This is a genomic window from Pseudomonas sp. SF2 (assembly GCF_036858055.1).
In the GTDB taxonomy this organism is placed as follows: domain Bacteria; phylum Pseudomonadota; class Gammaproteobacteria; order Pseudomonadales; family Pseudomonadaceae; genus Aquipseudomonas.
Genome location: NZ_JAMBDI010000018.1, coordinates 1 through 55,682, shown reverse-complemented (window position 1 = coordinate 55,682; position 55,682 = coordinate 1). Strand labels below are relative to the sequence as shown.

Below are 55,682 nucleotides of genomic sequence, written 5' to 3'. Positions count from 1 at the left end.
TTCCAGCCAGGCGTGCAGTTGCGCCTGCAGCACGGCATCGCGAGGCGCATCCTGCACGCGGGCAAACCATGCGGCCGCCTGCTCGCGGACGGTACCGGTACCGTGCTGTTTCATCGAAAAGGTCTCCTGACTCATCATGCCGACACATCCAGGTGCTCACGCAGATGCCGGAGCGTGCGGATCATATACTTTTCGACCATGTTCTTGCTCAACCCCATGCGCTCGGCGATCTCGGCCTGGGTCAGGCCTTCGAGCTTCTGCCAGATGAACACCTGCCGGCAATTGAGCGGCAGTTCGGCCAGCGCCCGCTCGACCCTGTCGGCCAGCTCCAGCGCATGCACGTAGGCCTCGGGGTCGCCATTACCGGCCACGCCTTCATCGAAGGCTTCCAGCTCCAGGGCCTGGCGGCGGTCCTCGCGACGGAAACCGTCCACGGCAATGTTGCGCGCGGTCTGGTGCAGGTAGGCGCGAGGCTGCTCAACCTGCTCGCGCGGGTTTTCCAGTACCCGGACAAAGGCATCGTGGGTGAGGTCCTCGGCCTGCGGTCGACTGCGCAACTTGCGCGTCCAGGTGCCGATCAGCTCGTGGTAGTGGTCGAGGAAGCCTTTGGGTCCGGACACGGTCGGGGTCATCAGGGAGGCGGACAAGGGTGCGAATAGTAATGTTTCTCATCAAAACCGGCAATTCCGCCAGTCGGTAACAAAAAATTTATTGTCTTTTTCATGGACGGCAGTGCGAAGCATTGTGGCCATAAATATGAACACCACAGGACTCTTCGCGGGTAAACCCGCTCCCACAGGAAGCGTGAAAACCCTGTGGGAACGGGTTTACCCGCGAAGGGGCCAATTTGGTCCATTCCACAATTTTTTACGCTTGAAACACTGCGGGGAACATCAGCTGGTCACACGAGTCGGTTATTCAAATGGCTGGTCGTCGATCCACGTCGATCACGCCCGGATTGCCTGTTGATTCTGCATTCTTCACGCCCTAAAGTGCGCGCCGAACGTCCATGCTGGAAACGATCCATCCGGCTCAAGTACTGAGTAGGCGAACCAAAGTGGGGATACGGAGGACGTTCAGTTTGCAGCCACTTAATCTTTCAGTTTGCCCATGGAGTCCCTGAGCATGTCGATCCAGGTCGAAGACTATTTCGCGCGTGACACCTTCCAGAAAATGAAGGCGTTCGCCGACAAGCAGGAAACCCCGTTCGTACTCATCGATACCCAGATGATCAGCCAGGCCTATGACGACCTGCGTGCTGGTTTCGAATTCGCCAAGGTGTACTACGCGGTCAAGGCCAACCCGGCCGTCGAGATCATCGACCTGCTCAAGGAAAAAGGTTCGAGCTTCGACATCGCCTCGATCTACGAGCTGGACAAGGTGCTGGGCCGCGGGGTAACCGCCGACCGCATCAGCTACGGCAACACCATCAAGAAGTCCAAGGACATCCGCTACTTCTACGAGAAGGGCGTGCGCCTGTATGCCACCGACTCGGAAGCCGACCTGCGCAACATCGCCAAGGCCGCGCCGGGCTCGAAAGTGTACGTGCGTATCCTCACCGAAGGCTCGACCACTGCCGACTGGCCGCTGTCGCGCAAATTCGGCTGCCAGACCGACATGGCCATGGACCTGCTGATCCTCGCCCGCGACCTGGGCCTGGTGCCTTACGGCATTTCCTTCCATGTTGGCTCGCAGCAGCGCGACATCAGCGTATGGGACGCCGCCATCGCCAAGGTCAAGGTGATCTTCGAGCGCCTGAAGGAAGAAGACGGCATCGAGCTGAAGCTGATCAACATGGGTGGCGGCTTCCCGGCCAACTACATCACCCGGACCAACAGCCTGGAAACCTACGCCGAAGAGATCATCCGCTTCCTGAAGGAAGACTTCGGTGACGACCTGCCGGAAATCATCCTCGAGCCGGGCCGTTCGCTGATTGCCAACGCCGGTATCCTGGTCAGCGAAGTGGTACTGGTTGCACGCAAGTCGCGCACCGCTGTCGAGCGCTGGATCTACACCGACGTGGGCAAGTTCTCCGGCCTGATCGAAACCATGGACGAAGCCATCAAGTTCCCGATCTGGACCGAGAAGAAAGGCGAGGCCGAAGAAGTGGTCATCGCCGGCCCGACCTGCGACAGCGCCGACATCATGTACGAAAACTACAAGTACGGCCTGCCGCTGAACCTGGCCATCGGCGACCGCCTGTACTGGCTGTCGACCGGTGCCTACACCACCAGCTACAGCGCAGTGGAATTCAACGGCTTCCCGCCGCTGAAGGCTTACTACCTGTAATGCACAACGGGGCCGCAAGGCCCCGTTTTCATTTGTGCTTTGCTGTACCGGCCTCTTCGCGGGCACGCCCGCTCCCACAGGTACAGCGCAGCCTCAAGCCTTGTCCAGACCCTGTGGGAGCTGGCCTGCCGGCGATAGGGCCAGCACAGGCGACATCAGGCTTCGCGCCGCTCGATCTCCTCGGCATACCGCGCCGCAAAGGCCATCAATACCGGCCCCGCCCCCTGCAAGCTCACCAGCGCACTGCGCAGGAAATTCATGTTCCCCTCGACCCGCGCCCGCTCCAGCCAAGGCCCGGCTTCCGCCACCTGCCCACGCTCGACCAGCACCAGCCCCAGGCTGAACATGCCGCGAAAGTCCCCCGCCTCGGCCGAACGCCGATACCAGCGCACCGCCCGTGTCGGGTTGGGCGCCGTGGCGATGCCTTGCTCCAGGTAACGCCCGTACAGGTTCATCGACTTGGCATGCCCCATGTGCGCCGCTTTCTCGTAGCACATCAGCGCCTGCGCCTGGTTGGCCGGTACGCCGCGCCCGGTGGCCAGCAGGTTGCCCAGGTTGTACAGCCCCCAGTCCAGCCCTGCATCGGCCGCACGCGCATAGTGAACGGCCGCCTGCGCCGGGCTTGGCTCACCGCCCCAGCCATGCTCCAGGCAACGCCCCAGCATGTTGTGCGCCATGGCACTGCCGCCCTGTGCGGCAATGCCGAACCAGCGCCTGGCCACGGCGGCATCCGCCTGAATGCCGCGCCCGTCGAGCAGGATCTGCCCCAGCAGCAACTGTGCCTCGACCGCACCCTGCCCGGCCGCCGCCAGAATCGCCTGGGCAGCCTTGCCGGGGCTTTCTTCCAGCATGGCCTGCAAACGGGCCACATCCATCACTTCCTCACGCCGCAACTGATAGGACACGGTTCAGACCTCGGCCCAGCGGCGCAGCAGGTTGTGGTAGGTGCCGGTCAGCTGTAGCAGTGATGGATGGTCCGGCACATCGGCAGTCAGTTGCTGGATGGCATTGTCCATCTCGAACAGCAACGCCCGCTGGCTGTCCTCGCGCACCAGGCTCTGGGTCCAGAAGAACGCGGCGTAACGCTGGCCACGGGTCACCGGGTTGACCTTGTGCAGGCTGGTGCCGGGGTACAGCACCAGGTCACCGGCGGCCAGTTTGACCTGCTGCACGCCATAGGTGTCCTGGATCACCAGCTCGCCGCCGTCGTAGCTGTCCGGATCGCTGAGGAACAGCGTGGAGGACAGGTCGGTACGCACCCGCTCCGGGCTGCCCTTGGGCTGGCGCAGGGCGTTGTCGATGTGGAAGCCGAAATTGCCACCTTCGCGGTAGCAGTTGATCAACGGCGGGAACACCTTGTGCGGCAAGGCTGCGGACATGAAGCGCGGGTTCTGCCACAAGCGGTCGATCAGCGCACTGCCGATCTCCTTGGCCAGCGGGTGTCCTTCCGGCAGCTGCAGGTTGTGCTTGGCCTTGGCCGACTGGTAGCCGGCCGTGATCTTGCCGTCGGCCCAGTCGGCCTGCTCCAGCGCCTCGCGGATACGGGCCAGCTCATCGGTATCGAACAGGCCGGGGATGTGAAGCAGCATGGCGGCAGCACCGTTGGAAAATGTAAAGGCGCCAATGATATTGATTCCCTTTTGCGCTTCACAACCCCCATTCGCCGCTTAAGACGTTTCAGCTTGATGAAACCGTAAAGGGAAACTGTAAAGATTGTAAATTCTTCACGAATGGTAACTACTCTCAATTGTGAGTCACAATCGCTTACATTAAGATCCGCGGCCTTAACACCTTGGGGAAGGTCCTAAGCAATGCGCCAGTACGTACCATCTGCAGTGAGTTCACCACGCCTGATCGTGTCTGCCATCGGCGTCGCCCTCAGCGCCTCGTCGGCCTACGCCGCCGACCCGGCCGCCAGCAGCGCGATCACCCTCGACGCCACCAGCGTCAACGGCAAGGCTGAACAAGCCAGCACCGATTACAAGGTCGACAAGGCCTCCTCGCAGAAGTACACCGCGCCGCTGGTAGACACCCCACGCTCGATCACCGTGATCCCGCAGCAAGTGATCAAGGACACCAGCGCCCTGACCCTGCAGGACGCCCTGCGCACCGTGCCAGGGATCACCTTTGGTGCCGGCGAAGGCGGCAACCCGCAAGGCGACCGCCCGTTCATCCGCGGCTTCGACGCCCAGGGCGACACCTACCTGGACGGCGTGCGCGACACTGGTGCACAAACCCGCGAAATCTTCGCCATCGAATCGGTAGAAGTAGCCAAGGGCCCGAACTCGGCCATCGGAGGCCGTGGTGCCGCCGGCGGCACCATCAACCTGGTGAGCAAACGTGCACACCTGGGCAACTCGCTCGATGGCGCCTGGACTTGGGGCAGCGACCAGACCCAGCGCTACACCTTCGATGGTAACTACCAGTTCAGCGATACCGTTGCCGGCCGCCTGAACCTGATGACCCACGAAAGCAACGTCGCCGGCCGCGACAAGGTCAACTACGACCGTTGGGGTATCGCCCCATCGCTGGCCTTCGGCCTGGGTACCCCGACCCGCGTGAACCTCGACTACTACCATCTGGAAAGCGACGACCTTCCGGATTCGGGCATCCCGTACACCATCCCGACCGGTGGCAACACTGCACGCACTTCGGCGCACCCGAGCAAGCCGACTGACGGCGGCGACAGCGACAACTTCTATGGCCTGACCGGTCGCGATTTCCGCAAGACCCGCGTTGACATCGCAACCATTGGCATCGAGCACGACCTGACGGACTCGCTGACCATCAAAAACACCCTGCGTCACGGCAACAGCATGCAGGACTACATCCTGACCCAGCCTGACGACAGTGTTGGCAACGTCAACAACAATGGGGTCTGGCGTCGCGCCAACACCCGTGTTGGCAACACCGCCACCACAACCAACCAGACCGACCTGTTCGGTGAGTTCTTCGTCGGCGGCTTCAAGAACAATTTCTCCACCGGTATCGAGTTCACCAAGGAAGAGTCCGACCGCCAGAGTTACACCGTCACGCCAAACAGCAAACTCAGCTGCACTGGGCCTGGCAACGGCGGTAGCTGCACCTCGCTGAGCGACCCGAACCCGGATGACGCTTGGGACGGCACGGTCTCGCGCAACTACGCCGGTACCAAAACCAGCGGCAAGACACGTGCGATCTATGCTTTCGATACACTGGAGCTCACGCCCCAGTGGCTGCTGAACATGGGCCTGCGTTACGACCATTTCGATACCAAGTTCCGTACCTACGACGCCAGCGGCGCAACCGTCGTGAACAAGAACGGCGTACCTACCAAAGGTCGCGACAAGAGTGAATTCTTCACAGGCCAGCTGGGTCTGGTCTGGAAGCCTGCCGAAAACGGCAGCATCTATGTTTCCTACGCCACGTCCGCGACCCCGCCAGGCGCCATGCTCGGTGAGGGTACCGAAACCAACACTCTGCCAGGCACCACTGACCGCAGCGGCAATATCTTGGGCAGCGACCTGGAGCCGGAAGAGACCACCAACTACGAAGTAGGTACCAAGTGGGACTTGCTGGACGAACGCCTGTCACTGGCAGCAGCGATCTTCCGCACAGAGAAGGAAAATGCCCGCGTTCAGGTGGACACCACCACCTACGAGAACGTCGGCGAAACTCGTGTACAGGGCATCGAGCTGTCGGCCAGCGGCAAGCTCACCGACAAGTGGCAGGTATTCGCCGGCTATACCTACCTTCAGGCACGTCAGATCGACGGCGGCCCGCTGAACAAGGCTAACGACGGCAATCAGCTGCCAAACACGCCGAACAACAGCGCCAGCCTGTGGACCACGTACTCCGTTACGCCGAAGCTGACCATCGGTGGCGGTGCGTTCTACGTCGATGACGTGTATGGCAACGTAGCCAATACCACAATGGTCGACAGCTACGTGCGCTATGACGCCATGGCTGCCTACAAGCTGACCAAGAACATCGACCTGCAGCTGAACGTGCAGAACCTGACCAACGAGGTGTACTACGACAAGGCCTTCTCCACCCACTTCGCCAACCAGGCAGCCGGGCGGACGGCTCTGTTGACCACCAGCGTCCACTTCTGATGCCAGGATGGGGTTGATCTGTTGAATGGGCTGCGCCTGTGCCGGCCCTTTCGCGGGTGAACCCGCTCCCACAGGTACTCCACTGGCCTCAGATCCAGTGATATCTCTGTGGGAGCGGGTTCAACCGCGAAGAGGCCGGCACAGGTAACAAGCAACCCGCTCCCCCCGCCCCGTTCATTCCCGTGAGCGGGGCTTTTGCGTATCAAGGCATAATGCACGCCGCGCAGTGTGCGGCAGAAACACAAGGTGATCATGTGGTGAAGAAGACGCTGTTCCAATTGCACTGGTTCTTTGGCATCACCGCTGGCCTGGTGCTGGCCTTGATGGGTATCACCGGGGCCTTGTACTCGTTTCAGGAAGAACTGCTGCGCGCGCTGAATGCCGATGTCCTGAAGGTCCAGGTGCGCCCGGAGGGCGTGCTGCCCCCGGCCGAACTGGTCCAGCGAGTCGAGGCCCAGCAGCACGACAAGGTGGCGATGCTGTGGGTCGATGTACGCGAAGGCAACGCCGCACGCGTCTCCTTCACCCCGCCACCAGGCGAGCGCCGTGGCCCGCTGCGCTACGCCGACCCGTACACTGGCGAACTCAAGGGAGAAGTGGCCGGGCAAGGCTTCTTCAACCTCATGCTCAACCTGCACCGCTTCCTGGCCATGGGCGACAGCGGCCGGCAGATCACCGGTGCCTGCACCTTGATGCTGGTGTTCTTCTGCCTCTCCGGCCTGTACCTGCGCTGGCCGCGCAAGGCGCTGGACTGGCGCACCTGGCTGACCTTTGACTGGGCCAGGAAAGGCCGCGCCTTCAACTGGAACCTGCACGCGGTGGCCGGCACCTGGTGCCTGCTGTTCTACCTGTTGTTCGCCCTGACCGGGCTGTTCTGGTCCTACGAGTGGTACCGCGAAGGCCTGAACAAGCTGCTGGCCGACGCACCGGCCGCCGGCCAGCAACAAAAGCGCGGCGAAGGCCGTGGCCGCCACGGGCCGCAGAAAATCGACAAGAACGCCCCGCCGCTGGTGGTCGACTACGACGCGATCTGGGCCAACCTCAAGGACGCCGCCGGCCCGGGCCTGGCCATGTACAACCTGCGCCTGCCACCGGCAGGTGGCCAACCGGCCAACCTGTTCTACCTGCTGGACGACGCCGACCACCCGCGTGCCTTCAACACCCTGGTGCTGGACCCGGCCAGCGGTCAGGTGAAAAAACATGACCGCTACACCGACAAATCCTTCAAGGCCCAGCTGCTGCAGAGCGTCTACGCCCTGCACGTGGGCGAATACTTCGGCCTGCCGGGGCGCATCATCGTCACCATCGCCAGCCTGACCATGCCGCTGTTCTTCGTCACCGGCTGGCTGCTGTACCTCGACCGCCGCCGCAAGAAGCGTCAGGTACGCGCCGCCCGTGGCAACGTCACCAGCAACACGGCCAGTGGCGACAGCTGGCTGATCGGCTTTGCCAGCCAGAGTGGCCTTGCCGAACAACTGGCCTGGCAGAGCGCCGGCCAGTTGCAGGCGGCCGGCCTGCCGGTGCAGGTGCGCGCCCTGGCCGAACTGGGTGAAGACGACCTGCGCCAGGCCCGCCGTGCGCTGTTCGTGGTCAGCACCTTCGGCGACGGCGAAGCCCCCGACAGCGCCCGCGCCTTCGAGCGCAAGGTGCTCGGCCAGCCCTGGGCGCTGAACAACCTCAACTATGCCCTGCTCGCCCTCGGTGACCGCCAGTACCCGCACTTCTGCGGCTTCGCCCGCCGCTTGCAGGCATGGCTGGGTGAGCGCGGTGCCAGCAGCGCGTTCAGCCCGGTGGAAGTGGACAACGCCGACCAGGCAGCGCTGCAGCAGTGGCAGCAGGAACTGGCGCAACTGACCGGCGCCCAGCCGGTGGCCGCCTGGCAGCCGCCGAGTTTCGGCAACTGGTCACTGGTGCGCCGTGAACTGCTCAACCCGGGCAGCCAGGGCCAGCCGGTGTACCTGCTCGGCCTGCGACCGCAAGCGCCCGCCAGCTGGGAAGCCGGTGACCTGGTGGAGATCCTGCCGCTCAACGGCCAGCCAAGGATCGAGGCCTTCCTCGATGGCATGGCGCTGGACGCCGGGGCCAAGGTGCAGGTGAATGGCCTGGGCGAAACCCTCGCCCAGGCCCTGGCTGGCCGCCAGTTGCCGACCCGTCGCGATCACCTGATCGGCTTGCAGCCGCAAGCGCTGGTCGATGCATTGGTGCCGATCGGCAGCCGCGAGTACTCGATCGCCTCGATCGCCAGCGATGGCGTACTGGAGCTGATCGTGCGCCAGGAACGCCACGCCGATGGCAACCTGGGCCTGGGTTCCGGCTGGCTGACCGAATACCTGCCGTTGAACGGTACGCTGAACCTGCGCTTGCGGCGCAACAGCAGCTTCCACCTGCCGGAAACGGCTGCACCACTGGTGTTGATCGGCAACGGCACCGGCCTGGCCGGCCTGCGCAGCCTGCTCCGTGCGCGGGTGAATGCGGGCGAGCAGCGCAACTGGCTGCTGTTCGGCGAGCGTAACCGCGCCCATGACCTGCTGTGTGGCAGCGAGCTGCAAGGCTGGCTGGACAGCGGCGACCTGGCACGTCTGGACCTGGCATTTTCGCGGGACCAGGCGGAGAAGGTGTATGTGCAGGATGTGTTGCTGCAGCAGGCTGAAGAGTTCAAGCGCTGGGTCGCGGATGGCGCCTGTGTGTATGTCTGTGGCAGCCTGCAAGGGATGGCGGCGGGAGTGGATGCGGCGCTCAACGGTATCCTCGGGGAGGCCACTGTGCAGCAGCTTATCGAGGATGGGCGGTATCGGCGGGATGTGTACTGATCTTGCATTGATGTAGCCAGTGCTGGCCTCTTCGCGGGCCTGCCCGCTCCCACAGGGTCCTCACAGATTTTGAATACTGTGCGGTACCTGTGGGAGCGGGTTTACCCGCGAAGTGGCCGGTACAGGCTGTCAGTGCAGCTCGAAGGTATCGGCATCCAGGTTGGCCGGGAACTTGGCCCGGTAGGCCGCCAGCTCCGCCGCGCTCAACACCGCGGTAAACACCCCGTCGGCCTCCCCGGCGCTGAGCAGGCTCTCGCCCTGGAAGTCCAGCACCTGGCTGTCGCCGGAATAGGCAAAGCCCTTGCCATCGGTGCCCACCCGGTTCACCGCCGCCACATAGCACAGGTTCTCGATACCCCGCGCCGGCAACAGCCGGTTCCAGTGCTGGCGGCGCGCAGCCGGCCAGTTGGCGGTGTACAGCAACAGGTCGGTGTCCTGGGCATCGCGGCTCCACACCGGGAAGCGCAGGTCGTAGCAGATCAACGGACGAATCCGCCAGCCCTTGAGCTCGAACTGCACCTGGCGCTCGCCCGGTGTGTAATGCTTGTGCTCGCCGGCCATGCGGAACAGGTGGCGCTTGTCGTAGTGCAGGACTTCGCCATCCGGCCGCGCCCACAGCAGGCGGTTGCGGTGGCTGCCATCGGCGGCCTGGATGATCACGCTGCCGGTAATTACCGTGTCGTACTTCTTCGCCTGGGCCTTCAGCCATTTGTAGGTCGGGCCATTCTCCGGCTCGGCCAGGCTCTCGGACTGCATCGAGAAGCCGGTGGTGAACATTTCCGGCAAAATCACCAGGTCCACTTCGCCCACCTGCTCCAGCAGCACTTCGAAGTGCGCATGGTTGGCCTCGCGGTCGTGCCAGGCCAGGGTGGTCTGCACCAGGGCGACTTTCAGGTTCGGCAGTGTGCTCAGATCGCGCATAGTCTTTCCGCTGCCTGACGCAGCGTCTCCTCTCGTTTGGCAAAGCACAGGCGGACCAGGCGTTGCTCGGGGATGGGTTGCTGGTAGAACACCGACACCGGGATGGTCGCCACGCCGTGCTCACGGGTCAGCCACAGCGACATGTCGACATCGTTCAGGTCCGGGCGGATCTGCGAATAGTCCACCAGCTGGAAATAGGTACCCGCCGTGCGGGTGAAACGGAACCGCGAGCCCTCCAGCAAGCCGCAGAACAGGTCACGCTTGGCCTGGTAGAAGGCCGGCAGTTCATCGATATGCTCGGGGTGCTCGGCCATGAAATCGGCCAAGGCGCACTGCAGCGGGGTCACGCCGCAGAAGTTCACGTACTGGTGCACCTTGCGCAGCTCGGCGCTCAGCGCCGGCGGGGCAATCACGTAGCCGGTCTTCCAGCCGGTAACGTGGTAAGTCTTGCCGAACGAGCTGACCACGAAGGCACGCGGGTACAGCTGCTCGTGGGCCAGCACGCTGGCATGGCGCACACCGTCATACACCAGGTGCTCGTAGACCTCGTCGCTGACCAGGTAGATATCGCGATCAGCGATAAGCCGGGCCAACTGGTCGAGGTCTTCTCGGGTAATCAGCGCGCCGCTGGGGTTGTGTGGCGAATTGAGGATGACCATGCGCGTACGCGGGCTGAGGGCATCGCTGAACTTCTGCCAGTCGATGCGGAAATCGCCGTCGCTCAGCTGTACATGCACGCAGCGGCCACCGGCCAGTTCCACGGACGGCTCGTAGCTGTCGTAGCAAGGGTCGAAGACAATCACTTCATCGCCAGCCTGTACCACTGCCTGAATGGCACAGAAGATCGCCTCGGTGGCGCCTGGTGTAATGGTCACTTCCTGATCGGCATCCACCTGTGCGCCATACAGCCGCGCGACCTTGGCCGCCACCTGCTGGCGCAGGGCCGGCAGGCCGGTCATCGGCGAATACTGGTTATGCCCGGCGGCTACATGCCGGCCGACTGCATCGAGCAGCGCCTGCGGGCCGTTGAAGTCGGGGAAACCTTGCGACAGGTTGAGCGCGCCCGTCTGCACGGCGAGCTGGGACATGGTGGTAAAGATGGTCGTGCCGACATTCGGCAGTTTGCTGCGAATCATGGAGCCCTCTTTCCTGGGGTGTATCCGGCACGGGGTGGAGTCCGAGCATAGCGGATCGAGCGGTCAGGAAAAAGGTTGAAACAATAGGGGGATTTGCGCTGGATCAAAGGGCCTGTTCGCGGGTAAACCCGCTCCCACAGGTACTGCACAGCATTCGAAAACTGTGTGGGACCTGTGGGAGCGGGTTTACCCGCGAAGAAGCTGACGCGGAATCAGCGCTTGTCGCGGCGCTTCTTCTCGGCCTTCTTGTGGTGCGACATCAGGCGGCGCTTCTTGTTGACCTGGCGGTCGGTGAGGGTGTTCTTCTTGCCCTCGTACGGGTTCTCACCGCCCTTGTACTCGATGCGGATCGGCGTACCGACCAGCTTGAGGACGCGGCGGTAGGTGTTCTCCAGGTAACGCGAGTACGACTTCGGAATCTTGTCGGTCTGGTTGCCGTGGATCACGATCAGCGGCGGGTTGGCACCGCCGAGGTGGGCATAGCGCAGCTTGATGCGGCGGCCGTTGACCAGCGGTGGCTGGTGCTCGCTCACGGCATCTTCGAGGATCTGCGTCAGGCGGCTGGTCGGCCAGCGGGTGACCGCCGACTTGAACGCGGCCTGTACCGACTTGTACAGGTGGCCCACGCCGGTGCCGTGCAGGGCGGAGATGAAGTGGATGTCGGCAAAATCGACGAAGAACAACCGGCGCTCCAGCTCGGTCTTCACGTAATCGCGCTCGCCCGGCTCCATGCCGTCCCACTTGTTCAGGGCGATGACGATGGCGCGGCCGGCTTCCAGGGCGAAGCCCAGCAGGTTCAGGTCGTGGTCCACCACACCTTCGCGGGCGTCCATGACGAAGATCACCACGTTGGCGTCCTTGATCGCCTGCAGCGTCTTCACCACCGAGAACTTCTCGACTTCCTCGTGGATCTTGCCGCGCTTGCGCACGCCAGCGGTGTCGATGAAGGTGTACTTCTCGTCATCGCGCTCGAACGGGATGTAGATACTGTCGCGGGTGGTGCCCGGCTGGTCGTACACCACCACACGCTCTTCGCCGAGCATGCGGTTGACCAGGGTCGACTTGCCGACGTTGGGGCGACCGATGATGGCGATCTTGATGCCATCCTTTTCGCTCGGGCCCGGGATGCGCACCGCTTCTTCGCCTTCGGCGACTTCGGCGTCCAGCGCTTCCTCGACCTGGTCGCGCGGCAGGTGGCCGAGCACGGCCTCCATCAGCGCGTTGATGCCACGGCCCTGGGAGCCGGCCACCGGGATGGCGTTGCCCATGCCCAGCGGCGAGAACTCGGCGCGGGCGACGTCGGCGTCGATGTTGTCGATCTTGTTGGCAACCAGGATCGCTTCCTTGTTCCGCTTGCGCAGGTGCTCGGCGATCATCTGGTCGGCGGCGGTCATGCCGGCGCGGGCATCGACCAGGAACAGTACATAGTCGGCTTCTTCGATGGCCATGAGCGACTGCTCGGCCATTTTCTCGTCCATGCCCACTTCGTCACCGGTGATACCGCCGGTGTCGATCAGGATGAAGGAACGACCCTGCCAGGTGGCATCACCATACTGGCGGTCACGGGTCAGGCCCGACAGGTCACCGACGATGGCATCGCGGGTCTTGGTCAGGCGGTTGAACATGGTGGATTTGCCGACGTTCGGGCGGCCCACCAGGGCGATTACGGGAACCATTCGGCTCTCCACTCTTGAATTCTTGAAAATGCAAAGGCCGCTGCAAGGCAGCGGCCGGAGTTCGGGCGGCGTGTCCTACGCCGCGGCTTGAAGCCCGCCAAGGCTTCAAGCATAGCTTCAGCGGATGGTCAGTGCCTCGAGCTTGCCGCTGTTGCCGAAGACGTAGATGGTGTCGCCGACCACAAGTGGGCGGGCACGCAGGCCATCGCTGTCGATACGTTCACGGCCAACGAAACGGCCATCGACCTGGCTCAGCAGGTGCAGGTAACCCTCGAAGTCACCCACAGCCACGTAGCTGGAGAACACCTCAGGCGCCGTCAGCTGGCGGCGAGCCATGGTGTCGTTGGTCCACAGGGCGCTGGACGAGCGCTCGTCGACGCTTTCGACAGTACCCGAAGCTTCGCTGACGTAGACGTTGCCGAAGCCCTGGGCGACACCCACATAGCTGGAGGCATCGCGCTGCCACAGCACGCGGCCGCTTTCCAGGTCCAGGCCCGCGACGCGGCCCTGGTAGGTGCTGACGTACAGGGTACCACCAGACAGCAGCAGGCCGCCGTCGATATCGACCACACGATCCAGCTCGGAACGGCCCTGCGGAATCGCCACACGGCTTTCCCACACAGGAACACCGTTGTTGATATCCACCGCCACCACCTTGCCGGTGGACAGGCCGGCGACGGCCAGGCGGTTGGTGGCGATCGGTGCGCCGGTACCACGCAGGGTCAGCACGGCCGGGGTGTTTTCATAGATCCAGCGGCGGTCGCCAGTCGTGGCATCCAGGCCGATCAGGCGGTCGTCCTGGGTCTGCACCACCACCACGTCACCGTTGTTGGCAGGCGGGGCCAGCACTTCGCTGGTCACGCGGGAGCGCCAGCGCTCCTCGCCGGTGCTGGAATCCAGGGCGATGACTTCACCCTTGAGGGTGCCGATCATGACCAGGCCGTAGCCTACGCCGACAGCGCCGGATACCGGCAGCTCGAGGTCCTTCTTCCACACCACGTCGCCGGTGATGCGGTCGAGGGCGAAGACTTCGCCGTTGACGTCGGAAGCGTAGATACGGTCGTTCTCGATGGCGGGTACCAGGGTGTTGTAGGTCTCGCCCTGGCCGTCACCGATCGAACGGCTCCACTGCTTCTTCAGCACCACTTCCTCGGTGAACTTGGTCAGCTCGGCCGGGGGCAGTTCCTTCTTGCTGTTGCTGCTGCAACCTGCGGCCAGTACGGCCAGGGTCAGCACTGCTGCATGTTTCCAACCGATCACTTACGCGTCCCCTTTGGCCAAGTCATCCAGCTTCAATTGCAGGCCACCGACCGCCGCCTCATCGGACAGCGCAGCCTTGGCTTTCTCGTAAGCGCTGTGCGCGTCGTCGGCGCGCCCCAGTTGCACCAGCAGGTCACCTTTCAACTCTTCACGGCTGGCCAGGAAGGCTTTGTCAGCGTCGCCGTCGAGCAGCTTGAGGGCTTCCTCGGCCTTGTTCTGGGCGGCCAGAACACGTGCCAGGCGCTGACGCGAAATTTCGCCCAGGGTGGCATCGGCCGGTTTGTCCAGCACGCCCTTCAGCTCGGCAGCAGCGTCGTCGAGCTTGCCGCTCTCGACCGCAACCTTGGCCACGAACAGGCTGCCGTACTGGGCGTAGGCGGTACCGCCGAACTCGCTCTTGAGCTTGCCGGCCAGTTCCGCGACCTTGGTCGCGTCAGGCTGGCCAGTCGGCGTCAGGCTGGTCTCCAGCAAGGCCTGGTACAGCTGCGAGGCACCTTGCGACTGATTGTTCTGGTACTTGTGCCAGGTATTCCAGCCCAACACCACCACGCCAGCCAGCAGGGCACCGGTCAGCAGCGGCTTGCCGTTGCGGTTCCACCAGTCCTTGACCCCTGCCAGTTCATCATCGGTACTCGACACCCCAATACTCCTTTTCGCCTATTCGCTTGTTGAACCGCGTTACGCCTGCGCGATCGCGGTTTCCAGGTGCTCAGCCAGAGCATCCCAGGCAATGTTCTGTTGTTCGCCCTGACCACGCAGGGGCTTGAAGCCGATCTCTTGCTTGGCCAGCTCGTCGTCGCCGAGGATCAGGGCGAACAGCGCGCCGCTCTTGTCGGCTTTCTTGAACTGGCTCTTGAAGCTGCCACCGCCGGCGTTGACCGCCAGGCGCAGGCCCGGCAGGCGGTCGCGCAGGCCTTCGGAAAGGCGCAGGCCGGCCAGCTCCGCCTGTTCGCCAAAGGCGCACAGGTAAACGTCGATCTGGCGGCTGATGGACTCGGGCACCTTGCCCAGGGTTTCCAGCAGCAGGATCAGGCGCTCGATGCCCATGGCGAAACCGACGCCCGGGGTCGGCTTGCCGCCCATCTGCTCGACCAGGCCGTCGTAGCGGCCACCGGCGCAGACAGTGCCCTGGGCGCCGAGCTTGTCGGTAACCCACTCGAACACGGTCTTGCTGTAGTAGTCCAGGCCACGCACCAGCTTGGTGTTGATCACGAACGGGATGCCGGCAGCGTCCAGGCGGGCCTTGAGGCCCTCGAAGTGCACGCGCGACTCTTCGTCCAGGTAGTCTTCCAGCTTCGGCGCGCCGACCAGCACCGCCTGGGTGTTCTGGTCCTTGCTGTCGAGGATGCGCAGCGGGTTGCTCTTCAGGCGGCGCTGGCTGTCTTCGTCCAGTTGCTCCAGGCGCGCCGAGAGGAACTCGACCAGCGCGTCACGGTAGCGTGCACGGGCTTCGCTGGTGCCCAGGCTGTTGAGTTCCAGCTTGACTGCGTCCCGGATGCCCAGCTGGCCCCACAGGCGCCAGGTCAGCATGATCAGCTCGGCGTCGATGTCCGGACCGTCCAGGTTGAATACTTCCACGCCAATCTGGTGGAACTGGCGGTAGCGACCCTTTTGTGGGCGCTCGTGGCGGAACATCTGGCCGATGTACCACAGTTTCTGCACCTGGCCGTTGCCGGTGATGCCATGCTCGAGCACGGCACGCACGCACGCAGCGGTGCCTTCGGGGCGCAGGGTCAGCGAATCGCCGTTGCGGTCCTCGAAGGTGTACATCTCTTTTTCGACGATGTCGGTCACTTCACCGATGGAGCGCTTGAACAGCTCGGTGAACTCGACGATCGGCGTGCGGATCTGGCTGTACCCGTAGGTGTCCAGCAGGCCGGCCACGGTGCCTTCGAAGTAGCGCCACAGCGGCGACTGTTCTGGCAGGATGTCGTTCATGCCACGGATGGCTTGCAGCGATTTGCTCACGAAAAGTCCTTACGAATTCTGTGTGTCAGCCACGGACGATCAGCGCCGCGTCGGCCTCGGCCTTTTCGGCCGCTTTCTGGCGGATGAGTTTTTCCAGCTCATCGACCAGGTTGTCGTTGGTCAGTTTCTGCGCCGGCTTGCCGTCGATGTAGATCAGGTTCGGCGTGCCGCCGGTCAGCCCCACATGGGCCTCCTTGGCTTCACCCGGGCCGTTGACCACGCAACCGATCACCGCCACGTCCAGCGGCACCAGCAGGTCTTCCAGGCGCCCTTCCAGCTCGTTCATGGTCTTGACCACATCGAAGTTCTGCCGCGAGCAGCTCGGGCAGGCGATGAAGTTGATGCCGCGCGAGCGCAGGTGCAGCGACTTGAGGATGTCGTAGCCGACTTTCACTTCTTCGACCGGGTCGGCCGCCAGCGAGATACGGATGGTATCGCCAATGCCTTCGGCCAGCAGCATACCGAGGCCGACAGCGGATTTCACCGTCCCCGAACGCAGGCCACCGGCTTCGGTGATGCCCAGGTGCAGCGGCTGTACGATCTGCTTGGCCAGCAGGCGGTAGGCTTCGACGGCCATGAACACATCGGAGGCCTTGACGCTGACCTTGAAGTCCTGGAAGTCCAGGCGGTCGAGGTGCTCGACGTGGCGCAGGGCCGACTCGACCAGCGCCGCCGGGGTCGGCTCGCCGTACTTCTTCTGCAGGTCCTTTTCCAGGGAACCGGCGTTGACGCCGATACGGATCGGGATACCCCGGTCGCGGGCGGCATCTACAACCGCGCGCACACGGTCTTCACGGCCGATGTTGCCCGGGTTGATACGCAGGCAGTCGACGCCCAGTTCGGCCACGCGCAAGGCGATCTTGTAGTCGAAGTGGATGTCGGCCACCAGCGGCACGCTGACCTGCTGCTTGATGCGGCCGAACGCCTCGGCGGCGTCCATGTCCGGCACCGAGACACGCACGATGTCCACGCCGGCATCGACCAGGCGCTGGATTTGCGCCACGGTGGCGGCCACATCGTTGGTGTCGGTGTTGGTCATGCTCTGCACCGCGATGGGGGCATCACCACCCACCGGCACATTGCCGACCCAGATTTTGCGGGATTCGCGACGTTTGATCGGAGATTCGCCGTGCATGACTTACTGTCCCAACTTCAGGCGAGCGGTCTCGCCACTGGTGAACGGGGCAACATCGACGGCCTGGCCGTTGTAGCTGACCTGGGCGCCACGGGCAAAGCCCAGGCGTACCGAGAACGGCGGCTTGCCGGTCAGCTCGAGGTTGTCCCCCTTGCGCTTGATGGCGCTGAACAGCACCTTGCCGTTGCCGTCGGTGACCTGGGTCCAGCAATCGGCGACGAACTGGATGGCGACCTTGGCGCTGCCAGCCGGCACTGCGGCTGGCACGACAGGCTCGGCGGCGGCCACTGCCGCTACAGGCGTGGCAGGTACAACGGCCGCCGGGGCCGGGGCAACCGGGGCAACCGGCGCTGGCGCGACAGCAGGGGCGCTGGCAGCGGGTGCCACAGGCGCCTGCTGGGCCGGTGCTGGCACTGCGTTAGTGGTAGCGGCAGGTGCCGGGCTTGCCGGTGCCTGTTCGGCGGCGGCAGGCTGCTCGGCAGCGCCCTGCTCCAGCGGCAGCGGCGCGCTCTCGGGCTGCTGGCCAGCGGAAACGGCCTGGTCTTCAGGCTCATCGAGCGGGTGAATCTGGGTGGTACCGTCGGCGCTTTCGACTTCGACGTGCTCCAGGGCAATCTTGGCCAGGTCCTTGCCACGCAGGCTGCCCTGGTCCTGCCACCAGACAAAGCCGCCGCCGATCACCGCCACCAGCAGCAGCAGGCTGACGCCGCGCAGGATATTGTGCGACAGGCGCACCGGCTCTTCGATACGGCCCAGCGAGTGCACGTCGCTGCCTTTGGCGTGGGTGCCGGTGTAACGGTCGAAGGCGTCCACCAGGGCAGCCTGGTCCAGGTTCATCAGCTTGGCATAGGCGCGGATATAACCACGGGCGAAGGTATGCCCCGGCAGCTTGTCGAAGGCGCCGGTTTCCACGTGGTTCAACGAACTGACAGTGAGGTTGAGCTTGCGGGCCACCTCGGCTTGTGACCAGTCCCGGTTCTCACGGGCCTGACGCAAAAGCTCACCGGGGTTCTGGCCAGGCGCTACTGCTACTTCGGGATGCGCGGCTTTCATCGTTGCTCCGACAGGTATTGCTGATATTCCGGCGTACCGGGATAAAGTCGTTGTAATTGCTGGCCCAGCTCGGCCAGGGTGCCCTGCTCGTCGAATACCCGGGCAAGGCGGCTGCCCAGCAGCAGGCTACGGGCATCATGGTCGCTCAACTGGCTGAAACGATCGTAGTAGTCCCGGGCCGGCACATAATGCCTGTTTTCGTAGGACAACTCAGCCATTTCCAGCAACGCTTTCGGTTGCCGCTGGTTGAGTTGCAAAGCTTTCAGCAGATACGCCTGCGCCTGGTCGCGGCGCTCGAGCTTCAGGGCGGTCAGGCCCAGGTTCTCGTACACGCGTGAGCGTTCAGGATACAGGGTATCGGCGCTGGCCAGGCGAAACATCTGCTCGGCCTCGGCAAATCGCCCCTGAGCATAAAGGAAACTGCCGTAATTGTTGCGAATTCGCGTGTCGCCCGGGCGTGCCTGCAGTGCCTTGCGAAAGTGCGCTTCGGCCAGCGCCGGCTCGCCTTCGGCCTGGAACACCAGCGCCAGGGCGGCGTGCGCGTCGGCATCACCGCCATTCAGGGCCAGGGCTTTGCCCAGCGGCGCCTTGGCCTGCTCGGTCAAACCCTGTTGCAAATAACCCAGCCCAAGCTGCACATAGGCCCGCCCCGCCTCTGCCCTGCCCTGGCGGCTGGCCAGGGGGTCGCCCGCGCCGCCCGACACGCAGCCGGCCAGCAGCAAAAGCGCAAGGATCGACAGCGCGGCGCGCAGGCTCATGGGCAAGGTCCCGGTCAGTGGCTGGCGGGGCTGTCTTGCAGCTCGGCGTCCGCCGACAGCTGGCGCACGGCGATGTAGCGCTCGCTGCGGCGGGTTCGGTCGTTGACCTGGCCAACCAGCTGGCCACAGGCGGCGTCGATGTCATCACCACGGGTGGTGCGGGTGGTGACGTTGAAGCCACCGTGGTGCAACAGGTCCTGGAAGCGGCGAATGGCGTTGTTGCTCGGCCGCTCGTAGCCCGAGTGCGGGAACGGGTTGAACGGGATCAGGTTGATCTTGCACGGCACGTCGCGCAGCAGCTCGATCATTTGCGCAGCATGCTCAGGCTGGTCGTTGACGTCCTTGAGCAGGGTGTACTCGATGGTCAGCACGCGCTTGCCACCCAGGGTGGACATGTAGCCCATGCACGATTCCAGCAGCATCTTCAGCGGGTACTTCTTGTTGATCGGTACAAGCTTGTTGCGCAGTTCGTCGTTCGGTGCGTGCAGCGACAGGGCCAGCGACACGTCGATGTGCTTGGCCAGCTCGTCGATCATCGGCACCACGCCCGAGGTGGACAGGGTGACGCGACGCTTGGAAATGCCATAGCCCAGATCTTCCATCATGATCTTCATGGCGGCGATGACATTGTCGAAATTCAGCAGGGGTTCGCCCATGCCCATCATGACCACGTTGGTAATGGCGCGGTCGATCTTGGCCGGAACGGTCCCGAAGGATTTGTTGGCAAGCCACACCTGGCCGATCACTTCGGCGGCGGTGAGGTTGCTGTTGAAGCCTTGCTTGCCGGTGGAGCAGAAGCTGCAGTCCAGGGCACAGCCGGCTTGCGACGACACGCACAGGGTGCCGCGATCGTCGGTGGGGATGTAGACGGTTTCGACGCAGCTGCCGGAGGCAACGCGGACCACCCACTTGCGGGTACCGTCGGCGGAAATGTCTTCACTGACCACTTCCGGGCCCCGAATCTCGGCAACGGCCTCGAGCTTTTCGCGCAAGGCCTTGCCGACATTGGTCATGGCGGCGAAATCGTCGACGCCAAAGTGGTGAATCCATTTCATGACCTGACCGGCACGAAAACGCTTCTCTCCGATCGACTCGAAGAATTTTTCCATTTCCTGCAGGGTCAGGCCCAACAGGTTGATCTTGCCAGTCATGTCACTCATGGAATCACCCAAGACCTGCTTCGCTTAGCGAATGCGGTCGCACAGCTCGGTAGCGGAGAAGAAGTAAGCGATTTCGCGGGCAGCCGAAGCTTCCGAGTCGGAACCGTGAACAGCGTTTTCGTCGATGGAAACAGCGAAGTCAGCACGGATGGTGCCGGCAGCAGCTTCTTTCGGGTTGGTGGCGCCCATCAGCTCGCGGTTGGCCAGAACGGCGTTTTCGCCTTCCAGAACCTGAACGATGACCGGACCGGAAGTCATGAAGGCAACCAGGTCAGCGAAGAAGCCGCGCTCTTTGTGCTCGGCGTAGAAGCCTTCGGCTTCGGCTTTGGACAGTTGCTTCATTTTCGAAGCGACGACGCGCAGGCCGGCTTTCTCGAAACGAGTGGTGATCTCGCCGATGACGTTCTTGGCAACGGCGTCAGGCTTGATGATGGAGAAAGTACGTTGAACAGCCATGGAAAACTCCAGAAAAATGAGTGTTGCGAAAAATTAAACCCGCGAATTATACGCGGGTTCCAGGGGATTGCCTAACCTGCAGGATGCGTTCAGTCGGCTTCTTCGATCCAGGCCGCCTGGATGGCCTCGAGCACTTTCTCACCGCCGCGTGACGGATCGTCGCTGAATTCTGGCAAGGCCAGCACCCAGCGGTGCAGATCGACGAAATTCACATAACGAGGATCGACGTCCGGCTTGCTTTCTGCAAGCTGGATGGCGATCTCAAGTACATCAATCCATTTCAGGCTCATGGGGCAAACCTCAGTGCGGCGCTTCGGCGGCGTGGTTGAGCGAATACTTGGGGATCTCGATGACCAGGTCCTGGTCAGCGACAACCACCTGGCAGCCGAGGCGCGACTGAGCCTCCAGGCCCCAGGCCTTGTCCAGCATGTCTTCTTCCAGCTCGTCGGCTTCTTCCAGCGAGTCGAAACCCTTGCGGATGATGCAGTGGCAGGTGGTGCAGGCCTTGACGCCGCCGCAGGCGCTTTCCATCTCGATGTGATGGTCGTGGGCCAGCTCCAGGATGTTGGTCCCGGGCTCGACTTCCACGGTCAGCCCTTCGGGGCAGAACTTCTCGTGCGGCAGGAATGTCACCAGCGGCATCGGTTACTCCTCGATCTCATTCAGGTTGCGCCCGGCCAGTGCGGCTTTGACCGTCGAATCAAGGCGACGGGCGGCAAATGCGTCGGTCACCTGCGACAGACGCTTGGTCTGTTGCTCGATGGCAGCGCCATCGGTGCCGGCCAGCAAATCACGTAGTTCTTGCATCTGGAATTCGATGGCGTCGCGCTCGTCACTGCTGAGCAGGCGCTCACCGTCGGCGTCCAGGGCGCCCTGTACCGCTTCCAGCAGGCGCTCGCCGTCCACCTGGTGCTCGCGCAGCTGGCGGGCCTGCTTGTCGGAACCTGCGTGTTCGAAGGAGTCCTTGAGCATGCGGGCGATTTCGCCGTCGGTCAGGCCGTAGGACGGCTTGACCTGGATGCTGGCTTCCACGCCCGAGCCCAGCTCGCGGGCGGCGACGCTGAGCAGGCCGTCGGCGTCGACCTGGAAGGTGACGCGGATTTTCGCCGCACCGGCGACCATGGCCGGGATGCCACGCAGCTCGAAGCGCGCCAGCGAGCGGCAGTCGCTGATCAGCTCGCGCTCGCCCTGCAGCACGTGGATCATCATGGCCGTCTGGCCATCTTTATATGTGGTGAACTCCTGGGCACGCGCTACCGGGATAGTGGTGTTGCGCGGGATTACCTTCTCCATCAGCCCGCCCATGGTCTCAAGACCGAGCGACAGCGGGATGACATCCAGCAGCAGCAGTTCGCCACCTTCGCGGCGGTTGCCGGCCAAGGTATCGGCCTGGATGGCAGCACCGATGGCCACCACCTGGTCGGGGTCGATCGAGGTCAGCGGGGTGCGCCCGAACAGTGCACCGACGGCTTCACGCACACGCGGGACGCGGGTCGAACCGCCGACCATGACCACGGCGCTGACTTCTTCAAGCTCGATACCGCTGTCGCGCACGGCGCGGCGGCAGGCCTTGAGGCTGCGGGCGACCATGGGCTCGATCATGGCTTCGAAGCCGGCGCGGCTCAGTTGGCCCTGCCAGGCGCCATGGCTGACGCTGACCACGTCGGTGTCGGTCAGGGCTTCCTTGGCGGCGCAGGCGGTTTGCAGCAGCGCGCGCTGGGTGGCCGGGTCCAGGTCGGACGACAGCCCGGCCTGTTCGATGATCCAGCCGGCAATGGCGTGGTCGAAGTCGTCACCGCCCAGGGCAGTATCGCCACCGGTGGCCAGCACTTCGAATACGCCGGCAGTCAGGCGCAGGATGGAAATGTCGAAGGTACCGCCGCCCAGGTCATAGATGGCCACCACGCCTTCGGCGTTCTGGTCCAGGCCGTAAGCCACGGCAGCGGCAGTCGGCTCGTTGAGCAGGCGCAGCACGTTTAGGCCGGCCAGGCGCGCAGCGTCCTTGGTGGCCTGGCGCTGGGCATCGTCGAAATAGGCCGGCACGGTGATCACCGCCCCCACCAGCTCACCGCCGAGGGTGGCTTCGGCACGCTCGCGCAATACCTTGAGGATATCGGCGGACACTTCCACCGGGCTTTTCGGCCCCTGCACGGTGTCGATGAACGGCATGTGCGACTCACCGCCAACGAAGCGGTAAGGCAGCTGCTCGCCCAGTTGCTTGACGTCGGCCAGGCCGCGCCCCATCAGGCGCTTGACCGACAGCACGGTGTTCAGCGGGTCGCTGGAAGCGGCATCGCGTGCAGCCTGCCCCACTTCGTTGCGCCCTTCGAGGTAGCGCACCGCGGACGGCAGAATGACGTTGCCCTGCGCGTCGGGCAGGGGCTCGCTACGGCCGCTGCGCAGTGCGGCGACCAGAGAGTTGGTGGTACCCAGGTCGATCCCCACCGCCAGGCGGCGCTGGTGCGGCTGAGGGCTTTGACCGGGTTCGGCAATCTGCAGTAGGGCCATGCTTATCTGAATACCTTAGGTGCCATCACGGGCAGCACCGGGTTAATCGTCGAGGCGCTCTTCCAGTTGGCGCACTTCTTGGGCGAGCTTGTCGAGGAACTGCATGCGGCGCATCAGGCGTTCGGCCTTGTCGCGCTCGCCTGGGGCGTCCCAGCAGGCGGCAAAGTCCTCGTTCAGCGTGTCCTGGGCGACCTTCAGGCGCTTCTTGAACACGGCCACGCCATCGAGGTCGGCTTCGTCCTGCAGCTCTTCGAGCTCTTCACGCCACTGCATCTGCTGCAACAGGAAGTCCGGGTCGTGGACCGTGACCTCCTGGGGCACTTCGTGGCCGCCGATGGCCAGCAGGTAGCGGGCACGACGCGGCGCACTGCGCAGGGTCTGGTAGGCGTCGTTGAGGGCCGCGGACTTTTCCAGCGCCACGCGCTGCTCGCGCTCGGAGGCGTCGGCAAAGCGGTCGGGATGGACTTCGCGGGCCAGCTCGCGATAGCGAGTGGCTAGCTTGTCGAGATCCAGGCGGAAGCTTGGCTGGAGGTCAAACAATGCGAAATGACAAGGAGTACCCACAGCCAGCCTCAAACGTTGAAGCTTTCGCCGCAGCCACACTCACCGCGCACGTTAGGGTTGTTGAACTTGAAGCCTTCGTTCAACCCTTCCTTGACGAAGTCCAGTTCGGTGCCGTCGAGGTACACCAGGCTCTTGGGATCGATGATCACCTTGACGCCATGGTTCTCGAACACCTGGTCTTCGTCCGCCAGCTCGTCGACGAACTCCAGCACGTAGGCCAGGCCCGAGCAACCGGTGGTGCGCACGCCCAGGCGAATGCCTTCGCCCTTGCCGCGCCCTTCCAGGGAACGCCGCACATGGTTGGCGGCGGCTTCTGTCATGCTGATAGCCATCTGGACTCCTTACCTCGCAACAGGCGACTTAGATCAAGCCTTTCTTCTGCTTGTAATCGCGCACAGCTGCCTTGATGGCATCTTCGGCGAGTACCGAGCAGTGGATCTTGACCGGCGGCAACGCCAGTTCTTCGGCCAGCTGGGTGTTCTTGATGGTTTCGGCTTCGTCCAGGGTCTTGCCCTTCATCCACTCGGTGGCGAGGGAGCTGGAAGCGATGGCCGAACCGCAGCCGTAGGTCTTGAACTTGGCGTCTTCGATCACGCCCTGCTCGTTGACCTTGATCTGCAGGCGCATGACGTCACCACAGGCCGGGGCGCCGACCATGCCGGTACCGACGTCCGGGTCTTCGGCATTCATCTTGCCGACGTTGCGCGGGTTTTCGTAGTGGTCGATGACCTTTTCACTGTATGCCATGGTGCAATTCCTTCCTCATCAGGGAGCCGCTCTTGCCGGCGACTGCTTAGTGGGCGGCCCACTCGATCTTGGAGATGTCAACGCCGTCTTTGTACATGTCCCACAGCGGCGACAGCTCACGCAGTTTGTTCACGGCCTCGCAGACTTTCTGCGCGGCGTAATCGACTTCTTCTTCGGTGGTGAAGCGGCCGAAGGAGAAGCGGATCGAGCTGTGCGCCAGCTCGTCGTTGCGGCCCAGGGCGCGCAGTACGTAGGACGGCTCGAGCGACGCGGAGGTGCAGGCCGAACCGGACGATACGGCGATGTCCTTCAGCGACATCAGCAGCGATTCGCCTTCGACGTAGTTGAAGCTCAGGTTCAGGTTGTGTGGTACGCGGGCAGTCTTGCTGCCGTTGACGTACAGCTCTTCGAGGTCCGAGACCTGCTTGAAGAAGCGGTCGCTCAGGGCCTTGATGCGCACGTTTTCCGCGGCCATTTCCTGCTTGGCGATGGCGAAGGCTTCGCCCATGCCGACGATCTGGTGGGTCGGCAGGGTGCCCGAACGCATGCCACGCTCATGGCCACCGCCGTGAATGATGGCTTCCAGGCGTACACGCGGCTTGCGGCTGACGTACAGCGCGCCGATGCCTTTCGGGCCGTAGACCTTGTGCGCAGAGAACGACATCAGGTCGACCTTCAGCTTCTGCAGGTCGATTTCGACCTTGCCGGCCGACTGCGCGGCGTCAACGTGGAACAGCACACCGCGCGAGCGGGTCAGTTCACCGATGGCGGCGATATCGTTGATCGAGCCGACTTCGTTGTTCACGTGCATCAGCGAAACCAGGATGGTGTCGTCGCGCAGCGCCGCCTCGACCATGGCCGGGGTGACGATGCCGTCTTCGCCTGGCTCGAGGTAGGTGACTTCGAAACCTTCACGCTCCAGCTGGCGAGCGGTATCCAGGACCGCCTTGTGCTCGATCTTGGAGGTGATGATGTGCTTGCCCTTGGTCTGATAGAAGTGCGCGACGCCCTTGAGTGCGAGGTTGTCGGACTCGGTGGCACCGCTGGTCCAGACGATTTCGCGCGGATCGGCGTTGATCAGCTCGGCAACCTGGCGACGACCGTTCTCGACCGCTTCCTCGGCTTTCCAGCCAAAGACGTGGGAGCGCGAAGCCGGGTTACCGAAGTTCCCGTCGACCAGCAGGCAATCGGCCATCTTCTGGGCCACGCGTGGGTCGACCGGGGTGGTCGCGGAGTAATCGAGGTAGATCGGCAACTTCATTTGTCTCTCCTATCAGGCGGTGGCGTCGCTCGTCGTCCCGGTGGGATCAATCGACGGCGGACGTCTCAATCTTGTCCAGCTGGGCGGTTCGGCCTGCGACACGACGCAGGTCCTGGCGCTGGGCGACTTCCTGCACTTCACGGCGCATGACGAGGTCGGCCAGGCTGATGCCGCTGAGGAATTCATGGATTTGCTGGCTGAGGTCGCACCACAGGTGGTGGGTCAGGCAGGTGTCACCGGCATGGCAATCCCCGAGGCCCTGGCAGCGGGTGGCATCGACCGATTCGTTGACCGCATCGATGACCTGGGCCACCTGGATGGTTTCCATGCCCCGCGACAGCTGGTAGCCACCGCCTGGACCACGCACGCTGGAGACCAGGCTGCTGCGGCGCAGCTTGGCGAACAGCTGTTCCAGATAAGAGAGGGAAATGCCCTGGCGCTCGGAAATGTCGGCCAAAGACACCGGCCCATGCTGCGCGTGCAACGCCAGGTCGAGCATGGCGGTCACGGCGTATCGGCCTTTGGTAGTCAGTCGCATGGCTATTGGGTACCACGGGAGTTACAGGATGTGAGCGAGTATGCGATTCCCGAGCATTTAAGTCAACTATTAGACCTAGTGCTTTAGTCGGGTTTGCATCGGGGAGGCGGGCGCGATTGTAGCAGACAGGGGGCGTGAGCACACGCCCCGTATGTCACCATGATTTCACCACGACGCAATCAATGCGACTGAGTGTCGCGCCGGGCCACCTGGGCAACTTCCTTGAAGTCATCTTCCGGCAGGGCTGGCAGCTCCTTGGCGCAGTAGTCGCTACCCATCCTGGTCAGGGCACCACACATACCCTCCAGCCGCTCGTCGACTGCCTGCAGGTGGTCGAGCATCTGGCCGATGGCACGGGCCACCGGGTCCGGCATGTCGCCACTGACACCATAGGCATCGAAGCCGATCTTCTCGGCCATGGCCTTGCGCTTGGCCTCGACCTCATCGTCTTCGTTCTTGACGATGATTCGCCCGGGGATACCGACCGCCGTGGCGCCGGCCGGCACTGCCTTGGTCACCACCGCATTGGAACCGATCTTGGCTCCGGCACCGACAGTGAACGGGCCCAGCACCTTGGCCCCGGCCCCTACCACCACGCCGTTTTCCAGGGTGGGATGGCGCTTGCCTTTGTTCCAGCTGGTGCCGCCCAGGGTCACGCCCTGGTAAAGGGTGACATCGTCGCCGATCTCGGCGGTTTCGCCGATGACGATACCCATGCCATGGTCGATGAAGAAGCGTCGGCCGATGGTGGCGCCGGGGTGGATCTCGATCCCGGTCAGCCAGCGGCCGAAGTTGGACACCAGGCGAGCCAGCCACTTGAAATCACGCTTCCACAGGGCATTGCCCAGGCGGTGCAGCCAGATGGCATGCATGCCCGGGTAGCAGGTCAGCACCTCGAAGGCGTTGCGCGCAGCCGGGTCACGATGGAATACGCTTTGAATATCTTCACGCAGGCGTTCGAACATCTGTCAGTCCTTCCGTTTATGCGGCTCGCCCCGGACCACTTTCTGGGTCTCGGTGAGGATGCCGCGCAAAATGCTCATTTCCGAACGTTCGACCGCAACCCGCCCATACAGCCGGCGCAGGCGCGGCATCAGGTGCTTGGGCTTGTCGGGGTCAAGGAAGCCGATGCCGACCAGGGTCTTCTCCAGGTGGTCGTAGAACAGCTCCATTTCGTCCATGGTCGCCAGCTCGCTGGCGTCAACCTTCTCGACCTTGCCCGGCGCTGCACCGGCAGCCAGCCAGGCCATGCGCACCTCGTACGAGAGCACCTGGACAGCGGCAGCCAGGTTCAGCGAGCTGAAGTCGGGGTTGGAGGGAATGTGCACGTGGAAGTGACATCGCTGCAGTTCTTCGTTGGTCAGGCCGGCGTGCTCACGCCCGAACACCAGGGCGATTTCCTCGCCACCCTTGGCATGCTCCACCGCCTTGGCCCCGCACTCGCGCGGGCCAATCAGCGGCCAGGGGATGCTCCGCTCGCGGGCGCTGGTGCCCATCACCAGGTTGCAGCCGACCAGCGCCTGCTCGAGGCTGTCGACCACCTGGGCATTGGCCAGCACATCGTCGGCACCCGAGGCTCGGGCACTGGCATCCTCGGCGGGGAACGCTTTCGGCTGCACCAGCACCAGACGCGACAAGCCCATGTTTTTCATGGCTCGCGCAGCGCCGCCGATGTTGCCGGGGTGGCTGGTATTGACCAGAACAACACGAATATTTTGCAGCAAGGTGTTGTGCTCACAGATGCAGGAATCAGGGCCTTCGATCTTACAGAACCGACAGACGTAACGCCACGAAAGCAAATGTGACACTTCTGCCGCCAAAGTTTTCTGCTAGAATGATCGGCTTTCTTCTTTAACATCTCCAGGTGACCCGCCCATGCAGCCTATGCTGAATATCGCCCTGCGCGCCGCTCGCAGCGCCAGTGAACTGATTTTCCGCTCCATCGAACGCCTGGATAGCATCAAGGTCGATGAGAAAGAGGCCAAGGACTACGTTTCCGAAGTCGATCGCGCCGCCGAGCAGAGCATCGTCAACGCCCTGCGCAAGGCCTACCCGAACCACTCCATCCAGGGCGAGGAAACCGGCCTGCACGCGGGTAGCGGCGAAGAAGGCAAGGATTACCTGTGGATCATCGACCCGCTGGACGGCACCACCAACTTCCTGCGTGGCATCCCGCACTTCGCGGTCAGCATCGCCTGCAAATACCGTGGCCGCCTTGAGCACGCCGTGATCGTCGACCCGGTGCGCCAGGAAGAATTCACCGCCAGCCGTGGCCGTGGCGCCCAGCTCAATGGTCGCCGCCTGCGTGTCAGCTCGCGCACCAGCCTTGAAGGCGCCCTGCTGGGCACCGGCTTCCCGTTCCGCGACAGCCAGATGGCCGACCTGGACAACTACCTGGGCATGTTCCGTGCCCTGACTGGCCAGACCGCCGGCATCCGCCGCGCCGGCTCCGCCAGCCTGGACCTGGCCTACGTGGCTGCTGGCCGTTTCGACGCCTTCTGGGAGTCGGGCCTGTCCGAATGGGACATGGCCGCCGGCGTGCTGCTGATCCAGGAAGCGGGCGGCCTGGTAAGCGACTTCAACGGTGGCCATGACTTCCTCGAGAAGGGCCATATCGTTGCGGGCAACATCAAGTGCTTCAAGGCCGTGCTGACTGCTATCCAGCCGCACCTGCCAGAGAACATGAAGCGCTAAGCGCGGATTGCCGGCACAAAAAAAGCACCCCTCGGGGTGCTTTTTGTTTGCCTGCCAGTTTTGTACTGCCTGTGCTGGCCTCTTCGCGGGTAAACCCGCTCCCACAGTGATAGCGACAACCTCAAGGACATTGCTGTAGCTGTGGGAGCGGGCTTACCCGCGAAGAGGCCGGTTCAGGCAACATCAATCACTGGCCAGCTTCGCTGAGGATCAGCTTGCCATTCTTGTCCAGTGGAATGGTCGACCCGGGCTCGTGGTCCATCTTCACCTGCCCTACCTTGTCGCCAATGGTGTACTTCACGTTGTAGCCCACCACTTTCTCACTGATGTCGTTGACCGTGTTGCAGCGGGTTTGCGTGGTGGTGTAGGTGTCACGCTCCTGCATGCCTTCCTGCACCTTGTTACCGGCATAACCACCACCGACCGCACCAGCCACCGTGGCGATCTTCTTGCCGCTACCACCACCGATCTGGTTACCCAGCAGGCCACCGGCAATGGCGCCCACCACGGTACCGGCGATCTGGTGCTGGTCCTTGACCGGTGCCTGACGCGTCACGGCGACGTCCTTGCAGACCTCACGGGGGGTTTTCACCTGTTGTTTGATCGGTTGCACGTCGGTGACCTGCGCATACTCAGGCCCCTTGTTGACCAAGCTGTAGGTCGCGACAGCACCTCCGGCAGTCACACCGACAGCACCCAGTACCGCACCCACAAGCATTGATTTGTTCACATGAACCTCCTGATCATAACCCGCGGATCCAACCCGCCTTCTCCCAGCCTTGGAGTAAAAAAAAAGGCGCGAGTTCAACACTCGCGCCTTTCTGGCCGCCAAACGGCGTGGAACACGCCTTACGGGCGGTCGTCCACACCGTCGGTCTTGGCCGGCGGGATCAGGTCTTCACTGCTCAGGTTCAGCCAGATCAGTACCACGTTGGCGATATAGATCGACGAATAGGTACCGGCCATGACGCCGATGAACAGAGCCAGCGAGAAGCCGAACAGGTTGTCGCCACCGAAGAACAGCAGCGCGGCAATGGCCAGCAAGGTCGAAACCGAGGTGGCGATGGTCCGCAGCAGGGTCTGGGTGGTGGAAACGTTGATGTTCTCGATCAGCGAGGCCTTGCGCATGACGCGGAAGTTCTCGCGCACCCGGTCGAACACGACGATGGTGTCGTTCAGCGAGTAGCCGATGATCGCCAGCACCGCCGCCAGCACCGTCAGGTCGAAGGTGATCTGGAAGAACGACAGGATACCCAGGGTCACCACCACGTCGTGGATCAGCGAGACGATCGCGCCCACCGCGAACTTCCACTGGAAGCGGAAGGCCAGGTAGATGAGGATGCCGCCCAGGGCCAGGAGCATGCCCATGCCACCCTGGTCGCGCAGCTCTTCACCCACCTGCGGGCCCACGAACTCGACACGCTTGACCTTGGCCGGGTTGTCGCCGCCGGCCTTCTGCAGGGCTTCAGCCACCTTGTTGCCCAGCTGCGGGTCATCGCCCGGCATGCGCACCAGCAGGTCGGTGGTGGCGCCGAAGCTCTGCACCACGGCCTCGTGGAAGCCGGAGTTGACCAGCTCGGCACGCACCGCCTTGAGGTCGGCCGGGCGCTCGTAGGTCAGCTCGATCAGCGTACCGCCGGTGAAGTCCAGGCCGAAGTTCAGGCCCTTCTGCCACCAGCTGAACAACGCCAGCACGGTGAGGAGCACGGTAACGGCGAACGCGACATTGCGCACGCCCATGAAGTTGATGGTTTTCATCGCAGCTCCCTCAAACCCACAGCTTCTTGATGTCACGCCCGCCGCAGGTCAGGTTGACCATTGCACGGGTCACCATGACGGCGGTGAACATCGAGGTGAAAATCCCGAGGGACATGGTGACCGCAAAGCCCTTGACCGGGCCGGTACCCATGGCGAACAGGATGCCGCCGACCAGCAGGCTGGTCAGGTTGGCGTCGATGATCGCGGTGTAGGCGCGGTTGAAGCCTTCGTGAATGGCGCGTTGCACCGACATGCCGGCGTTCAGCTCTTCGCGGATACGCGAGAAGATCAGCACGTTGGCGTCCACCGCCATACCCATGGTCAACACGATACCGGCAATACCCGGCAGGGTCAGGGTGGCGCCCAGCAGCGACATCAGCGCCAGCAGCAGGACCATGTTGCCCGCCAGGGCGATGGTGGCGATCACACCGAAGGCACGGTAGATGGCGATGATGAACAGCGAGACGAACAGCATGCCCCACAGCGACGCATCGATACCCTTGGTGATGTTGTCGGCACCCAGGCTTGGGCCGATGGTGCGTTCTTCAGCGAAGTACATCGGCGCGGCCAGGCCACCGGCACGCAGCAGCAGGGCCAGTTCGGACGATTCGCCCTGGCCGTTCAGGCCGGTGATGCGGAACTGGCTGCCCAGCGGCGACTGGATGGTCGCCAGGCTGATGATCTTCTTCTCTTCCTGGAAGCTCTGTACGGCAACGTCCTTCTCGACGCCGTCGACGGTCTGCTTGACGTAGCGGGTGACCGGCTTCTGCTCGATGAAGATCACCGCCATGCTGCGGCCGACGTTGCTGCGGGTAGCACGGGTCATCAGCTCGCCACCGTGGCCATCCAGGCGGATGTTCACCTGCGGGCGACCTTGCTCGTCGAAGCTGGCCTGGGCGTCGGTCACCTGGTCACCGGTGATGATCAGGCCGCGCTCGACCGCGGCGGAACGGCCACCTTCACGGAACTCGAACACTTCGGTAGTGGCCTTGGACGCGCCCGGTTCGGCACCGAAGCGGAACTCCAGGTTGGCGGTTTTACCCAGGATACGCTTGGCTTCGGCAGTGTCCTGCACGCCTGGCAGCTCGACCACGATGCGGTTGGCGCCCTGGCGCTGGACCAGCGGCTCGGCCACGCCCAGCTCGTTGACCCGGTTGCGGACGGTGGTGAGGTTCTGCTTGATCGAGTATTCGCGGATCTCGGCGACTTTCGCCTGGGTCAGCGCCAGACGCAGCACGGCGAGCTCGTTACGCTCGGTGGTGGTCAGGTCGAAGTCATTGAAATTCTTGCGGATCAGGGCACGTGCCTGTTCGCGGGTTGCATCGTCAGCGAAGCCCAGCATGATGCCGCCATCCTGCTGAGGCAGGCTGCGGTAGCGGATGCGCTCTTTGCGCAGCAAGGTCTTGACCTCGCCTTCGTAGACTTTCATGCGGGCGCTCATGGCCTTGTCCATGTCCACTTCCAGCAGGAAGTGCACACCACCGGACAGGTCCAGGCCCAGCTTCATCGGGCTTGCGCCCAGGTTGCGCAGCCATTGCGGGGTAGTCTGGGCCAGGTTCAGGGCCACGACGTAATCATCGCCCAGTGCCTTGCGCACGACATCCTTGGCTGGCAGCTGGTCTTCCTGATTGGTCAGGCGGATCAGCCCGCTGCCCTTCTCACCCAGGCTCGCGCCCTTGACGGCGATCTTGGCATCGACCAGCGCCTTGCTGACGCGGTCGAGGTCGGCCTGGCTCACCTGCAGCGCCGAGCTGGCACCACTGATCTGTACCGCCGGATCATCCGGGTAGAGGTTGGGAGCGGAATAAATGAAACCGACCACCAGTACCAGCACGATCAGTGCATATTTCCACAGAGGGTATTTGTTCAGCATCACGCCGCCCGTTCAAGACGCGGGGCGCGTTGCGCGCCCCGACTGGAAAGAAAAACCGGTAACTCAGATAGCCTTGAGCGTACCTTTTGGCAGGGTGGCCGCGATGGCACCCTTCTGGAACTTCAGCTCGACGTTGTCGGAAACTTCCAGGACCACGAAATCATCGGAAACCTTGACGATCTTGCCGGCGATGCCGCCGTTGGTGACAACTTCGTCACCCTTCTGCAAGTTGCTCAGCAGGTTCTTCTGCTCTTTTGCACGCTTGGCCTGCGGGCGCCAGATCATCAGGTAGAAGATGACCAGGAAACCGACCAGGAAAATCCACTCGAAGCCGGTACCGGCTGGGCCGGCGGCAGGTGCTGCAGCGTCCGCGTATGCGGCGGGGATCAAGAAGCTCATTGGGCACTCCTAATGTAATTTTCTAATAATGGATGCAGACAGTCAGTCCAAAGGCGGTACGGGAAGCCCGCGCTTGGCGTAGAAGGCGTCGACAAAGGCGGCCAATTTACCTTGTTGAATAGCCTCGCGTAAACCGGCCATCAAGCGCTGGTAATGGCGCAAGTTGTGGATGGTATTCAGCATGCTGCTCAGCATTTCGCCGCACTTGTCCAGGTGATGCAGATAGGCGCGCGAGAAGTTGGTGCAGGTGTAGCAGTCACAGGTCGGATCCAGCGGCGATTCATCGTGGCGATGGAACGCGTTGCGGATCTTGATCACCCCTGTATCGACGAACAGATGACCGTTGCGCGCGTTACGCGTCGGCATCACGCAGTCGAACATGTCGACGCCGCGGCGCACACCCTCAACGAGATCTTCCGGTTTGCCTACCCCCATAAGGTAACGAGGTTTGTCAGCAGGCATCTGGCCCGGCAGGTAATCCAGCACCTTGATCATTTCGTGCTTGGGCTCGCCCACCGACAGGCCACCGATGGCCAGGCCGTCGAAGCCGATGTTTTCCAGGCCTTCCAGCGAGCGCATGCGCAAGTCCTGGTACATGCCACCCTGGACGATACCGAACAGCGCCGCTGTATTGTCGGCGTGGGCGTTCTTCGAGCGCTGGGCCCAACGCAGCGACAGCTCCATGGAGGCGCGCGCCACATCGTGCTCGGCCGGGTACGGGGTGCACTCGTCGAAGATCATCACCACGTCCGAGCCCAGGTCACGCTGCACCTGCATCGACTCTTCCGGGCCCATGAACACCTTGGCGCCATCAACCGGCGAGGCGAAGGTCACGCCCTCCTCCTTGATCTTGCGCATGGCGCCCAGGCTGAACACCTGGAAGCCACCGGAGTCGGTGAGGATCGGGCCTTTCCACTGCATGAAGTCGTGCAGGCCGTTGTGCTTCTTGATCACCTCGGTACCCGGGCGCAGCCACAGGTGGAAGGTATTGCCGAGGATCATCTCGGCACCGATGGCCTCGATGTCGCGTGGCAGCATGCCCTTGACCGTGCCATAGGTGCCCACCGGCATGAACGCTGGGGTTTCCACGGTGCCCCGTGGGAAGGTGATGCGGCCACGACGGGCCTTGCCGTCGGTGGCCAGCAGTTCGAAGGACATTCGACAGGTGCGACTCATGCTTGATCCTCGGGCCCGCGTGGCGCCGGATTGCGGGTGATGAACATGGCATCACCGTAACTGAAGAAGCGGTACCCCTGCTCGACCGCCGCCGCGTAGGCGGCCATGGTCTCGGGGTAGCCGGCGAAGGCCGAGACCAGCATCAGCAGCGTGGACTCCGGCAGGTGGAAATTGGTGACCAGCGCGTCGACCACATGGAACGGCCGGCCCGGGTAGATGAAGATGTCGGTGTCGCCGCTGAAGGCCTTGAGCACGCCATCGCGCGCCGCGCTCTCCAGCGAACGCACGCTGGTGGTGCCGACCGCGATCACCCGGCCGCCACGGGCACGGCAGGCCTCGATGGCATCGACCACATCCTGGCCCACTTCGAGCCACTCTTTATGCATGTGGTGGTCTTCGATCCTGTCGACCCGCACCGGCTGGAAGGTGCCCGCGCCCACGTGCAAGGTGACGAACGCCCGCTCGACGCCCTTGGCGGCGATCTTTTCCAGCAGCGCCTCGTCGAAGTGCAGGCCTGCAGTGGGCGCGGCGACCGCTCCGGCACGTTCGGCGTACACGGTCTGGTAGCGCTCACGGTCGGCGCCTTCGTCCGGGCGGTCGATGTAGGGCGGCAGCGGCATATGGCCGACGCGGTCGAGCAATGGCAGCACCTCTTCGGTGAAGCGCAGCTCGAACAGCGTGTCATGGCGCGCGACCATTTCGGCCTCGCCGCCGCCATCGATGAGGATCACCGCGCCTTCCTTCGGCGCCTTGCTGGCACGGACATGCGCCAGCACCCGGTGGCTGTCGAGCACGCGCTCGACCAGCACTTCCAGCTTGCCGCCGGAAGCTTTCTGGCCGAACAGGCGCGCCGGGATCACCCGGGTGTTGTTGAACACCATCAGGTCGCCCGGGCGCAGGTACTCGAGCAGGTCGGGGAATTGCCGGTGCGCCAGCGCGCCGGTTGGCCCATCGAGCACCAGCAGACGGCTGCCATGGCGCTCGGCCAACGGGTGGCGGGCGATCAGGGAATCAGGGAGTTCGAAGGAAAAATCGGCGACGCGCATGATAATGTTCGGTTCGGCAGGGCCGGGAAGTTTAGCCCAATGTGTGAAAATTGACCATGAAAGCCGATTGACCGACCAGCGGCGGCTCTCTATACTGCGCGCCACATGCCCTGATGGCGGAATTGGTAGACGCGGCGGATTCAAAATCCGTTTTCGAAAGGAGTGGGAGTTCGAGTCTCCCTCGGGGCACCAAGATCCGGAAAAAACCGACCTTATGGTCGGTTTTTTTTTGCCTGCGATTTAGGCGCGCCGACGCGATCTCTGTGGGAAATCGCCCAGCCCTTTGAGCTGCGCTGTCGTACAGGGAACAATGTTCGAGAGCGTGTCACCTTCCCTTGTGGGAGCGGGCGTGTCGAGGCGCCGCGCTGCAGCTCAGCGCTCAGGCGTTCTTCATGCCGAGATCTTCAGCAAACCGAAGCAGGTACCCGTCCGGGTCCTGCACCAGGAAATTGCGCTGCCCCACCAGCATGCCCCCTTTGCGGTACCAGCGCTCTTCAATCGGGTTTCTGAGGGCATGGCCCGCATCCTCCAGCGCCGCCACCATTGCGCTTGCATCAGCGCATTCGATCGACAGGTTGATCCCCCGACCATAGGGCGCCTCCAACGGGCCAACCCGCCAGGGTGACTCACTCTGCCAGTCCTGCTCCAGCATCAGCTGGCTGCCACCGAAGGACAGAAAGGCGAAATGCTCTTCTGGCCGCTCGTACTCAATCCTGAAGCCAAGTACGCCGCAGTAAAATGCCAGGCTGCGAGACAGATCGGAAACGATCAGCTCGGGCACCAATGGGTTCAGCTTCAACAAGGCTCTGATTCCTTTCAACTCGAACACTGATGGGCTTTCTGGATACAGCTGATCGTGCCCATCCGCTACCTGGCAAGGACTCGAACACATCATCTGGTCGGCTACTTTTCAGGTTGATGCGGTCACCCATGTTCCGCTGCCAACATTGACCTGAACTGAGAAACGATCTCTGCAGGTAACCCGGCACCTTCGAACACTGCACAAGTGAAGCTAACGGGCGCAGGGCCTGGAGCAGTAATGATACGGTCGGCAACCACAGCTACCGGACTGCTTCGATAAAGCGAGCTCCCTGCATAACCTGCGGCATTCCGTTGCAGGAAATCCGCGCTATTCGAAGTATGAGGAACCGTGTCGAGGAGCCCGGCCCTGGCAAGTGCCAGCGTTCCCCCACAGATACCGGCAATTGTCGCCCCACGTGAACGACTGGCATGAAGAAAGTCCCGGATGTCCGGGGCTTCTGCACGCTCCCAGACCATCCCTCCAATGATGACGACAACGTCCGGTTGCCAGTCCAGACATTGCTGCAAATCGCTATCGACAGTTACAGCCAATCCGCCCTGCGAGCAGAACTGCCCCGTAGCAGAAGCGAAAAACCTGACATCGATCCCGTAAAACGGGGATGCAGTTCCAGCAATGAAAGCATATTCCCAGTCCGCAAAACCTGGGGTCAGTATCAAACCCACACGTGCCATAAAAATCCTCCATGAATGCCAATAACGTTTCCGGGCCTGGTTGCAATCAGCGCCAACGATCCAGTTGCCCCTGCGCACGGCTGCTGAAAATCGTCAGCAGCTCGCTCAGTGTATGCGCTGACGGTTCGGCCGTGCGGGTCACCGCATACAAGGTGATCGGCAATGCCGGGGCCAGCGGACGAACCGCGGTCGCCCCAGGCGCCGCGCCAAGGGCGGTGAAGGGGTCGATCACCGCCAGCCCAGCACCGGATTCGACCATCGCCCTGGCCAGTGAATAGGTCTGCACCGCAATGCTCACCCGTGGCGGCGGCTCCACCGCCTTGAGGTAGCTGTCGAGGCGCACCGACAGCGGGTCGGCGCTGGACAGCCCGATCAAGGGCGCGCCGGCCAGTGCCGCCAACGGCAGCGGCTTGCCTTCATCCTCCAGCGGCCAATAACCGGCCGGTGCCAATGCCACCAGAACCCCGCTGGCCAGTGCCTGAGCCTTGAGCGCAGGGTGATCTGGCTGCTGCAGGGTCAGGGCGACATCGATCTCCCGCATCAACAGGTTCTGCACCAGTTCGCGACTGTGGGCGCTGGACAGCTCGCAAGCGATGTCCGGATAACGCTGGGTCCACTCATGAATGGCCGGCGGCAGCAGCGACAGGGCCAGTGCCGGGGTCGCACCGATCCGCAGGCTGTGGCCCGGCGCGCGACGCAGGCTTTGCGCCAGGCGTCGCACGCCTTGCAGGCTCTCCGTGACTTTGTCGACCTCACGCTCCAGCTCCAGCGCTTCGGGCGTGGGCTGCAGTTTGCCACGCACCCGCAGGAACAACGGAAAGCCCAGTTGCTGTTCGGCGTGCTGCAGAACCTTGGTCACGGCAGGTTGGGAAACGTGCAGCAACTGTGCGGCACCACTGACCGAACCGGTCTGGCGGATAGCCTGGAAAATCTCGATATGGCGAAGGCGCATGGCAAGTCCATAACCTTTGTTTATGGCTCAGCGATCTTTATTCATTTTTCGCCAGCTGTCACCTGGCCCTAACCTCAAGCTCGTTTTCAACAACGACCAAGGACTGACATGGCTCAGCATGTATGCATCATCGGCGGTGGCGTCATTGGCCTGTCAACCGCTTACGCACTGGTACGCGACGGCTTTGACGTGACGCTGATCGAGGCGCGCGATTCGCTGGGCAGTGAAACCAGCTTCGCCAACGGCGGCCAGCTGTCCTATCGCTACGTGGCGCCGCTGGCCGACGCCGGGGTGCCCTTGCAGGCCATTGGCTGGATGCTGCGTGGCGACTCACCGCTCAGATTGCGCCCGCGCTTCGATCCTGCACAGTGGCGTTGGATGGCCTCATTCCTCGGGGCTTGCCGCTCCTCGGTCAACCGCGCCAACGCAGGCCACCTGTTGCGCCTCGCGCTGTTGAGCCAGTCGACCTTGCAAGCCTGGCGTGAAGAAGATGGCCTGAGCGGTTTCCATTGGCGGCGCAACGGCAAGCTGGTCACCTTTCGCCAGGCCGGCAGCTTCGAACATGCGCGCAAGAACCTTGCCGCGCCCCAGCAACAACAGGTGCTGTCGCACGCCGACTGCACCCGCCTGGACCCGGCACTGGCGGATGCGCCCTTTGTCGGCGCCATCTATACCCCGGATGAAGAAGTCGGCGATTGCCACGGCTTTTGCCAGCAACTGGCGGCGCGCTTGAAGGCGTCGGGACGCTGCAAATTCCGCCTGGGCCAGGCGGTGTCCGGAATTCGCCATGCACATGGCGTGGTGAGTGCGATCGAACTGGGTGACGAGGTGCTGCCAGTGGAGCATCTGGTCGTCGCGGCCGGCCATCGCAGTGCCTTGCTGGCACTGCCGGGTGTCGACCTGCCGCTGTACCCGCTCAAGGGTTATAGCCTGACAGTTCCGATCGGTGCCCAGCACCGGGCGCCGGACCTGAGCATCACCGACTACGACCGCAAGATCGTCTACGCCCGGATCGGCGAACAGTTGCGGGTGGCGGCGATGGTCGACATTGTCGGTTTCGACCCGTCGCTGGACCCCAAGCGCCTGGCCTTGCTCAAGCGCCAGGCCCGCGAGACCTTCGCCAATGCCGGTAATTATGACTACGCCATCGAATGGGCCGGCATGCGTCCGGCCACCCCTAGCGGCGTGCCGCTGCTGGGCGCAACGGCGTATCGCAACCTGTGGCTGAACCTTGGCCATGGTGCTCTGGGCTTTACCCTGGCCTGCGCCAGTGCACGATTACTCAGTGAACTGATCGGCCAGCGCCGCCCCTCCATCGACCTGCACGGTTTTACGCCCCGTGCGGCCTGAACGCTCACTCCTTGAAAGGACCACCCGATGACCATCCACCGTATCCAGCCCAATCCACGCTTGTCCGGCGCCGTGACCTTTGGCGACCTGGTGTTTCTCTCCGGCCAGGTGCCGAACGACGCCACCGAAATCGGCGGCCAGACTCGCCAAGTACTGGAAAAGATCGACGCATTGTTGGCCGAGGCGGGCAGCGACAAGGATCATCTGCTCAGCGCGACCATTTACCTGAAGGACATCGGCAAAGATTTCGCGGCGATGAATGACGTCTGGTCTGCCTGGCTGTCGCCCGGCCAGGCCCCCAGTCGCACCACCTTGCAGGCCGAACTCGCGCGCCCGCAAGTGCTGGTGGAAATAACCGTCATCGCGGCACGTCGCTAACCCCCTCACCTGCAACGGAGAACAACAATGCAAAAAATCACGTTGATCGGCTGCACCCTCGCCCTGTTGCTGGGCACTCAGGCCCATGCTGACGAAGCAGCGCTGGGGCCTACCTTGAGCAAGATTGCCAAGGCCAACAGCATCACCCTGGGCTATCGCGATGCTTCAGTGCCGTTCTCCTACGTGGGCGATCACTCGGGCCAACCCATGGGCTATTCGGTAGACCTGGCGAACAAGATCGTCGAGCGGGTGCAGCAGAAGCTGGCCTTGCCCCAGCTCAAGGTGAAGTACAACCTGGTGACATCGCAAACCCGCATTCCGCTGGTACAGAACGGTACCGTCGACCTGGAGTGCGGCTCGACCGGCGTCACCGCAGAGCGACAGAAGCAGGTGGCGTTTTCCTATGGGTTCATCTATGTCAAAGGCCAGTTGCTGACGGCCAAGGACAGCGGGATCAAGCACTTCGCCGACCTGCGCGGCAAGAATGTGGTGACCACCGCCGGCACCACCAACGAACGCTTCCTGAAGAGCTACAACGTCGATAACAAGATGGACATGTCCGTGATCAGCGCCAAGGACCATGGCGAAGCTTTCCAGATGTTGCAGTCCGGCCGGGCGGCGGCGTTCTACATGGATGATGCACTGCTCTACGGCGAACGCGCCAAGGCCCGCGACCCGCACAACTGGGTGGTGGTCGGGGAAGAGCAGTCGCGGGAAATCTACAGCTGCATGGTGCGCAAGGATGACCCGCAGTTCCTCGCGCTGGTGAACGCGTCGCTGGGCGAACTTTACAGTTCAGGGGAAATCAACGGGATCTACCAACGCTGGTTCCAACAGCCGATTCCGCCTAAAGGCTTGAACCTGGAGTTCCCGATGACCAGCGAACTCAAGGCCATCTTTGCCAAGCCGGTGAGTGATCCGGTGCAGTAGCTTGGGCCCGGCGTCCATCCCCGCAGGGATCAAGGAGCGGCAGTGACCCGCAAGCATCACTGCCAAACGTCGCTACTGTGGAGCGCTATTACCGCAGTAGCGACTCGCCCTCTTACGGGTTAATCAGAGGTTTTATCCGTCACCAGGGTTTGAGGATTGCTCCTCCCCCAAACAGTAGCAAGGTCAACCAGCAAGGTTCCGCTGAGCGCTTCAATTTCACCCTGGGTGATCTTGCTCTCCCCTTGTTTACCCAAGAGCACAACCTGATCGCCAGCCCGCACAGCCGGGATATCTGTCACGTCCACCATGACGGTATTCATGGCAACTTTCCCTACCACTGGCGCACGCTGCCCATTAACCAGGACAACGCCCTTATTGGTAAACGCGCGACGGTAGCCAACCGAGAACCTCACTGGAATATTCGCAAGTTCTGAATCACGACTCAGTGTCACTGTCCGGTCATACCCCACGGTATTGCCTTCAGGGTATTGGTTGACAGACGCCAGGTATGACTTGGCCTGCATGACAGGTTTGTTCATGCAACCGCTTTGTCTGCCAGTTCCCAGCCCTCAGGCCGTAGCGTGTGCCAGTCGCTGACCTGTTGATAGGCATGGCCGATGCGCAGGATCAGTGGCTCGGCGAAGGCTCGCCCGACAACCTGCATCGAGACAGGCATACCCTTTTCATCGAACCCGATGGGCAGCGCCACCGAACACAGGTTCATCAAGTTGGCGAACCGCCCCAGCAAGGCCAGTGGCGTGCCATATTCGTCGACCTCCTCCAACGGCACACTGCCAATAGCGTTGGTCGGGAAAACACAGGCGTCTATGTTGGTCATGGCCTCGTGCATGGCTTGCCGAGCGGCACGGCGCTGATTGTGCAACTGGATATACGACGCCGCGTCGATGGCGCGACCACCAAGTATGCGCCGTTGGACATGGGGGTCGAAACGCAGGTCGTCACGCTCGAACAAGCGACCCAGGCTGGCATAACCCTCAGCGCTCATCAGGCCACCAGCGATGCGCATGCACTGCTCCAACGACGTGGGTAGCGGTTGTTCGATCAATTGCATACCCAACGCGGCCAACTGCTTGAGCCCCAGGTCGTAAGCCTTCAGTACTCCGGGCGCGACATGCGCTCGCTCGGCCTCCGGCAACACCCAGATGCGCAAACCGGCTACTGGCCGATCGAGACCGGCAGCGGCGCTGAATACCGGTGCCTGGGCCGAAACCGGATCCAGCGGGTCTGGGCCCAGCAGGGCATCCAGCATCCACGCTGCATCTTCAACCGTGTGCGTGATAGGCCCTACCGAATCCAGCGAAGGGCACAGCTCGATCAAGCCATGGCGGCTGACGAGCCCACGCGTGGTTTTCAACCCGACCAAGCCGCACATACCCGCCGGAATCCGCACCGAACCACCTGTATCGGTCCCCAACGCAGCGCTCGCCAACCCGCTGGCCACGGCCACTGCCGAACCGCTGCTTGAACCACCCGGAGCGCGATGGACATTACGGTCCCACGGGTTCCACGGCGTGCCCATCACCGCGTTGGTGCCCCAGCCACCGAAAGCGAATTCGACCGTTTGGGCCTTGCCAAGAATGATCGCGCCGGCACGCTCCAGGCGTTGCACTGCAGTGGCGGTCAGCCTCGAAACACGCGGTTCCTGCGCCAACGAACCACCCGTGATGGCCTGCCCTTCGATCTCGAACAAGTCCTTGATCGCCAGAGGAATGCCATGCAGCGGCCCCAGGTGTATGCCGGCCGCACGTTGGCGATCCGCAGCAATGGCTGCACTCAAGGCTCGCGAGGGATAGGCCTCGACATAAGCATTCAGCTGCTCGTCAAAACGCTCGATGCGCGCCAGTTGCGCACGTACCAGCGCTTCGCTGGTCAGCGAGCCGGCCTGCAGCGCCTGTTGCAACTGGGCAATGCTGTGGGAAGCTACCTGATCCATGGTGTTCATATGTTCAACCTCGCACGGTTTTGCGTCCGCGTGAAACATGCTTTTCCAGCACACGCGACAGCATTGAAAGAGGGAAGGCGATAACGAAATAGAACAGCCCTACCAGCAGGAAGACATGCATTGGCAGGAAGGTTTCCGAAGCGATGGCCCGCGCTGCCAGCATCAACTCGTCGGTGGCGATCAGGGCACACAACGAGCTGTCCTTGAGGATCGACACGTAGGCGTTGAGCAGTGGCGGCAAAATGACGCGAAACACTTGCGGCAGGATGACGGTGGTAAACGCTTTGAACGGCGTCAATCCGATCGCGATTGCCGCTTCGCGCTGGCCGCGATGCAACGAATCCAGGCCGCCACGCAGAATTTCCGCAACGTACGCGGCCCCCTGCAAACCCAGGCCGATGGCCCCGGCCCAATAGCCGGACAAGGTCAACCCCAGGCTGGGCAGCGCGAAATACAGGGCCAGCAGCAACGCCAGAAGCGGTACTGCACGCATGCTCTGGATAAAGAACGCTGCCAACCGCCTCAGAATCGCGCTCGGGCTTCGCATCGCCCAGACCAGCAGCGCGCCCAGCACGACCGCCAGGGCGAACCCTAACAGGGACAATTCGGCGGTGACCCGGGCACCAAGCATCAGGCGGACGCTCCAGTCGCTCCAGTACTCCGGGTATTGCTGAAAGAAACTGATCATCGCGCACTCCCCAGATGACGTTCGAGCCTGATGAATCCCACACCGATCGGCAGAATCATCACGGCGTAGATGCACATCACTGCCAGGTAGATCAGCGACGTCTGGAAGGTGGACGTCACCAGATTGCGCGCCAGGAACATGATCTCCGGCACGGCAATGGCTGAGGCGATGGAGGTGTCCTTGATCAGTTGCGTGACGTAGTTGGCGAACGCTGGCAACGTCAGGCGCAGGGCCTGGGGCAAGAGAATGCAGCGCAGAATCTGCATCCGGCTCAGGCCGACAGCCAACCCGGCTTCATGCTGACCGACATGCAGCGACTGCAAGCCACTGCGGAAAATGTCGGCCAACACCGCACTGCCTACCAGACTCAAGCCAACGATGGCGGCCAGCCACGCGGGTAAGTTGATACCAAGGTAGGAGAGACCAAAATAGATCAGGAACAGATGCGCCAGCGCGGGAACATTGCGCATCCACTCAATGAAACAGCCGACCACGCCATGCAGCAGCCGTGAGCGGCTGAACGTCAGCAACACGGCCAGTACCACGCCACCGGCACTCGCCAGCAGCAAGGTACACAGCGCGATTTCCAGGGCGGTGAGCGCGCCTTTCAACAACAGGGGCAATAGCCCGAGAAAGACCTCGAAGTTCGCCATCAAGCGCCCTCCATGGCCATGCGCCCGAGAAAACTGCGGGTACGCTCATGACGTGGGCTGTCGATTACCTGCGCCGAAGGCCCTTGCTCGACAATGTGTCCGCCGTCCATGAAGATCACCCGATCCGCCACATCCCGAGCGAAGCGCACTTCATGGGTGACCATGATCATGGTGCGGCCCTCTTGCGCCAGCTCACGAATCACGGCCAGTACTTCCCCCACCAGTTCGGGGTCCAGTGCCGAGGTTGGCTCGTCGAACAGGATGACTTTTGGTTGCTGGGCCAACGCGCGGGCGATAGCCACCCGCTGTTGTTGCCCGCCGGACAACTGCTCGGGATAGACCTCGGCCTTGTGTCGCAGGTGGACCTTTTCCAGCATGGCATCAGCCAGCTCGTAGGCCTGCTTGCGCGGCATGCCTTGTGCCTTTATCGGCCCCAGCGCGACGTTGTCGCGCACATTCAGATGTGGCCAGAGGTAGAAAAGCTGGAACACCATGGCGATCTCGCGTCGCTGTGGGGCCATTTCCCGATCACTCATCAGGCGTATGCGTTTGCCATCCTTGACCTGCCCGATCAACTCGTCACCCAGCCAGATATCGCCTCGGGTGGGTTTTTCCAGGTAATTGATGCAACGCAGGCAAGTCGACTTTCCCGACCCGCTGGGGCCGATCAACGACAGGGTTTCGCCGGCTTTCAACTCCAGGTTGATGCCCTTGAGCACCTCCAGCTCACCATAGCTTTTATGCAGGTCATGCACGCGCAGCAGCGCAGGTTCGGACGGGGTCGACATCTTGGTTAACCTCTTTATTGTTATAGGTACGGCGATGGAACCGGCAAAGGCCGATTCATCCGCTCAAGCGCTTACTTGCAGCCAGGCAGTTGCCAGTCCGCCGGGCGGTCGACACTCAGCCTCAGGTTCTTGCCTTCCGGCACATACCAGACATCCTGGGACAAGCCGTAGCGGGCACCGATCTTGCGCATTTCGCAGCTTTTCCAGAGGGTCTGGATCTGCTCGTTCACGGCAGCCACAAGCTGCGGGCTTGCCTCTTTATTGAAGCCGTACACCACCTGCCCCAGGCCCGTCAGCAGCGGAAAATCAGGGTCGTTGTCAGTGAAGGCGTTGAAACGCAGGTGCCATTGCTGATTGCGGAAAATGGCGTATTGCATGACCGGCGGATCGCCAATCACTGCATCGATACGCCCGGCGAGCAGATCGCGCACTGCGGCATCGGAGGTGTCGTACAGCGCGACTTGCAAGCCTTCGATCTTGCGCATCTCGGGAATGAACGAGAAACCCGTGATAGTGCCGACCTTCTTGCCCTGCAAATCCTTGAGGCTGCTCCAGTTGGTCTTGTCGGTCTGGGTGATGCCGTTCTTGAAATAGTGAATCGGGTCGCTCACGGTCATGACCTTCGCGCGCTGCTCGGTCCAGCCCATGGTGCCGGCCATGACATCCACGCGATTGGCTTGTACCGAGGCAATGGTGCTGGCCCAGTCCATCAAGGCCGGCTTGACCTTCAAACCCAGCTTCTCAGCGATTTGTTGAAGGATTTCACCATCGTAGCCGACCATCCGGCTGTCCTGATAACCGGTCCCCGGCATGTCCCCGGTGAACGCGACGGTCAGGCTTCCCGGCTCTACCGTTTCCAGTGCGAATGCCGGTAGCGAAGCCAGCATGGATACCAGCAAACCCGCATAGATACCGGCAAACCGTTGAACGTTGGGCTTCTTCATCACGTGCTCCCTGATTGTTTTTCTATGAACAGCATGGTGTTGGGCAGGCGCTCATCGTATGGTGATCAGCGGCATAACTTGTTGGATGGTTTGCAGGAATGATTGAATATTTGCGACATTTCGGAGATGCACTGCCCAACGCCTCCAGCGCAAGCCTCGTGGAAGCGCTTGACCAGGGTCAGGCACGACATCCGCCAAGCCGACGCGGCGCCACTGAGTTGTCCATAGGTATCGTGCTATGGCCGCGCTTCCCCTTGCTGTCACTCTCGGGGCTGACCGATGCGTTGCGACATGCTGCCGATACGGGCGATCAGAGCCGCCCGATACGATGCCAATGGAAAGTCCTCGGTACCCCCGGGCAAAGAGTCATTTCCAGTTGCGGGCTTGATGTACCCATCGACAGTGAACTCACCGACCCTCATCAATTTGATTACATCGTGGTGATTGGTGGGCTACTGGATTACCTGGAGGCAGCGCCGAAGACTTATCCGGCATTCCTGCATCAGGCAGCCGCCGCTGACGTTCCATTGATCGGCCTATGCACAGGCAGCTTCGTGCTCGCGCGACATGGCCTGATGGAGGGGCGTACTGCCTGCGTGCATGCCTACCATTGCGATGACTGGAAACGCCTGTTCCCGCGATTGCGCTTTGTCAGCAACAGTGACTTCCTGATCGACAAGGATCGGATCACCTGCGCAGGTGGCATCTCGGTGATTGAGTTGGCCATCCATCTTATCGGGATGCATTGCGGCCCGGATCGCGCCGGCAAGGTCGTGCACCAGATGACCGTCGCGAAAAGCAGCTCTGGCAGTTTCGTCGATCGGCGCAAGGCACTTGGCTACGCCAGCTCTTCGAACAGGCGCCTGCATGAAGCCGTGATGCTGATGGAAAAGCACATGACCGAGCCTTTGGATATCGATGCGATCGCGAACCTTGTCGGTACCAGTAAACGGCAACTGGAGCGGCTGTTTGTCGCCGAAACCAGTAGCACCCCGGCCCAGTTCTATCGCCAGGTTCGACTCAGGTTTGGCCGCTGGCTGCTCATCAGCTCGGATCGACATATCGGAGAAATCGCTTTCGAATGCGGTTTTGCCGATGCTCCCCATTTCATTCGGCATTTCCAGAACCTGTTCGGCATGTCCCCCGGTAAATTGCGCAAAGAGCTGATGCGAAACGCGACCCCGACCAAGGGGGAAGTGGTTTCATAAATAGTGAGCATTGACCCGTGGCGGGGCAGAATATGACTTCGCGGGCACGCCCGCTCACACCGATACTGCCCCGCCCCTTGTGGGAGCGGGCTTGCCCGCGAAGTGGCCCGACCAGCAGCACACAAGGACTTGCCATGCACCTGACCCACCGCCCCGTACGGCCCGACGATATCCCTGGAATCTGCAGCTTCCCGCAAAGCCCGGCCGAACTGTTCTACATGTTCCCCAAAGCCAGCTACCCGCTCTCCCCCGCCCAGCTGAACGATGCCATCGCCCAGCGCAGCGGCTCCACGGTGGTGGAAGGCAACGGCACGGTGCTGGCATTCGCCAACTTCTACAAGGCCGAACACGGCGGCGTGTGCGCCCTGGGCAACGTGGTCGTGGCCCAGGCCGCACGCGGCCAGGGCGTAGCGCGCTACCTGGTCACTGCCATGATCGAACTGGCCCGCCAACAGTTCGCAGCCCGGGAGGTATGGGTGTCGTGCTTCAACCACAACACAGCGGGTCTGCTGCTTTATCCACAGCTGGGCTTCGTGCCGTTCGGCATCGAGGAACGGCGAGCCTGGGATGGCTCGCGGGTGGCATTGGTGCAGATGAAACAGGTGTTGATCCAACCCGGCTGAGTCAGCGAGGCACTGCATGGGGCTGGGCGAGAAGATTCAAAATCCCTTGCAACAATCACACACCGAACCTTCGCCCTGCCTCGACGTCGGATCCTGCATCTGCCAATTTTCGAGGTAGCCCGCGTGAAAGGCATCATTGTCCGCAAGTACCGCCTGGCCGTGAAAACCATCGGCTACATCGGCTGGTCGCTGTTCTGGCTGCTGATCTGGGATGTGCTGGTCACCATCGATTTCATGCTGTTCTTCAACAGCAAGTTCACCCTGCCGCTGATCCCGTTGACCTTGCTGGGCTCGGCGCTGGTGGTGCTGGTGAGCTTTCGCAACAGCAGCGCCTACAACCGCTGGTGGGAGGCGCGCACCTTGTGGGGGGCGCTGGTCAACAGTTCGCGCAGCTTCGCGCGGCAGGCACTGACCCTGATCGATGACCCGGATGATAGCCTCAACCCGGTCAAGGCTACCCTGTTGCGCCGGCATATCGCCTATGTGAACTGCCTGGCGGCGCACTTGAAGGGTGAGCGCTGCCCGGATGAACTGATGGCGTTCATTCCGCCGGCGGAATTCGAGCGGCGCAACCGCTCGAACAACTTCGCCAACGACATTCTGAGTGGTTCGGCGGCGTTGCTGGCGCGGGAGTACCAGGCCGGGCGGCTGGACAGCATTCGCCTGGCAAGGCTGGAATCGACGCTGGTAGACCTGTCCAATGCCCAGGGTGGCATGGAGCGGATCGCCAATACGCCGCTGCCCTACCCTTATGTGTACTTTCCGCGGCTGTTCATCACCCTGTTCTGCCTGATCGTGCCGGTAGGGCTGGTGGAGTCGCTGGGCTGGTTCACACCGCTGGCTTCGACAGTGGTGGGCTTCATGCTGCTGGCCATCGAGCGGATCGGGACAGATTTGCAGAGCCCGTTCAGGTTCAGTGAGCACCAGATCCAGATGGACAGCATTTGCGAGACGATCGAGCGGAACCTGGAGTCGATGCAGCGGGAGGCGCAGTGTGCCGAAGTTGGTGGTGCCTGATCGATTTTGGGGCCGCGTTGCGGCCCCGGCTATCGATCAGGCCCGCACATAGCGCTGGCGCAACACATCACTCAATGCATCCACCAACAACACCAGCACCAGCATCCCCATGATCACCGTGCTGGCCTGGGCCTCCTGGAACAGGCTCAAGGTGGTGTACAGCATCTGCCCCAACCCGCCAGCCCCGACAAACCCCAGCACGCTGGCCATGCGGATGTTGTTCTCCCAGCGATACAGGCTGTAAGCCAACAGCTGCGGCCACAGATTGGGCAAGGTGCCAAAGCAGAATGCCGCTACCTGGCTGCCGCCCTGCAAGCGGATGGCCGCCGCCGGCTCCGGCGGTGCGTTCTCCAGCGCTTCGGCAAACAACCGCCCCAGCACGCCAGCGGTATGCAGCGCCAAGGCCAGGGTACCGGCATTCGGCCCAAGCCCGGCTGCCAGCACCGTCAGCGCGGCCCACACCAGTTCCGGGATGGCCCGCAGGGCATTCAGCAGCAGCCGCGCGCAGGCCTGCAACGGCCAACCGAACCGGCCAGCAGCCGGCAGCGCCAACAGCATGCCCAGCACCATGGCCAACAGGGTGCCCAGGCCTGACATGGCCAAGGTTTCCAGCGCCCCGTGCGCAACCGCGCGCAGGTGCCCGGCAGACAGGTCCGGGTGCAGGAAGCGCCCGGCATATTCCCCCATCTGCCCCGGCCCGCCGTTGCCGACCAGCGCCTGCAAGTCCAGCTCCAGGTAGGCAAACGAGGCCATCACAGCAGCAACGATGGCGCCTAGCACCAGCAAGTTGATCACCCGGTTCATGCCAGCCTCCAGCGCAGGAAGCGACTGAGCAGGTCGGCCAGCATCACCAGGACCAGGAACGTCAGCAGCATGCTCGCCACTTCCGCACCCGCGAACATGCGCATCGACAGGTCGATCTGCTGCCCCAGCCCGCCAGCACCGACAAAGCCCATCACCACCGAGGCGCGTACTGCGCACTCCCAGCGGTACACGGTGTAGGACACCACCTCGGACACCGCACTGGGCAGGATGCCGTAGAGAAATGCAGCCAGCCGGCCACTACCCGCCTGCAGCAAGGCATGGGCCGGGCGCTGGTCGACCGACTCGAAGATCTCGGCATAGACCTTGCCGAGCATGCCGCTGTAGGTGATGGCGATGGCCAGCACGCCCGCCGTCGGCCCCAGCCCCACGGCCCGCACGAACAGCAACGCCCAGACGATTTCCGGCACACTGCGCAGGAAAATCAGCAACCAGCGCACCGGCAGGCGCAGCAGGCGCGACCACAACCCTGCGCGACCACCATGGGAGGCGGCGCGCAACGACAGGGCACGGCTGGCCAGCAGGCCGGCAGGAACCGCCAGCAGCAACGCCAACGCCATGCCGGCCGTGGCCACGGCCAGGGTCTGCAAGGTGGCGTCATACAGCAGCGAAAGGAAGTCGGCATCGTGTGCTGGCGGCCAGAAGGCACTGGTGAAACTGGCGATCTGCTGGCGGTTCTGCGCCTGTAGCAGTACCCCGGGGTTCAGTTCGCTCAACCGGACGCCAGGCCACAGCACTGCCACAGCCAGCAGGGTCAGCAGCAACCGCGGCAGCAGCGCCGGATCGCGGGCATCAAGCTTCAGCATCGTGGAATCTGCACGGTCAGGGTCGGCCCCTGGCTTGGCGGTGAAGCCAGTTGTTCGTTGGCGTACAGCGCATCCAGCAACTGTTCGGTCACCGCTTGCGCCGGGCAGTCGAACACCACTTGCCCTTCGCGGATACCAATTACCCGCGGGAAGTGCGCCAGCGCCAGGTCCACGGCATGCAGGCTCGCCACCAGGGTCACGCCATTGGCCTGGGCGTGGCGGTTGAGCAAGGCCAGGCTATGGTCGGCCAGCACCGGGTCCATGGCCGACACCGGCTCGTCGGTCAACAGCACCTGCGGCCGCTGGTAAAGCGCCCGGGCAATACCCACCCGCTGCAACTGGCCACCGGACAATTGCCCGCACTGCACGAACAGTTTGTCGGCCAGGCCCAGCTCGGCCAGTACCTGGCGCGCCCCCGGCACATCGCTGGGGTACAGCAGGTTGAGCAAGCCGCGCAGCATGCCCCACTGCCCCAGGCGGCCGGCCAGCACCGCCGTCACCACCCGCTGGCGCGGCGGCAAAGGTGGCGCCTGGTGCACCAGGCCGACCCGCGCACGCAGGCGCTGGCGGGCCCTGGCAGACAATGCCCAGGGCTGCTCGCCGAGCAGCTCCAGGCGCCCGCTGCTGGGCTGGATGGCGGTCGCCATCAGGTGCAGCAAGCTGGACTTGCCCGCCCCCGAAGGCCCGATGATGGCGACGCGCTCGCCTTCACCGATGCGCAGGCTCACTGCGTCAAGCGCACGCACCTGGCCATGGCGCAGCCCGGCCCCGTGCAGATGAATAGCCACGTTGGAAGCCACTGAAGATGTCACTTGAGCAGGCCGGCCTCGCGTGCAGCCTGCTCGGTGCCCACGTAGTTCTCAGGCTTGGTCTCGATGAAGCGGCTGGCGGCCTGCAGGTCGAGGATCGCCTTGTGCTCCGGGTTGGCCGGGTCGAGGTCGAGGAAGGCTTTCTTGATCTTCGCTTTCAGCGCCGGGTCCATGTTGCCGCGCACGGTCCAGTTGTAGTCGAAGTAGGTCGGGGTGGTAGCGAACACCTTCACCTTGGTGGTATCGACCTTGCCGGCATCCACCAGCTTCTGCCAGACGCTGGCGTTGAGCACGCCGCCATCGACCTTGCCGGCCTGCACCCAGGCCACGGTGGCGTCGTGGGCGCCGGAGTAGGCAACACGGCCGAAGTAGTCTTCAGGCTTGATGTTGTCCTGCTTGAGCATGAAGTAACGCGGCATCAGGCTGCCCGAGGTGGACGAGATGGAACCGAAGGCGAACGACTTGCCCTTGAGGTCGGCCAGGCTCTTCACATCGGGGTTGGCGGTGATGAACTTGGAGGTGAACTGCGCATCCTGCTCACGCTGCACCAGCGGCGTTGCGGTCGGGTCCTTCAGGTGCACCTGGACGAAGGTGAAGCCGCCCAGCCAGGCCAGGTCGAGGCGATCGGAGGCCAGCGACTCGACCACTGCCGGGTAGTCGGCAACCGGTACGAACTTCACCTCCATGCCCAACTGCTTGGCCAGGTACTCGCCCAGCGGCTTGAACTTGCGCTGCAGTTCGGTCGGTGCTTCGTCAGGGATGGCGCTGACCCGCAGGGTGTCAGCAGCCTGGGCGACAACGGCACAGCAGGACAGCACGAGGCCGGCGGCGAGCGCCAGAGGGCGTTTGAGCATGGGAGTTCTCCGGTTCAATAGCGGGGAAGGGCCGGCCTATGCGCCGACAACGGGAATTCAGGAATTATAAGAGGCGCTGGCTCAAAGGCCAGCTTTGCTACAATCGCGCAATAAATTGACCTGCCGAGGTACGCATGAGCGAGCCGATTCGCCTGACCCAGTACAGCCATGGTGCCGGCTGTGGCTGCAAGATCTCCCCCAAGGTGCTGGATGTGATCCTCGCCGAAAGTGGCGCCCAGGCCCTGGACCCGAAACTGTGGGTGGGCAATGCCTCGCGCGACGACGCTGCCGTGTACGCGCTGGACGACGAGCGCGGCGTGGTCTCGACCACCGACTTCTTCATGCCGATCGTCGATGACCCGTACGACTTCGGCCGCATCGCCGCCACCAACGCCATCAGCGACATCTACGCCATGGGCGGCGACCCGCTGATGGCTATTGCCATCCTCGGCTGGCCGGTCAACGTGCTGCCGCCGGAAGTGGCCCGCGAAGTGATCCGCGGTGGCCGTGCGGTGTGCGCCGAAGCCGGCATCCCGCTGGCCGGCGGCCACTCCATCGACGCCCCCGAGCCGATCTTCGGCCTGGCCGTCACCGGCGTGGTCAGCAAACGCCACCTCAAACGCAACGACACCGCCAGCGCAGGCTGCCGCCTGTACCTGACCAAGCCGCTGGGCATCGGCATCCTGACCACCGCCGAAAAAAAGGCCAAGCTGCGCGCGCAGGACCAGGGCCTGGCCCGCGACTGGATGTGCACCCTCAACACCCCCGGCAGCCGCTTCGGCAAGCTGGACGGGGTCAAGGCCATGACCGACGTCACCGGTTTCGGCCTGCTCGGCCACCTGGTGGAACTGGCCGAAGGCAGCGGCCTTACCGCGCACCTGGACTACGCCGCCGTACCGCGCCTGCCCAGCGTCGACCACTATCTGGCCGAGGGCTGCATCCCCGGCGGCACCCTGCGCAACTTCGACAGCTACGGGCACAAGATCGGTGCCCTGAGCGACGACCAGAAGCACCTGCTGTGCGACCCGCAGACCAGCGGCGGCCTGCTGGTGGCCGTTACCCCGGAAGGTGAAGCCGAGTTCCTGGCGGTGGCCGCCGAACTGGGCCTGCAACTGGCGCCGATAGGCAAGCTGGTCGAGCGACAGAGCCACGCGGTCGAGGTGATCTGATGCGCCCCGACTGCACCGATTTCCGCCAGCTGTTCCTCGACGACGTGCCGATGATGGACATGCGCGCGCCTGTCGAATTTGCCAAGGGCGCCTTTCCCGGTGCCGTCAACCTGCCGCTGATGAACGACCAGGAGCGGCAAAAGGTCGGCACCTGCTATAAGCAGAAAGGCCAGGCTGCAGCCATCACTTTGGGCCATCAGTTGGTCAGCGGTGCGACCAAGCAGGCTCGGCTGGAGGCTTGGGTCGCGTTCGCCAAGGCGCATCCTGAAGGCTACCTGTACTGCTTCCGTGGCGGTCTGCGCTCGCATCTTGTGCAGGCATTGCTGCGCGATGAGGCGGGCATTGACTACCCGCTCGTCGAAGGCGGCTACAAGGCCATGCGCCATTTTCTGCTGGAGACGACCCAACAGGCGGTCTCGCAATGTGATTTCGTGCTGGTGGGCGGCCTGACCGGCACCGGCAAGACCGATGTGCTGCACCAGCTGGACAATGAGCTGGACCTGGAGGGCTACGCCAACCATCGGGGTTCCAGCTTTGGCAAGCGCGCCACAGCGCAGCCGGCGCAGATCGACTTCGAGAACCGGCTGGCCATAGACATATTGAAGAAACGCGCCCGGGGTATCGAGCGGTTCGTACTGGAAGACGAAGGCCGTATCGTGGGCAGCTGCACCGTACCGCTGGAGCTGTACCAAGGCATGCAGCAATACCCGCTGGTGTGGCTGGAAGACAGTTTGGCCAACCGCGTGGAGCGTATCCTGCGCGATTACGTGATCAACCTGAGCGCCGAGTTCGTCAGCCTGCATGGTGAAGAAGAGGGCCGCCGACTGTTTGCCGAGGGGCTGCTGCAGAGCATGGGCAGGATCCACAAGCGCCTCGGCGGCGAGCGCTATCAGCGGCTATCGGAAATCTTGCGCCAGGCGCTGGAAGAACAGCAGCGCAGCGGTTCGGTGGAGTTGCACCGGGTCTTCATCGAAGGCTTGCTGAGCGAGTATTACGACCCGATGTATGCCTACCAGCGCGCGGCCAAGGCTGAACGTATCGAGTTTGCCGGGGATGCCGTGGAAGTGCGCGAGTACCTCAAGGCCCGGGCGCTACGCGAGCCGCGCAAGTAGAAACGTGCGGTGGATGGCACCGGCGTTGCCGGTGTTCGCGGGTAAACCCGCTCCCACAGGTACAGCGTGATCTCAAAGCTTGCGAAATACCTGTGGGAGCGGGTTTACCCGCGAAGAGGCCCGTATAGACAGCCCTACTGCCCCGGACTAAGCACCCGCTCCAGCTCCGCCGCCCGGTCGCGGGTCATGTCCATCACACAGGCCCCACCTTCCAGCTGCGCCATGGTCCCGCCACTGGCTTGTACATGGAACTGACAATTGCCATCGCGATAGGCAAGCCACTTGCGCTGCACATCCCGCAGGCTCTTCTGCTGCCCGGCATCCAGCTTGCCCATCAATTGCTTGTACACCCGGTTCAGGCGCTGGTCCTGCAACTGCGTCTCGGCCTGAATGCACTCGCTCATGGCCACGGTAGTGGATGCCTTGTCCATGCACTGCCCGTATCCCGGCGTGTAGTCCTCCGCCATGGCCAACGGCAGCACACAGGCCAATGCCAGGCCCGTCAGGTAATGCTTGCTCATGCAACCCCTCCTTGTGGATTTCAAAGCGTCTGCGGCTGTTCCGGCGGCATCAGCACCTTGCCCGGCTCGAAGCGCAGCGACGGCATCTGCGTCGCCGCATACAGCGCCATGCCAAGCGCCGCGATCAACAGCACATCCAGCCAGCTCCAGCCCGGCATGTCGTCGGCACTGCGTGCCCTCCAGCAATGCCAGGCCTGCCCCACGCAAAACACCACCATCGCCGCCAGCCACAGGTAGAAACCGACACCAAAACCGGTCAGGTCATGAAACTCATAGCTCTGGTTGTCCGGCAAGCGGTCAATGCCGAAACTGCTGGCCGCCAGGTACGCAGCCACCAGCCCGAGCAGCAATGCCAGCCGGCGAAAGCGTCGATGGGCAAGGATCGCCAAGGCCAGTAGCGGGTTGGCAAACCATTGGTACAAGCCGAAGGGCACGCCCCAGGGACCGTACAACAGCATTTGCAGGGCCGGCATGTGGCGGTCGCCGCTCATCAGCGCGCCATCGAAGAACAATGCGAGCAGGTAAAGCAGCAGGCTGACGCTCAGGTAGAAAACTGGCAAAAGATTTATTTCCTAGGCAACCGGGGGCTCAAGCAGAAGGCCATAAATACCCGAATCGGACAACTCGCCGGCAACGCACCAACGCGCACGCAAGGTACCTTCCAGCACAAAACCCTGGCGCTCCAGGGTACGCGCCGACCCTTGGTTACGCGGGTCGATCTCGCCTTCCAGACGGCGCATGTGCAAGGTGTGGGCGAGGTAGTCGATGAAACAGGTCAGTGCTTCGTCCATGTAGCCCCTGCCCTGCACCGCGCTGGCCAGGCAGTAGCCGATTTCACCACGGCGGGATACATCGTCGATGTTGAACAACTGGACCATGCCGATCAGTTCGCCGTTGTCACGGCGATACATGCCAAGCTTGAGCTGGTCGCCATTGGCATAGGCTTCGCGGTCGGCGGCCAGGGCGCTTTCGGCTTCGGCCAGGTCTTGCCAGGGGGCATGATGCCAATAGCGCATGACCTCGGGGTCGGCCATGATCGCCAGCCATTGCGCGGCATCGGCATGGCGCATGGGGCGCAATTGCAGACGCGGGCTGTCGAGGCAGAGGTCACTGGGGAAACTGCGGGGTGGGGTCACGCCAGATCTCCTGTCCATTGCTGGGGAGATGACAGTTTAACTTCATGTGGGGTGGGTGGGGCATGTCTTGGGTTTGGGGTTGTATTTGAGAGGTGCCTGCCTTGGGTTTGGTGGGGTGCGGAAATCGAGCGCCGCCCGCGCGGCGCTTCGCGGGACAAGCCCGCTCCCACATTTGTTGCAACGTG

At 62.9% G+C, this 55,682-nt stretch carries 58 protein-coding genes, 1 tRNA gene and 1 pseudogene (1 of these 60 running past the window's edge); 13 read left to right on the top strand and 47 right to left on the bottom strand.

The window, feature by feature from the left end; translation table 11 throughout:
- Together M2S36_RS11855 and M2S36_RS11850 are read right to left on the bottom strand one after the other, a co-directional pair.
- Positions 1-114 carry the beginning of a FecR family protein gene (locus M2S36_RS11855; protein WP_333957199.1) on the bottom strand. The gene continues 849 nt to the left of window position 1, outside the view, so 114 of the gene's 963 nt are visible here — the first part of the coding sequence; its start codon is at positions 112-114; its stop codon lies beyond the left edge, outside the window.
- Positions 115-134: 20 nt separating this feature from the next.
- Entirely contained in the window at positions 135-632 is a 498-nt protein-coding gene (locus tag M2S36_RS11850) for a sigma-70 family RNA polymerase sigma factor (RefSeq protein WP_144170653.1), read from the bottom strand.
- A 493-nt stretch (positions 633-1,125) separates the two neighbouring features.
- On the opposite strand from M2S36_RS11850, the gene M2S36_RS11845 reads away from it, so the two are divergent.
- Positions 1,126-2,289 (top strand): type III PLP-dependent enzyme, encoded by a 1,164-nt coding sequence (locus M2S36_RS11845; RefSeq protein ID WP_054901082.1) that lies wholly within the window; start codon positions 1,126-1,128, stop codon positions 2,287-2,289.
- A 155-nt stretch (positions 2,290-2,444) separates the two neighbouring features.
- Here the strand turns inward: M2S36_RS11845 and M2S36_RS11840 are convergent, their stop codons facing one another.
- Positions 2,445-3,194: a tetratricopeptide repeat protein gene (locus tag M2S36_RS11840; protein ID WP_207834756.1), complete on the bottom strand. Its 750-nt coding sequence runs from the start codon at positions 3,192-3,194 to the stop codon at positions 2,445-2,447.
- 3 nt (positions 3,195-3,197) lie between these two features.
- A complete protein-coding gene (locus tag M2S36_RS11835; protein ID WP_063911325.1) occupies positions 3,198-3,878 on the bottom strand; it encodes a Fe2+-dependent dioxygenase in 681 nt (226 codons plus the stop codon).
- Positions 3,879-4,100: 222 nt separating this feature from the next.
- On the opposite strand from M2S36_RS11835, the gene M2S36_RS11830 reads away from it, so the two are divergent.
- Entirely contained in the window at positions 4,101-6,383 is a 2,283-nt protein-coding gene (locus tag M2S36_RS11830) for a TonB-dependent receptor (protein WP_207834758.1), read from the top strand.
- Between the two features lie 254 nt (positions 6,384-6,637).
- Complete coding sequence (locus M2S36_RS11825; RefSeq protein WP_333957198.1) at positions 6,638-9,193, top strand: sulfite reductase flavoprotein subunit alpha; 2,556 nt, start codon at positions 6,638-6,640, stop codon at positions 9,191-9,193.
- A 129-nt stretch (positions 9,194-9,322) separates the two neighbouring features.
- On the opposite strand, the gene M2S36_RS11820 is transcribed toward M2S36_RS11825, so the two are convergent.
- The 21 genes from M2S36_RS11820 to trmJ all read right to left on the bottom strand — a co-directional run bounded on the left by M2S36_RS11820 (position 9,323) and on the right by trmJ (position 28,058).
- Positions 9,323-10,114 carry an amidohydrolase gene (locus M2S36_RS11820; protein ID WP_207834762.1) on the bottom strand — a complete coding sequence of 264 codons (792 nt, stop codon included), beginning with the start codon at positions 10,112-10,114 and terminating at the stop codon, positions 9,323-9,325.
- On the bottom strand, positions 10,102-11,250 hold the full coding sequence (locus tag M2S36_RS11815) for a pyridoxal phosphate-dependent aminotransferase (RefSeq protein WP_233693871.1): 1,149 nt from the start codon (positions 11,248-11,250) through the stop codon (positions 10,102-10,104). The genes M2S36_RS11820 and M2S36_RS11815 overlap by 13 nt, the downstream gene beginning before the upstream one ends.
- Before the next feature lie 212 nt (positions 11,251-11,462).
- Complete coding sequence (gene der, locus M2S36_RS11810) at positions 11,463-12,926, bottom strand: ribosome biogenesis GTPase Der (protein WP_013971029.1); 1,464 nt, start codon at positions 12,924-12,926, stop codon at positions 11,463-11,465.
- A 117-nt stretch (positions 12,927-13,043) separates the two neighbouring features.
- Positions 13,044-14,186 (bottom strand): outer membrane protein assembly factor BamB, encoded by a 1,143-nt coding sequence (bamB, locus tag M2S36_RS11805; protein ID WP_063911321.1) that lies wholly within the window; start codon positions 14,184-14,186, stop codon positions 13,044-13,046.
- A complete protein-coding gene (locus M2S36_RS11800) occupies positions 14,187-14,825 on the bottom strand; it encodes a tetratricopeptide repeat protein (RefSeq protein WP_207834772.1) in 639 nt (212 codons plus the stop codon).
- A 39-nt stretch (positions 14,826-14,864) separates the two neighbouring features.
- Positions 14,865-16,154 (bottom strand): histidine--tRNA ligase, encoded by a 1,290-nt coding sequence (gene hisS / locus M2S36_RS11795; protein WP_063911319.1) that lies wholly within the window; start codon positions 16,152-16,154, stop codon positions 14,865-14,867.
- A gap of 25 nt (positions 16,155-16,179) precedes the next feature.
- Positions 16,180-17,289: a flavodoxin-dependent (E)-4-hydroxy-3-methylbut-2-enyl-diphosphate synthase gene (ispG, locus tag M2S36_RS11790; RefSeq protein WP_003257869.1), complete on the bottom strand. Its 1,110-nt coding sequence runs from the start codon at positions 17,287-17,289 to the stop codon at positions 16,180-16,182.
- 3 nt (positions 17,290-17,292) lie between these two features.
- Positions 17,293-18,342 carry a RodZ family helix-turn-helix domain-containing protein gene (locus M2S36_RS11785; protein WP_333957197.1) on the bottom strand — a complete coding sequence of 350 codons (1,050 nt, stop codon included), beginning with the start codon at positions 18,340-18,342 and terminating at the stop codon, positions 17,293-17,295.
- Positions 18,339-19,100 (bottom strand): type IV pilus biogenesis/stability protein PilW, encoded by a 762-nt coding sequence (gene pilW / locus M2S36_RS11780; RefSeq protein ID WP_207834797.1) that lies wholly within the window; start codon positions 19,098-19,100, stop codon positions 18,339-18,341. The genes M2S36_RS11785 and pilW overlap by 4 nt, the downstream gene beginning before the upstream one ends.
- 14 nt (positions 19,101-19,114) lie before the next feature.
- Positions 19,115-20,260: a 23S rRNA (adenine(2503)-C(2))-methyltransferase RlmN gene (rlmN, locus tag M2S36_RS11775; RefSeq protein ID WP_046615810.1), complete on the bottom strand. Its 1,146-nt coding sequence runs from the start codon at positions 20,258-20,260 to the stop codon at positions 19,115-19,117.
- A gap of 24 nt (positions 20,261-20,284) precedes the next feature.
- A complete protein-coding gene (ndk, locus tag M2S36_RS11770; RefSeq protein ID WP_023382208.1) occupies positions 20,285-20,716 on the bottom strand; it encodes a nucleoside-diphosphate kinase in 432 nt (143 codons plus the stop codon).
- Between the two features lie 89 nt (positions 20,717-20,805).
- Positions 20,806-21,006 (bottom strand): Fe-S cluster assembly protein IscX, encoded by a 201-nt coding sequence (gene iscX / locus M2S36_RS11765; RefSeq protein ID WP_023382209.1) that lies wholly within the window; start codon positions 21,004-21,006, stop codon positions 20,806-20,808.
- Positions 21,007-21,016: 10 nt separating this feature from the next.
- The gene (gene fdx / locus M2S36_RS11760; RefSeq protein ID WP_063911316.1) at positions 21,017-21,358 is read right to left on the bottom strand and encodes an ISC system 2Fe-2S type ferredoxin; all 342 of its coding nucleotides are present in this window, start codon (positions 21,356-21,358) and stop codon (positions 21,017-21,019) included.
- A gap of 3 nt (positions 21,359-21,361) precedes the next feature.
- Entirely contained in the window at positions 21,362-23,224 is a 1,863-nt protein-coding gene (gene hscA, locus M2S36_RS11755; RefSeq protein ID WP_087503087.1) for a Fe-S protein assembly chaperone HscA, read from the bottom strand.
- Positions 23,225-23,266: 42 nt separating this feature from the next.
- The gene (gene hscB, locus M2S36_RS11750; protein ID WP_015269012.1) at positions 23,267-23,788 is read right to left on the bottom strand and encodes a co-chaperone HscB; all 522 of its coding nucleotides are present in this window, start codon (positions 23,786-23,788) and stop codon (positions 23,267-23,269) included.
- A gap of 8 nt (positions 23,789-23,796) precedes the next feature.
- Positions 23,797-24,120 (bottom strand): iron-sulfur cluster assembly protein IscA, encoded by a 324-nt coding sequence (gene iscA, locus M2S36_RS11745; RefSeq protein WP_003257854.1) that lies wholly within the window; start codon positions 24,118-24,120, stop codon positions 23,797-23,799.
- Positions 24,121-24,148: 28 nt separating this feature from the next.
- Complete coding sequence (iscU, locus tag M2S36_RS11740) at positions 24,149-24,535, bottom strand: Fe-S cluster assembly scaffold IscU (RefSeq protein ID WP_003248539.1); 387 nt, start codon at positions 24,533-24,535, stop codon at positions 24,149-24,151.
- Positions 24,536-24,581: 46 nt separating this feature from the next.
- Positions 24,582-25,796 carry an IscS subfamily cysteine desulfurase gene (locus M2S36_RS11735; RefSeq protein ID WP_013971017.1) on the bottom strand — a complete coding sequence of 405 codons (1,215 nt, stop codon included), beginning with the start codon at positions 25,794-25,796 and terminating at the stop codon, positions 24,582-24,584.
- A 46-nt stretch (positions 25,797-25,842) separates the two neighbouring features.
- Entirely contained in the window at positions 25,843-26,334 is a 492-nt protein-coding gene (gene iscR / locus M2S36_RS11730) for a Fe-S cluster assembly transcriptional regulator IscR (RefSeq protein ID WP_008092572.1), read from the bottom strand.
- Between the two features lie 179 nt (positions 26,335-26,513).
- Positions 26,514-27,299 carry a serine O-acetyltransferase gene (cysE, locus tag M2S36_RS11725; RefSeq protein ID WP_207834799.1) on the bottom strand — a complete coding sequence of 262 codons (786 nt, stop codon included), beginning with the start codon at positions 27,297-27,299 and terminating at the stop codon, positions 26,514-26,516.
- Positions 27,300-27,302: 3 nt separating this feature from the next.
- Positions 27,303-28,058 carry a tRNA (cytosine(32)/uridine(32)-2'-O)-methyltransferase TrmJ gene (gene trmJ, locus M2S36_RS11720; protein ID WP_241106287.1) on the bottom strand — a complete coding sequence of 252 codons (756 nt, stop codon included), beginning with the start codon at positions 28,056-28,058 and terminating at the stop codon, positions 27,303-27,305.
- A 151-nt stretch (positions 28,059-28,209) separates the two neighbouring features.
- On the opposite strand from trmJ, the gene suhB reads away from it, so the two are divergent.
- Positions 28,210-29,028, top strand: coding sequence for a type III secretion system regulator SuhB (gene suhB / locus M2S36_RS11715; RefSeq protein WP_003257850.1), 819 nt, complete (start codon positions 28,210-28,212; stop codon positions 29,026-29,028).
- Positions 29,029-29,215: 187 nt separating this feature from the next.
- Here suhB and M2S36_RS11710 read toward each other — a convergent pair whose 3' ends face one another.
- The 6 genes from M2S36_RS11710 to queA form a co-directional block, all read right to left on the bottom strand.
- The gene (locus M2S36_RS11710) at positions 29,216-29,758 is read right to left on the bottom strand and encodes a glycine zipper 2TM domain-containing protein (protein ID WP_013971012.1); all 543 of its coding nucleotides are present in this window, start codon (positions 29,756-29,758) and stop codon (positions 29,216-29,218) included.
- Between the two features lie 119 nt (positions 29,759-29,877).
- The gene (gene secF, locus M2S36_RS11705) at positions 29,878-30,786 is read right to left on the bottom strand and encodes a protein translocase subunit SecF (protein WP_013971011.1); all 909 of its coding nucleotides are present in this window, start codon (positions 30,784-30,786) and stop codon (positions 29,878-29,880) included.
- Positions 30,787-30,796: 10 nt separating this feature from the next.
- Positions 30,797-32,659, bottom strand: a complete 1,863-nt coding sequence (gene secD, locus M2S36_RS11700) for a protein translocase subunit SecD (protein WP_207834804.1) — start codon at positions 32,657-32,659, stop codon at positions 30,797-30,799.
- Between the two features lie 63 nt (positions 32,660-32,722).
- Positions 32,723-33,058 carry a preprotein translocase subunit YajC gene (gene yajC, locus M2S36_RS11695; protein WP_003259111.1) on the bottom strand — a complete coding sequence of 112 codons (336 nt, stop codon included), beginning with the start codon at positions 33,056-33,058 and terminating at the stop codon, positions 32,723-32,725.
- Between the two features lie 42 nt (positions 33,059-33,100).
- Positions 33,101-34,216 (bottom strand): tRNA guanosine(34) transglycosylase Tgt, encoded by a 1,116-nt coding sequence (gene tgt / locus M2S36_RS11690; RefSeq protein WP_172827479.1) that lies wholly within the window; start codon positions 34,214-34,216, stop codon positions 33,101-33,103.
- A gap of 14 nt (positions 34,217-34,230) precedes the next feature.
- Entirely contained in the window at positions 34,231-35,280 is a 1,050-nt protein-coding gene (gene queA, locus M2S36_RS11685) for a tRNA preQ1(34) S-adenosylmethionine ribosyltransferase-isomerase QueA (protein ID WP_063911310.1), read from the bottom strand.
- Between the two features lie 107 nt (positions 35,281-35,387).
- Between queA and M2S36_RS11680 the strand changes: the two genes are divergently transcribed.
- Positions 35,388-35,472 (top strand) — tRNA-Leu (locus M2S36_RS11680).
- 187 nt (positions 35,473-35,659) lie between these two features.
- Here M2S36_RS11680 and M2S36_RS11675 read toward each other — a convergent pair.
- The 3 genes from M2S36_RS11675 to M2S36_RS11665 all read right to left on the bottom strand — a co-directional run bounded on the left by M2S36_RS11675 (position 35,660) and on the right by M2S36_RS11665 (position 37,726).
- Positions 35,660-36,082, bottom strand: coding sequence for a bleomycin resistance protein (locus M2S36_RS11675; protein WP_233687268.1), 423 nt, complete (start codon positions 36,080-36,082; stop codon positions 35,660-35,662).
- Between the two features lie 122 nt (positions 36,083-36,204).
- Complete coding sequence (locus tag M2S36_RS11670) at positions 36,205-36,774, bottom strand: DJ-1/PfpI family protein (protein ID WP_233687269.1); 570 nt, start codon at positions 36,772-36,774, stop codon at positions 36,205-36,207.
- Positions 36,775-36,820: 46 nt separating this feature from the next.
- Complete coding sequence (locus M2S36_RS11665) at positions 36,821-37,726, bottom strand: LysR family transcriptional regulator (RefSeq protein WP_233687270.1); 906 nt, start codon at positions 37,724-37,726, stop codon at positions 36,821-36,823.
- A gap of 108 nt (positions 37,727-37,834) precedes the next feature.
- On the opposite strand from M2S36_RS11665, the gene M2S36_RS11660 reads away from it, so the two are divergent.
- The 3 genes from M2S36_RS11660 to M2S36_RS11650 are packed head-to-tail and all read left to right on the top strand — an operon-like array spanning position 37,835 to position 40,384.
- Entirely contained in the window at positions 37,835-39,076 is a 1,242-nt protein-coding gene (locus tag M2S36_RS11660; RefSeq protein ID WP_207838058.1) for a D-amino acid dehydrogenase, read from the top strand.
- Positions 39,077-39,103: 27 nt separating this feature from the next.
- Positions 39,104-39,454, top strand: coding sequence for a RidA family protein (locus M2S36_RS11655; RefSeq protein WP_333957193.1), 351 nt, complete (start codon positions 39,104-39,106; stop codon positions 39,452-39,454).
- 27 nt (positions 39,455-39,481) lie between these two features.
- Positions 39,482-40,384, top strand: a complete 903-nt coding sequence (locus tag M2S36_RS11650; RefSeq protein ID WP_233687271.1) for a transporter substrate-binding domain-containing protein — start codon at positions 39,482-39,484, stop codon at positions 40,382-40,384.
- A gap of 119 nt (positions 40,385-40,503) precedes the next feature.
- Here the strand turns inward: M2S36_RS11650 and M2S36_RS11645 are convergent.
- The 6 genes and pseudogenes from M2S36_RS11645 to M2S36_RS11620 form a co-directional block, all read right to left on the bottom strand.
- Positions 40,504-40,917 (bottom strand): annotated as a pseudogene (locus M2S36_RS11645) (alanine racemase C-terminal domain-containing protein); the annotation flags it as partial.
- A 2-nt stretch (positions 40,918-40,919) separates the two neighbouring features.
- The gene (locus tag M2S36_RS11640) at positions 40,920-42,347 is read right to left on the bottom strand and encodes an amidase (protein WP_233687272.1); all 1,428 of its coding nucleotides are present in this window, start codon (positions 42,345-42,347) and stop codon (positions 40,920-40,922) included.
- Between the two features lie 4 nt (positions 42,348-42,351).
- On the bottom strand, positions 42,352-42,978 hold the full coding sequence (locus M2S36_RS11635) for an amino acid ABC transporter permease (protein WP_233687273.1): 627 nt from the start codon (positions 42,976-42,978) through the stop codon (positions 42,352-42,354).
- 53 nt (positions 42,979-43,031) lie between these two features.
- The gene (locus M2S36_RS11630) at positions 43,032-43,688 is read right to left on the bottom strand and encodes an amino acid ABC transporter permease (protein ID WP_063911298.1); all 657 of its coding nucleotides are present in this window, start codon (positions 43,686-43,688) and stop codon (positions 43,032-43,034) included.
- Positions 43,688-44,476, bottom strand: coding sequence for an amino acid ABC transporter ATP-binding protein (locus M2S36_RS11625; RefSeq protein WP_063911297.1), 789 nt, complete (start codon positions 44,474-44,476; stop codon positions 43,688-43,690). Before M2S36_RS11625 ends, M2S36_RS11630 begins: the two co-directional genes overlap by 1 nt.
- 71 nt (positions 44,477-44,547) lie before the next feature.
- Positions 44,548-45,420 (bottom strand): ABC transporter substrate-binding protein, encoded by an 873-nt coding sequence (locus tag M2S36_RS11620; protein WP_333957192.1) that lies wholly within the window; start codon positions 45,418-45,420, stop codon positions 44,548-44,550.
- A 98-nt stretch (positions 45,421-45,518) separates the two neighbouring features.
- Between M2S36_RS11620 and M2S36_RS11615 the strand changes: the two genes are divergently transcribed.
- The 3 genes from M2S36_RS11615 (at position 45,519) to M2S36_RS11605 (ending at position 48,268) form a co-directional block, all read left to right on the top strand.
- Entirely contained in the window at positions 45,519-46,628 is a 1,110-nt protein-coding gene (locus M2S36_RS11615; protein WP_207838047.1) for a GlxA family transcriptional regulator, read from the top strand.
- Between the two features lie 134 nt (positions 46,629-46,762).
- The gene (locus M2S36_RS11610) at positions 46,763-47,251 is read left to right on the top strand and encodes a GNAT family N-acetyltransferase (RefSeq protein WP_207838045.1); all 489 of its coding nucleotides are present in this window, start codon (positions 46,763-46,765) and stop codon (positions 47,249-47,251) included.
- Positions 47,252-47,374: 123 nt separating this feature from the next.
- On the top strand, positions 47,375-48,268 hold the full coding sequence (locus tag M2S36_RS11605) for a bestrophin family protein (protein WP_233687275.1): 894 nt from the start codon (positions 47,375-47,377) through the stop codon (positions 48,266-48,268).
- Between the two features lie 36 nt (positions 48,269-48,304).
- On the opposite strand, the gene phnE is transcribed toward M2S36_RS11605, so the two are convergent.
- Genes phnE through M2S36_RS11585 form a run of 4 tightly spaced genes read right to left on the bottom strand, consistent with a single transcriptional unit; the run spans position 48,305 to position 51,559 of the window.
- Entirely contained in the window at positions 48,305-49,072 is a 768-nt protein-coding gene (gene phnE, locus M2S36_RS11600; RefSeq protein WP_207838043.1) for a phosphonate ABC transporter, permease protein PhnE, read from the bottom strand.
- Positions 49,069-49,896, bottom strand: a complete 828-nt coding sequence (locus tag M2S36_RS11595; RefSeq protein ID WP_241106280.1) for a PhnE/PtxC family ABC transporter permease — start codon at positions 49,894-49,896, stop codon at positions 49,069-49,071. The genes phnE and M2S36_RS11595 overlap by 4 nt, the downstream gene beginning before the upstream one ends.
- Complete coding sequence (locus M2S36_RS11590; RefSeq protein WP_063911746.1) at positions 49,890-50,684, bottom strand: phosphonate ABC transporter ATP-binding protein; 795 nt, start codon at positions 50,682-50,684, stop codon at positions 49,890-49,892. Before M2S36_RS11590 ends, M2S36_RS11595 begins: the two co-directional genes overlap by 7 nt.
- Before the next feature lie 20 nt (positions 50,685-50,704).
- On the bottom strand, positions 50,705-51,559 hold the full coding sequence (locus M2S36_RS11585; protein ID WP_207838041.1) for a putative selenate ABC transporter substrate-binding protein: 855 nt from the start codon (positions 51,557-51,559) through the stop codon (positions 50,705-50,707).
- A gap of 134 nt (positions 51,560-51,693) precedes the next feature.
- On the opposite strand from M2S36_RS11585, the gene selD reads away from it, so the two are divergent.
- Both selD and mnmH read left to right on the top strand, forming a co-directional pair.
- The gene (selD, locus tag M2S36_RS11580) at positions 51,694-52,728 is read left to right on the top strand and encodes a selenide, water dikinase SelD (protein WP_207838039.1); all 1,035 of its coding nucleotides are present in this window, start codon (positions 51,694-51,696) and stop codon (positions 52,726-52,728) included.
- On the top strand, positions 52,728-53,840 hold the full coding sequence (gene mnmH, locus M2S36_RS11575) for a tRNA 2-selenouridine(34) synthase MnmH (protein WP_233687277.1): 1,113 nt from the start codon (positions 52,728-52,730) through the stop codon (positions 53,838-53,840). The genes selD and mnmH overlap by 1 nt, the downstream gene beginning before the upstream one ends.
- Before the next feature lie 134 nt (positions 53,841-53,974).
- Here the strand turns inward: mnmH and M2S36_RS11570 are convergent, their stop codons facing one another.
- Genes M2S36_RS11570 through M2S36_RS11560 form a run of 3 tightly spaced genes read right to left on the bottom strand, consistent with a single transcriptional unit; the run spans position 53,975 to position 55,497 of the window.
- A complete protein-coding gene (locus tag M2S36_RS11570) occupies positions 53,975-54,361 on the bottom strand; it encodes a lysozyme inhibitor LprI family protein (RefSeq protein WP_207838037.1) in 387 nt (128 codons plus the stop codon).
- A gap of 20 nt (positions 54,362-54,381) precedes the next feature.
- Complete coding sequence (locus tag M2S36_RS11565) at positions 54,382-54,921, bottom strand: hypothetical protein (RefSeq protein ID WP_207838035.1); 540 nt, start codon at positions 54,919-54,921, stop codon at positions 54,382-54,384.
- A gap of 12 nt (positions 54,922-54,933) precedes the next feature.
- Positions 54,934-55,497, bottom strand: a complete 564-nt coding sequence (locus tag M2S36_RS11560; protein WP_012270565.1) for a GNAT family N-acetyltransferase — start codon at positions 55,495-55,497, stop codon at positions 54,934-54,936.
- Positions 55,498-55,682: the final 185 nt, after the last annotated feature.

What these genes read in the sequence shown, in the direction of transcription:
- iscU (WP_003248539.1), bottom strand. Translation starts at nt 24,535, where the DNA reads ATGGCATACAGTGAAAAGGTCATCGACCACTACGAAAACCCGCGCAAC.
- M2S36_RS11640 (WP_233687272.1), bottom strand. Translation starts at nt 42,347, where the DNA reads ATGAACACCATGGATCAGGTAGCTTCCCACAGCATTGCCCAGTTGCAA.
- rlmN (WP_046615810.1), bottom strand. Translation starts at nt 20,260, where the DNA reads ATGAGTGACATGACTGGCAAGATCAACCTGTTGGGCCTGACCCTGCAG.
- mnmH (WP_233687277.1), top strand. Translation starts at nt 52,728, where the DNA reads ATGCGCCCCGACTGCACCGATTTCCGCCAGCTGTTCCTCGACGACGTG.
- fdx (WP_063911316.1), bottom strand. Translation starts at nt 21,358, where the DNA reads ATGCCGCTGGTGACATTCCTGCCGCACGAGAAGTTCTGCCCCGAAGGG.
- ndk (WP_023382208.1), bottom strand. Translation starts at nt 20,716, where the DNA reads ATGGCTGTTCAACGTACTTTCTCCATCATCAAGCCTGACGCCGTTGCC.
- ispG (WP_003257869.1), bottom strand. Translation starts at nt 17,289, where the DNA reads ATGCACGGCGAATCTCCGATCAAACGTCGCGAATCCCGCAAAATCTGG.
- iscR (WP_008092572.1), bottom strand. Translation starts at nt 26,334, where the DNA reads ATGCGACTGACTACCAAAGGCCGATACGCCGTGACCGCCATGCTCGAC.
- secF (WP_013971011.1), bottom strand. Translation starts at nt 30,786, where the DNA reads ATGAAAACCATCAACTTCATGGGCGTGCGCAATGTCGCGTTCGCCGTT.
- M2S36_RS11650 (WP_233687271.1), top strand. Translation starts at nt 39,482, where the DNA reads ATGCAAAAAATCACGTTGATCGGCTGCACCCTCGCCCTGTTGCTGGGC.
- tgt (WP_172827479.1), bottom strand. Translation starts at nt 34,216, where the DNA reads ATGTCCTTCGAACTGCTGGCCACCGACGGCAAGGCCCGTCGTGGCCGC.
- M2S36_RS11735 (WP_013971017.1), bottom strand. Translation starts at nt 25,796, where the DNA reads ATGAAGTTGCCGATCTACCTCGATTACTCCGCGACCACCCCGGTCGAC.
- M2S36_RS11585 (WP_207838041.1), bottom strand. Translation starts at nt 51,559, where the DNA reads ATGCTCAAACGCCCTCTGGCGCTCGCCGCCGGCCTCGTGCTGTCCTGC.
- suhB (WP_003257850.1), top strand. Translation starts at nt 28,210, where the DNA reads ATGCAGCCTATGCTGAATATCGCCCTGCGCGCCGCTCGCAGCGCCAGT.
- iscX (WP_023382209.1), bottom strand. Translation starts at nt 21,006, where the DNA reads ATGAGCCTGAAATGGATTGATGTACTTGAGATCGCCATCCAGCTTGCA.
- M2S36_RS11845 (WP_054901082.1), top strand. Translation starts at nt 1,126, where the DNA reads ATGTCGATCCAGGTCGAAGACTATTTCGCGCGTGACACCTTCCAGAAA.
- M2S36_RS11610 (WP_207838045.1), top strand. Translation starts at nt 46,763, where the DNA reads ATGCACCTGACCCACCGCCCCGTACGGCCCGACGATATCCCTGGAATC.
- M2S36_RS11595 (WP_241106280.1), bottom strand. Translation starts at nt 49,896, where the DNA reads ATGCTGAAGCTTGATGCCCGCGATCCGGCGCTGCTGCCGCGGTTGCTG.
- M2S36_RS11665 (WP_233687270.1), bottom strand. Translation starts at nt 37,726, where the DNA reads ATGCGCCTTCGCCATATCGAGATTTTCCAGGCTATCCGCCAGACCGGT.
- M2S36_RS11620 (WP_333957192.1), bottom strand. Translation starts at nt 45,420, where the DNA reads ATGAAGAAGCCCAACGTTCAACGGTTTGCCGGTATCTATGCGGGTTTG.
- pilW (WP_207834797.1), bottom strand. Translation starts at nt 19,100, where the DNA reads ATGAGCCTGCGCGCCGCGCTGTCGATCCTTGCGCTTTTGCTGCTGGCC.
- iscA (WP_003257854.1), bottom strand. Translation starts at nt 24,120, where the DNA reads ATGGCTATCAGCATGACAGAAGCCGCCGCCAACCATGTGCGGCGTTCC.
- M2S36_RS11835 (WP_063911325.1), bottom strand. Translation starts at nt 3,878, where the DNA reads ATGCTGCTTCACATCCCCGGCCTGTTCGATACCGATGAGCTGGCCCGT.
- M2S36_RS11570 (WP_207838037.1), bottom strand. Translation starts at nt 54,361, where the DNA reads ATGAGCAAGCATTACCTGACGGGCCTGGCATTGGCCTGTGTGCTGCCG.
- M2S36_RS11850 (WP_144170653.1), bottom strand. Translation starts at nt 632, where the DNA reads ATGACCCCGACCGTGTCCGGACCCAAAGGCTTCCTCGACCACTACCAC.
- M2S36_RS11830 (WP_207834758.1), top strand. Translation starts at nt 4,101, where the DNA reads ATGCGCCAGTACGTACCATCTGCAGTGAGTTCACCACGCCTGATCGTG.
- hscA (WP_087503087.1), bottom strand. Translation starts at nt 23,224, where the DNA reads ATGGCCCTACTGCAGATTGCCGAACCCGGTCAAAGCCCTCAGCCGCAC.
- M2S36_RS11660 (WP_207838058.1), top strand. Translation starts at nt 37,835, where the DNA reads ATGGCTCAGCATGTATGCATCATCGGCGGTGGCGTCATTGGCCTGTCA.
- M2S36_RS11785 (WP_333957197.1), bottom strand. Translation starts at nt 18,342, where the DNA reads ATGAAAGCCGCGCATCCCGAAGTAGCAGTAGCGCCTGGCCAGAACCCC.
- M2S36_RS11625 (WP_063911297.1), bottom strand. Translation starts at nt 44,476, where the DNA reads ATGTCGACCCCGTCCGAACCTGCGCTGCTGCGCGTGCATGACCTGCAT.
- M2S36_RS11815 (WP_233693871.1), bottom strand. Translation starts at nt 11,250, where the DNA reads ATGATTCGCAGCAAACTGCCGAATGTCGGCACGACCATCTTTACCACC.
- M2S36_RS11670 (WP_233687269.1), bottom strand. Translation starts at nt 36,774, where the DNA reads ATGGCACGTGTGGGTTTGATACTGACCCCAGGTTTTGCGGACTGGGAA.
- secD (WP_207834804.1), bottom strand. Translation starts at nt 32,659, where the DNA reads ATGCTGAACAAATACCCTCTGTGGAAATATGCACTGATCGTGCTGGTA.
- yajC (WP_003259111.1), bottom strand. Translation starts at nt 33,058, where the DNA reads ATGAGCTTCTTGATCCCCGCCGCATACGCGGACGCTGCAGCACCTGCC.
- M2S36_RS11655 (WP_333957193.1), top strand. Translation starts at nt 39,104, where the DNA reads ATGACCATCCACCGTATCCAGCCCAATCCACGCTTGTCCGGCGCCGTG.
- queA (WP_063911310.1), bottom strand. Translation starts at nt 35,280, where the DNA reads ATGCGCGTCGCCGATTTTTCCTTCGAACTCCCTGATTCCCTGATCGCC.
- selD (WP_207838039.1), top strand. Translation starts at nt 51,694, where the DNA reads ATGAGCGAGCCGATTCGCCTGACCCAGTACAGCCATGGTGCCGGCTGT.
- M2S36_RS11635 (WP_233687273.1), bottom strand. Translation starts at nt 42,978, where the DNA reads ATGCTTGGTGCCCGGGTCACCGCCGAATTGTCCCTGTTAGGGTTCGCC.
- M2S36_RS11820 (WP_207834762.1), bottom strand. Translation starts at nt 10,114, where the DNA reads ATGCGCGATCTGAGCACACTGCCGAACCTGAAAGTCGCCCTGGTGCAG.
- M2S36_RS11630 (WP_063911298.1), bottom strand. Translation starts at nt 43,688, where the DNA reads ATGGCGAACTTCGAGGTCTTTCTCGGGCTATTGCCCCTGTTGTTGAAA.
- phnE (WP_207838043.1), bottom strand. Translation starts at nt 49,072, where the DNA reads ATGAACCGGGTGATCAACTTGCTGGTGCTAGGCGCCATCGTTGCTGCT.
- M2S36_RS11615 (WP_207838047.1), top strand. Translation starts at nt 45,519, where the DNA reads ATGATTGAATATTTGCGACATTTCGGAGATGCACTGCCCAACGCCTCC.
- der (WP_013971029.1), bottom strand. Translation starts at nt 12,926, where the DNA reads ATGGTTCCCGTAATCGCCCTGGTGGGCCGCCCGAACGTCGGCAAATCC.
- cysE (WP_207834799.1), bottom strand. Translation starts at nt 27,299, where the DNA reads ATGTTCGAACGCCTGCGTGAAGATATTCAAAGCGTATTCCATCGTGAC.